The organism is Thermosipho sp. 1244, from assembly GCF_018588215.1.
GTDB classification, from domain to species: domain Bacteria; phylum Thermotogota; class Thermotogae; order Thermotogales; family Fervidobacteriaceae; genus Thermosipho; species Thermosipho affectus.
The window spans coordinates 1-57,671 of record NZ_LNGA01000006.1; the positions used below are offsets into that span (position 1 = coordinate 1).

57 protein-coding genes and 2 tRNA genes (1 of these 59 running past the window's edge) are annotated in these 57,671 nt (G+C 32.4%); 26 read left to right on the forward strand and 33 right to left on the reverse strand.

Translation table 11 applies throughout. The annotated features are described in order from the left end of the window. Positions 1 to 73: 73 nt before the first annotated feature. The 11 genes from AS157_RS00995 to sdaAB all read right to left on the reverse strand — a co-directional run bounded on the left by AS157_RS00995 (position 74) and on the right by sdaAB (position 9,535). A complete protein-coding gene (locus AS157_RS00995; protein WP_077288979.1) occupies positions 74 to 571 on the reverse strand; it encodes a VanZ family protein in 498 nt (165 codons plus the stop codon). Position 572: 1 nt separating this feature from the next. Beyond that, entirely contained in the window at positions 573 to 1,490 is a 918-nt protein-coding gene (locus AS157_RS01000; protein ID WP_077288978.1) for a glycosyltransferase family 4 protein, read from the reverse strand. 4 nt (positions 1,491 to 1,494) lie between these two features. Then, positions 1,495 to 2,334 (reverse strand): SDH family Clp fold serine proteinase, encoded by an 840-nt coding sequence (locus AS157_RS01005; protein ID WP_077288977.1) that lies wholly within the window; start codon positions 2,332 to 2,334, stop codon positions 1,495 to 1,497. Between the two features lie 81 nt (positions 2,335 to 2,415). Beyond that, positions 2,416 to 3,393, reverse strand: a complete 978-nt coding sequence (locus AS157_RS01010; protein ID WP_077288976.1) for a thiamine pyrophosphate-dependent enzyme — start codon at positions 3,391 to 3,393, stop codon at positions 2,416 to 2,418. Between the two features lie 13 nt (positions 3,394 to 3,406). Next, positions 3,407 to 4,585, reverse strand: coding sequence for a pyruvate synthase subunit PorA (porA, locus tag AS157_RS01015; RefSeq protein WP_077288975.1), 1,179 nt, complete (start codon positions 4,583 to 4,585; stop codon positions 3,407 to 3,409). 13 nt (positions 4,586 to 4,598) lie between these two features. After that, the gene (locus AS157_RS01020) at positions 4,599 to 4,931 is read right to left on the reverse strand and encodes a 4Fe-4S binding protein (protein WP_075665541.1); all 333 of its coding nucleotides are present in this window, start codon (positions 4,929 to 4,931) and stop codon (positions 4,599 to 4,601) included. Then, entirely contained in the window at positions 4,924 to 5,499 is a 576-nt protein-coding gene (locus AS157_RS01025; RefSeq protein ID WP_077288974.1) for a 2-oxoacid:acceptor oxidoreductase subunit gamma family protein, read from the reverse strand. Before AS157_RS01025 ends, AS157_RS01020 begins: the two co-directional genes overlap by 8 nt. A 26-nt stretch (positions 5,500 to 5,525) precedes the next feature. Then, positions 5,526 to 7,133, reverse strand: coding sequence for a glycoside hydrolase family 57 protein (locus AS157_RS01030; protein ID WP_077288973.1), 1,608 nt, complete (start codon positions 7,131 to 7,133; stop codon positions 5,526 to 5,528). 2 nt (positions 7,134 to 7,135) lie between these two features. Further along, entirely contained in the window at positions 7,136 to 7,906 is a 771-nt protein-coding gene (locus AS157_RS01035; RefSeq protein WP_077288972.1) for a DUF4912 domain-containing protein, read from the reverse strand. Positions 7,907 to 8,027: 121 nt separating this feature from the next. Next, positions 8,028 to 8,888 (reverse strand): L-serine ammonia-lyase, iron-sulfur-dependent, subunit alpha, encoded by an 861-nt coding sequence (sdaAA, locus tag AS157_RS01040; RefSeq protein ID WP_077288971.1) that lies wholly within the window; start codon positions 8,886 to 8,888, stop codon positions 8,028 to 8,030. Next, positions 8,888 to 9,535: an L-serine ammonia-lyase, iron-sulfur-dependent subunit beta gene (gene sdaAB / locus AS157_RS01045; protein WP_077288970.1), complete on the reverse strand. Its 648-nt coding sequence runs from the start codon at positions 9,533 to 9,535 to the stop codon at positions 8,888 to 8,890. The genes sdaAA and sdaAB overlap by 1 nt, the downstream gene beginning before the upstream one ends. A gap of 58 nt (positions 9,536 to 9,593) precedes the next feature. Here sdaAB and AS157_RS01050 point away from each other — a divergent pair. Continuing rightward, positions 9,594 to 9,667 (forward strand) — tRNA-Gln (locus AS157_RS01050). 14 nt (positions 9,668 to 9,681) lie between these two features. Here AS157_RS01050 and AS157_RS01055 read toward each other — a convergent pair. The 17 genes from AS157_RS01055 to AS157_RS01135 form a co-directional block, all read right to left on the reverse strand. Further along, positions 9,682 to 10,890, reverse strand: a complete 1,209-nt coding sequence (locus AS157_RS01055) for an HD domain-containing phosphohydrolase (RefSeq protein ID WP_077288968.1) — start codon at positions 10,888 to 10,890, stop codon at positions 9,682 to 9,684. A 4-nt stretch (positions 10,891 to 10,894) separates the two neighbouring features. Beyond that, positions 10,895 to 12,877: a FecR family protein gene (locus tag AS157_RS01060; protein WP_077288967.1), complete on the reverse strand. Its 1,983-nt coding sequence runs from the start codon at positions 12,875 to 12,877 to the stop codon at positions 10,895 to 10,897. Continuing rightward, positions 12,874 to 13,503: a DUF3307 domain-containing protein gene (locus AS157_RS01065; RefSeq protein WP_077288966.1), complete on the reverse strand. Its 630-nt coding sequence runs from the start codon at positions 13,501 to 13,503 to the stop codon at positions 12,874 to 12,876. Before AS157_RS01065 ends, AS157_RS01060 begins: the two co-directional genes overlap by 4 nt. After that, positions 13,496 to 14,392, reverse strand: a complete 897-nt coding sequence (locus tag AS157_RS01070) for an HD-GYP domain-containing protein (protein ID WP_077288965.1) — start codon at positions 14,390 to 14,392, stop codon at positions 13,496 to 13,498. Before AS157_RS01070 ends, AS157_RS01065 begins: the two co-directional genes overlap by 8 nt. Next, positions 14,382 to 16,310, reverse strand: a complete 1,929-nt coding sequence (locus AS157_RS01075) for a CHASE2 domain-containing protein (RefSeq protein WP_077288964.1) — start codon at positions 16,308 to 16,310, stop codon at positions 14,382 to 14,384. The genes AS157_RS01070 and AS157_RS01075 overlap by 11 nt, the downstream gene beginning before the upstream one ends. 32 nt (positions 16,311 to 16,342) lie before the next feature. After that, complete coding sequence (locus AS157_RS01080) at positions 16,343 to 16,996, reverse strand: tRNA1(Val) (adenine(37)-N6)-methyltransferase (protein WP_077288963.1); 654 nt, start codon at positions 16,994 to 16,996, stop codon at positions 16,343 to 16,345. Further along, positions 16,993 to 17,877, reverse strand: a complete 885-nt coding sequence (gene flgL, locus AS157_RS01085) for a flagellar hook-associated protein FlgL (protein WP_077197980.1) — start codon at positions 17,875 to 17,877, stop codon at positions 16,993 to 16,995. The genes AS157_RS01080 and flgL overlap by 4 nt, the downstream gene beginning before the upstream one ends. A gap of 12 nt (positions 17,878 to 17,889) precedes the next feature. Beyond that, positions 17,890 to 20,430 carry a flagellar hook-associated protein FlgK gene (gene flgK, locus AS157_RS01090; protein ID WP_077288962.1) on the reverse strand — a complete coding sequence of 847 codons (2,541 nt, stop codon included), beginning with the start codon at positions 20,428 to 20,430 and terminating at the stop codon, positions 17,890 to 17,892. An 11-nt stretch (positions 20,431 to 20,441) separates the two neighbouring features. Next, positions 20,442 to 20,876 carry a hypothetical protein gene (locus AS157_RS01095; protein WP_077288961.1) on the reverse strand — a complete coding sequence of 145 codons (435 nt, stop codon included), beginning with the start codon at positions 20,874 to 20,876 and terminating at the stop codon, positions 20,442 to 20,444. Positions 20,877 to 20,879: 3 nt separating this feature from the next. Beyond that, the gene (gene flgM, locus AS157_RS01100) at positions 20,880 to 21,131 is read right to left on the reverse strand and encodes a flagellar biosynthesis anti-sigma factor FlgM (RefSeq protein ID WP_077288960.1); all 252 of its coding nucleotides are present in this window, start codon (positions 21,129 to 21,131) and stop codon (positions 20,880 to 20,882) included. Positions 21,132 to 21,220: 89 nt separating this feature from the next. Further along, positions 21,221 to 23,206 (reverse strand): methyl-accepting chemotaxis protein, encoded by a 1,986-nt coding sequence (locus AS157_RS01105; protein WP_214494940.1) that lies wholly within the window; start codon positions 23,204 to 23,206, stop codon positions 21,221 to 21,223. Positions 23,207 to 23,280: 74 nt separating this feature from the next. Then, entirely contained in the window at positions 23,281 to 24,063 is a 783-nt protein-coding gene (locus tag AS157_RS01110) for a mechanosensitive ion channel family protein (RefSeq protein WP_077288958.1), read from the reverse strand. Positions 24,064 to 24,067: 4 nt separating this feature from the next. After that, the gene (gene trpS / locus AS157_RS01115; RefSeq protein ID WP_077288957.1) at positions 24,068 to 25,066 is read right to left on the reverse strand and encodes a tryptophan--tRNA ligase; all 999 of its coding nucleotides are present in this window, start codon (positions 25,064 to 25,066) and stop codon (positions 24,068 to 24,070) included. A 4-nt stretch (positions 25,067 to 25,070) separates the two neighbouring features. Continuing rightward, entirely contained in the window at positions 25,071 to 27,422 is a 2,352-nt protein-coding gene (locus AS157_RS01120; RefSeq protein WP_214494941.1) for an ATP-binding protein, read from the reverse strand. Further along, positions 27,403 to 28,227, reverse strand: a complete 825-nt coding sequence (gene ispE / locus AS157_RS01125) for a 4-(cytidine 5'-diphospho)-2-C-methyl-D-erythritol kinase (RefSeq protein ID WP_214494942.1) — start codon at positions 28,225 to 28,227, stop codon at positions 27,403 to 27,405. The genes AS157_RS01120 and ispE overlap by 20 nt, the downstream gene beginning before the upstream one ends. After that, positions 28,182 to 28,769 (reverse strand): NUDIX hydrolase, encoded by a 588-nt coding sequence (locus AS157_RS01130; protein ID WP_077288954.1) that lies wholly within the window; start codon positions 28,767 to 28,769, stop codon positions 28,182 to 28,184. Before AS157_RS01130 ends, ispE begins: the two co-directional genes overlap by 46 nt. A 3-nt stretch (positions 28,770 to 28,772) precedes the next feature. Further along, on the reverse strand, positions 28,773 to 30,140 hold the full coding sequence (locus AS157_RS01135) for a GlmL-related ornithine degradation protein (RefSeq protein ID WP_077288953.1): 1,368 nt from the start codon (positions 30,138 to 30,140) through the stop codon (positions 28,773 to 28,775). A gap of 112 nt (positions 30,141 to 30,252) precedes the next feature. On the opposite strand from AS157_RS01135, the gene AS157_RS01140 reads away from it, so the two are divergent. The 6 genes from AS157_RS01140 (at position 30,253) to acpP (ending at position 35,669) form a co-directional block, all read left to right on the forward strand. Beyond that, on the forward strand, positions 30,253 to 30,924 hold the full coding sequence (locus AS157_RS01140) for a metal-dependent hydrolase (RefSeq protein WP_077288952.1): 672 nt from the start codon (positions 30,253 to 30,255) through the stop codon (positions 30,922 to 30,924). 1 nt (position 30,925) lies between these two features. Continuing rightward, positions 30,926 to 32,185 carry a hypothetical protein gene (locus AS157_RS01145; RefSeq protein ID WP_077288951.1) on the forward strand — a complete coding sequence of 420 codons (1,260 nt, stop codon included), beginning with the start codon at positions 30,926 to 30,928 and terminating at the stop codon, positions 32,183 to 32,185. Between the two features lie 15 nt (positions 32,186 to 32,200). After that, the gene (locus tag AS157_RS01150; RefSeq protein ID WP_077288950.1) at positions 32,201 to 33,400 is read left to right on the forward strand and encodes an adenylosuccinate synthase; all 1,200 of its coding nucleotides are present in this window, start codon (positions 32,201 to 32,203) and stop codon (positions 33,398 to 33,400) included. 12 nt (positions 33,401 to 33,412) lie between these two features. Beyond that, the gene (locus AS157_RS01155) at positions 33,413 to 33,745 is read left to right on the forward strand and encodes a histidine triad nucleotide-binding protein (protein ID WP_077288949.1); all 333 of its coding nucleotides are present in this window, start codon (positions 33,413 to 33,415) and stop codon (positions 33,743 to 33,745) included. 24 nt (positions 33,746 to 33,769) lie between these two features. Further along, positions 33,770 to 35,317, forward strand: a complete 1,548-nt coding sequence (locus tag AS157_RS01160; protein ID WP_231450283.1) for a tetratricopeptide repeat protein — start codon at positions 33,770 to 33,772, stop codon at positions 35,315 to 35,317. A gap of 121 nt (positions 35,318 to 35,438) precedes the next feature. Further along, positions 35,439 to 35,669 (forward strand): acyl carrier protein, encoded by a 231-nt coding sequence (gene acpP, locus AS157_RS01165; RefSeq protein ID WP_077288948.1) that lies wholly within the window; start codon positions 35,439 to 35,441, stop codon positions 35,667 to 35,669. 61 nt (positions 35,670 to 35,730) lie between these two features. Here acpP and AS157_RS01170 read toward each other — a convergent pair whose 3' ends face one another. From AS157_RS01170 to AS157_RS01190, 5 genes are all read right to left on the reverse strand, one after another. Beyond that, positions 35,731 to 37,014: a Glu/Leu/Phe/Val family dehydrogenase gene (locus tag AS157_RS01170; RefSeq protein ID WP_077288947.1), complete on the reverse strand. Its 1,284-nt coding sequence runs from the start codon at positions 37,012 to 37,014 to the stop codon at positions 35,731 to 35,733. Positions 37,015 to 37,193: 179 nt separating this feature from the next. Beyond that, positions 37,194 to 38,849: a formate--tetrahydrofolate ligase gene (locus tag AS157_RS01175; RefSeq protein ID WP_077288946.1), complete on the reverse strand. Its 1,656-nt coding sequence runs from the start codon at positions 38,847 to 38,849 to the stop codon at positions 37,194 to 37,196. Then, entirely contained in the window at positions 38,839 to 40,014 is a 1,176-nt protein-coding gene (locus tag AS157_RS01180) for a HAMP domain-containing sensor histidine kinase (RefSeq protein WP_077288945.1), read from the reverse strand. Before AS157_RS01180 ends, AS157_RS01175 begins: the two co-directional genes overlap by 11 nt. Next, on the reverse strand, positions 39,998 to 40,870 hold the full coding sequence (hslO, locus tag AS157_RS01185; protein WP_077288944.1) for an Hsp33 family molecular chaperone HslO: 873 nt from the start codon (positions 40,868 to 40,870) through the stop codon (positions 39,998 to 40,000). Before hslO ends, AS157_RS01180 begins: the two co-directional genes overlap by 17 nt. Positions 40,871 to 40,883: 13 nt before the next feature. Further along, positions 40,884 to 41,090, reverse strand: coding sequence for a hypothetical protein (locus AS157_RS01190; RefSeq protein WP_077288943.1), 207 nt, complete (start codon positions 41,088 to 41,090; stop codon positions 40,884 to 40,886). A 172-nt stretch (positions 41,091 to 41,262) separates the two neighbouring features. Here AS157_RS01190 and recJ point away from each other — a divergent pair, with 172 nt between their 5' ends. The 19 genes from recJ to panD form a co-directional block, all read left to right on the forward strand. Next, the gene (gene recJ, locus AS157_RS01195) at positions 41,263 to 44,196 is read left to right on the forward strand and encodes a single-stranded-DNA-specific exonuclease RecJ (RefSeq protein WP_077288942.1); all 2,934 of its coding nucleotides are present in this window, start codon (positions 41,263 to 41,265) and stop codon (positions 44,194 to 44,196) included. An 8-nt stretch (positions 44,197 to 44,204) separates the two neighbouring features. Beyond that, positions 44,205 to 44,822 carry a RuvX/YqgF family protein gene (locus tag AS157_RS01200; RefSeq protein WP_077288941.1) on the forward strand — a complete coding sequence of 206 codons (618 nt, stop codon included), beginning with the start codon at positions 44,205 to 44,207 and terminating at the stop codon, positions 44,820 to 44,822. Further along, positions 44,822 to 44,898, forward strand: a tRNA-Arg gene (locus AS157_RS01205). The genes AS157_RS01200 and AS157_RS01205 overlap by 1 nt, the downstream gene beginning before the upstream one ends. 22 nt (positions 44,899 to 44,920) lie before the next feature. Further along, positions 44,921 to 45,988 carry an aminopeptidase P family protein gene (locus AS157_RS01210; RefSeq protein WP_077288940.1) on the forward strand — a complete coding sequence of 356 codons (1,068 nt, stop codon included), beginning with the start codon at positions 44,921 to 44,923 and terminating at the stop codon, positions 45,986 to 45,988. Then, entirely contained in the window at positions 45,985 to 46,230 is a 246-nt protein-coding gene (locus AS157_RS01215; protein WP_075665505.1) for an AtpZ/AtpI family protein, read from the forward strand. Before AS157_RS01210 ends, AS157_RS01215 begins: the two co-directional genes overlap by 4 nt. Beyond that, positions 46,214 to 46,585: an ATPase gene (locus tag AS157_RS01220; protein WP_077288939.1), complete on the forward strand. Its 372-nt coding sequence runs from the start codon at positions 46,214 to 46,216 to the stop codon at positions 46,583 to 46,585. The genes AS157_RS01215 and AS157_RS01220 overlap by 17 nt, the downstream gene beginning before the upstream one ends. After that, a complete protein-coding gene (gene atpB / locus AS157_RS01225; RefSeq protein WP_077288938.1) occupies positions 46,569 to 47,411 on the forward strand; it encodes a F0F1 ATP synthase subunit A in 843 nt (280 codons plus the stop codon). The genes AS157_RS01220 and atpB overlap by 17 nt, the downstream gene beginning before the upstream one ends. Positions 47,412 to 47,425: 14 nt before the next feature. Continuing rightward, positions 47,426 to 47,677 (forward strand): F0F1 ATP synthase subunit C, encoded by a 252-nt coding sequence (locus AS157_RS01230; protein ID WP_075665502.1) that lies wholly within the window; start codon positions 47,426 to 47,428, stop codon positions 47,675 to 47,677. Between the two features lie 15 nt (positions 47,678 to 47,692). Next, positions 47,693 to 48,178 carry a F0F1 ATP synthase subunit B gene (gene atpF, locus AS157_RS01235; RefSeq protein ID WP_077288937.1) on the forward strand — a complete coding sequence of 162 codons (486 nt, stop codon included), beginning with the start codon at positions 47,693 to 47,695 and terminating at the stop codon, positions 48,176 to 48,178. Further along, the gene (locus AS157_RS01240; protein WP_077288936.1) at positions 48,175 to 48,714 is read left to right on the forward strand and encodes a F0F1 ATP synthase subunit delta; all 540 of its coding nucleotides are present in this window, start codon (positions 48,175 to 48,177) and stop codon (positions 48,712 to 48,714) included. The genes atpF and AS157_RS01240 overlap by 4 nt, the downstream gene beginning before the upstream one ends. A 4-nt stretch (positions 48,715 to 48,718) precedes the next feature. Next, the gene (gene atpA, locus AS157_RS01245; RefSeq protein WP_214494943.1) at positions 48,719 to 50,242 is read left to right on the forward strand and encodes a F0F1 ATP synthase subunit alpha; all 1,524 of its coding nucleotides are present in this window, start codon (positions 48,719 to 48,721) and stop codon (positions 50,240 to 50,242) included. A 5-nt stretch (positions 50,243 to 50,247) separates the two neighbouring features. Next, entirely contained in the window at positions 50,248 to 51,069 is an 822-nt protein-coding gene (gene atpG, locus AS157_RS01250; protein ID WP_214494944.1) for an ATP synthase F1 subunit gamma, read from the forward strand. A 20-nt stretch (positions 51,070 to 51,089) separates the two neighbouring features. Continuing rightward, positions 51,090 to 52,499, forward strand: a complete 1,410-nt coding sequence (gene atpD, locus AS157_RS01255; protein WP_077288933.1) for a F0F1 ATP synthase subunit beta — start codon at positions 51,090 to 51,092, stop codon at positions 52,497 to 52,499. Positions 52,500 to 52,526: 27 nt separating this feature from the next. Then, on the forward strand, positions 52,527 to 52,811 hold the full coding sequence (locus AS157_RS01260) for a F0F1 ATP synthase subunit epsilon (RefSeq protein ID WP_352039415.1): 285 nt from the start codon (positions 52,527 to 52,529) through the stop codon (positions 52,809 to 52,811). A gap of 3 nt (positions 52,812 to 52,814) precedes the next feature. Beyond that, positions 52,815 to 53,636: a DegV family protein gene (locus AS157_RS01265; RefSeq protein ID WP_077288931.1), complete on the forward strand. Its 822-nt coding sequence runs from the start codon at positions 52,815 to 52,817 to the stop codon at positions 53,634 to 53,636. Between the two features lie 35 nt (positions 53,637 to 53,671). Then, positions 53,672 to 54,142, forward strand: a complete 471-nt coding sequence (locus tag AS157_RS01270; protein ID WP_077288930.1) for a hypothetical protein — start codon at positions 53,672 to 53,674, stop codon at positions 54,140 to 54,142. A gap of 11 nt (positions 54,143 to 54,153) precedes the next feature. Further along, the gene (gene hpf / locus AS157_RS01275) at positions 54,154 to 54,684 is read left to right on the forward strand and encodes a ribosome hibernation-promoting factor, HPF/YfiA family (RefSeq protein ID WP_077288929.1); all 531 of its coding nucleotides are present in this window, start codon (positions 54,154 to 54,156) and stop codon (positions 54,682 to 54,684) included. A gap of 55 nt (positions 54,685 to 54,739) precedes the next feature. Beyond that, positions 54,740 to 57,337: a GAF domain-containing sensor histidine kinase gene (locus AS157_RS01280; protein ID WP_077288928.1), complete on the forward strand. Its 2,598-nt coding sequence runs from the start codon at positions 54,740 to 54,742 to the stop codon at positions 57,335 to 57,337. 1 nt (position 57,338) lies between these two features. Further along, positions 57,339 to 57,671: the 5' portion of an aspartate 1-decarboxylase gene (gene panD / locus AS157_RS01285; RefSeq protein WP_075665491.1), read on the forward strand. The gene runs 27 nt beyond the window's last position; the window shows 333 of its 360 coding nt (coding positions 1-333); its start codon is at positions 57,339 to 57,341; its stop codon lies off the right edge, out of view.

A 57,671-nucleotide genomic window follows, 5' to 3' on the forward strand; every position in this document is an offset into this window, starting at 1 on the left:
GTAAGGGGTACGCCCCTTGCAAGAGTAGGTATCGCCCGGGTTTATTTTTTTGCAGGCTTTCGCCTGCTTTTTTTTATTGTATTTTATTTTTAATTAATTTAATTATTAGCACTATTGTCAATGATAATACTACTCCAGTTATTGTTCCTGACAAATCTATTAATACATCGTTCAGTGATGATCCTCTTTTGTAATATTGTTGTGTATATTCGTCTAGTGTTGCAACAAGATTTGGAAATGTAATTCCTATTATGCTTGATATTAATATTCCTTTGTTATAAAACGTAAAAAATGTAATTATTCCCAATATAAAATACAAGCTAAAATGTGCGGTTTTCCTTACCAGCATTTCTGCTGGAACATATTGTGTTTTAAACCATAGTTTTTTTAAAAATATTTCTATATTTCTAAAAACTTTGGTGTTGGAAAAGTCCATAATACTATCAATTTTTTTTAGAATTTTTGTTACAAAACTTGATTGAGTTGAAGATTCAACAGGTGAGCGTGATGAAAAATAAAATATAATAAAGATCCAAATAAATAACGTGATTAGTATAGCTCTTTTTTTCATTTTATCCCTCATATTTTAAAAGTTTTAATCTTAAAATTAGTGCTATTGTGAAAATAATTGTCAAAATTATCGAAATTATCCTCGAATATAGATAATATATTCCTAATAAGCAAAATATTATGCTTATTAATGCCATTAATAATATAGTTTTTCTTTTATCTTGAGTTACTTTGAATATTTTATCGTATATGTGTCCTCTGTCGCCTGAAAAAGGAGATTTTCCGTTTAAAATCCTCCTAAATATACTTGAAAAAGTGTCAACAAAAAATGGAGCAAGTATTATTAACGAAGCGATTGTATGTGTAATGCTTTTGGAAAAAGAAGAAATTATTGAGATTCCTAAAATTCCACCTATTGTATAACTTCCAAGGTCTCCCATGAATATCTTTGCAGGTGGAAAATTATAAAAAAGAAAGGCAGATAATGTTCCAAGTAATGCAAAAAGGTAGTATTTATCGTTTGGATAGGCAACGGTCCAAATTAATCCTAAAGTGGAGATTGCGGAAGTTGTCGCACATATACCATCCATTCCATCCATCATATTGACGGAATTTACCAAAAATGCGTAAAAAATAGTGGCAACTACGATTTCAATTGGATTTGTTAAAAATCTTAAAGAGACAAGTAGTCCAACAAAAATTTCAAATGACATTCTAAAAAAAGGGTTTAATGATTTTAAATCATCGTATAAACCTAAAATGCTAAGGGAAATAACGTATAGTTTTCTAAACAAACTAAATGGAGTTGTTAAGATAAAAGAAAGAACAAAGGCCATTCCACCGAGATATGGAGTTGCTTTTTCATGATTTTTTAAATTATTGTCTGGAATATCGACTATTCCATATTTAAAAGCTATTTTCCTAATAAATGGAATGGAAATTAACGTTAAAATGAATGACGAGATTAAAGTAATTACCAAAATTTCACCTCTGTTTTTTGCTTAATTCTTTGTAATCAATAGGAACGTAATTTACAGATGGTCTTCTTTTTCCTGATTGTTTGTACAAATCCATTAACATGTATATTTCTTTTGGCATGTTAGTGGATATTTTTAAGCCCAATTCTTTTGCCTTTTCGACTGTTATTGGGTAATCATGTGTCCAATAACCACTTACCAGTTTATCTGCAAGTTCTTCTGCGTTTGGATATTTTTCCTTTAATAAATTAATTGCGTATTCTTTCATTTGATTTAACGCTTTTTCAGCAACATCTGCTAGAATTAAGGTTTGATCATCAATTTTATTGATATCTTTCTTCTTTACAACTGATAAAATAGATGCTGCAGGATATTGGCCAAGTTGTGGATCAATAGGTCCTAAAACGGCATTTTCATCCATAATTATTTCATCAGCAGAAAGAGCAATTAGTGTACCACCTGACATGGCATAGTGTGGTACGAATGCAGTAACTTTTGCTTGATGTTTTTTTAAGGCATTTGCTATTTGTTCTGCTGCTAAAACCAATCCGCCTGGAGTATGGATGATAATATCTATTGGCATATCTTTTGGTGTCATTTTGATAGCCCTTAAAATTTCTTCGGAATCTTCTATATCTATATACCTTCTAAGTGGTAATCCAAAAAAATTTACCGCCTCTTCTCTGTGAATAAGTGTAATTACTCTACTTTTTCTTTTTTTCTCTATTAATCTAATTATCCCTTCTCTTGAGTTATTTAATGAAAGTGATTTAAATACTGGTGAAAGAGTGCTAAGAATTAAAACCATCCAAAAAATCTGGAAAATAATGTTGAATAAATCATTCATATTATCCCTCCTTTATTGGATTATATCATAAAAAATCCAAGTAACCTGCCTGAGGTTACTTGGATTGTTAAAAGATAATTATTATCTAATTGGTTTATCCTTAGTTGCTTCTTCAAGTGCCAATAATCTTTCCCATCTTCTTGTAATGTATTCTTGTAATTCATTTATAATTTCGTCTGCATCTGGTCTCTTAAGTAAGTTTCTAAATCTTCCCTGTTTTTCCAAAAATTCTCTTACGGGTTTTAATTCTTTAACCTTTTTGGTGATTTTGTATACTCCTCTTTCAACTTCATATAGTGGCCAGTAACCAGTTTCTACTGCAAGTTTGGATATTTCAACAGCTTTATCGTCATTTACCCTCCAAAATCTTACACATGGTGACATTGCAGCAATAAATGATGGCCCATCAAACTCAAGTGCTTTTTCAATTTTTTTGAAGAAGTCCATAGGTTCAGATGTAGAAACTGTAGCTACGTATACATTTTCGTGACTAGCCATGATTTCAACGAGATTTTTCTTTAGTTGAATTTTACCAGGTAATTTTTTACCTACAGGTTGAGTGGTAGTTTGTGAACCTGGAGGTGTTGCCCCTGATCTTTGATTACCTGTGTTCATATATCCTTCGTTATCGTATACTATATAGATAAATTTGTGTCCTCTTTCTACTGCACCAGAGAGAGATTGGAGTCCTATATCGTATGTTCCGCCGTCTCCACCAAAAGCGAAAAATGCATATTTTTTATTTGGATCAACTAGTCTTCCCCTTTTTAGCAAAGCCCTATATGCTGTTTCGATACCACTTACAGTTGCTGCAGCGTTTTCAAATGCATTGTGTATATATGGTATATTCCATGCAGTATAAGGATAAATTGTTGTGGAAACTTCCATACATCCAGTTGCAAATCCAACTACTGGGGTATATCCCAATGCTTCTGCTGTCATTAAAGCAAATTTTGCAACATTTGGAGCAGCACAACCTGGGCAGAGCCTATGACCTTGGGTAATACCTGGATTTTTATCTGCAAATTTTACAGCAAGTTGCATTATATTTAAAGCCATTCATTACACCTCCTCATTCTCTGAGTCCTAGATATCTTTCTTCGTCTGCAATTAAGTTCCCAGCAAATGCATCTTCAAATGCCTTTCTAATGTGTTTTACCTTAATATCTCTACCACCAAGTCCGTAAACATAACTTCCCAATTGAGGTTTAACGGCTAATTCGTAAAGAGAGCTTTTAACTGCTTCGTATAAAGGTGCTTCTGCACCAAAAGAAGCGGATCTATCAAGTACAATTACTGCTTTTCTTCCGTTTAACAATCCTTGGAGTTCTGTTTTTGGGAAAGGTCTAAATATTTGGGGTTTAATTACTCCTACTTTATGACCTTCTTCTCTTAATAAATCTACAGTGTATTTAATTGTTCCTGCAGTAGAACCAAGTGCTATCATGACATATTCTGCATCTTCTACTTTATATGTATCCAAAATATTGTATTTTCTTCCAGAAATTTTTGCAAACTCTTCAGCAACTTTATTAAACACTTTGTATACGTGTTTCATTGCTTCGATTTGTTGTCTTTTGTGTTCAAAGTAGTAATCGTACAAATCTAATGGGCCATGTGTTACAGGATTATCTACATCAAGCAATGGATATTTTACTTTTGGTTCTCCAACAAATTTTTTAACTACTTCATCATCTAGAAAATCGACAACTTCAACACCGTGAGAAATAATAAAACCATCGAAATTGACCATTACCGGTAATCTTATATCTTCGTGTTCTGCAAGTCTTACTGCTATTATTGTAAAATCATATGCTTCTTGAGCGTTTTCTGCCCAAAGTTGAATCCAACCTGAATCTCTTTCTGCCATGGCATCACTGTGATCACAGTGGATATTAATTGGTCCAGAGAGAGCCCTATTTGCGACCGGCATTACTATTGGTAATCTAGATGAAGCAGCTATATACACAATTTCGTGCATTAGTGCAAGACCGTTTGCTGCTGTTGCCGTCATTGCCCTTGCACCTGCTGCAGCTGCGCCTACAACAGCACTCATCGCACTGTGTTCACTTTCAACGGGAATCATTTCGGTATCTGCAAGTCCATCGGCTACGTATTGTGCAAAATATTCAACTACTGGAGTTTGTGGAGTAATAGGATACGCTGCAACCACATCTGGATTTATTTGACGCATTGCATTTGCAACTGCTTGTGCTCCAGTCACAGCTTGTCTATTTTTTACTTCTGGCACATCAAACACCTCCTCAATCTTGAAATTCCGTTTCAGGTTTCATAACAATAGCTCTTTTTTCTTCGGGTAATTTATCATTTGTTTTTGGACAGACATTGGCGCAAAGACCGCACCCTTTACAGTAGTAATAATTGTAACCTTTCATTTTTGGTTTTCCATCAACAACCTCAATTACTATTGCTTGATCAGGACAGTAAAGCCAACACATCATACAGTGTATACAATTTTCGGGTTGGTGGACAGGTCTAATAACCCTCCAGGTACCCGTTTGATATTCTTTAGCTGTTGCCGGTTTATCTATTACACCACCAATTGGTATTTCTTTCCAACCTTTGAGTTCAGCCATTGCATTTCACCTCCTCAAATCCACGGCGTAATGCCCTGACATTTGCTTCAACCAATTCTTCTGAGAATTTTTTGGAAAAGGTTTTTCTAATTCTTTTTTCCGCACTTTCAATAGTTATAACCCCGGTAACTTTTGCGATTGCACCGAGCATAACAGTATTTGGTATACCTCTTTTCAATTCTTCAAGTGCTATATCTGTTGCGGCAATTGTGCATACCTTTCCTTTTGTGCCTAATTTTTCTTTTACGTATTCTATGTCCTTTACTGTATTTACAATAAAGACCGTGTTTTCATCTGTCCCATCTACTAGCATAGGTTGTCCAAGCATAGTATCGTCAATGATTATAACGACATCTGGGTTATCAACTGAGCTATGAACCGTGATAGGATCATCTGAAACACGATTGAAAGCTTTCATTGGCGCACCAGTTCTTTCAGCACCGTATTCGGGGAATGACTGAACATATTTTCCCATTTCAAGAGCAGCTTCAGCAAGCATTTGCGAAGCACTCTTTGCACCTTGACCGGCTCTTGCGTGCCATCTTATTTCAAAATACTTTGCGGGCACTTTTATCCCTCCTCACAAAAAGATTTTTAAACCTTTAAATACATAGTGTAATCAATATCCGGAAAAATATCATCAAGCCAACTGTAATGTGAAAGTCTTCTCATATCTATTTTACCACTAATAACCATGTTATACAAATCTAGAAAACGTTTCAAATGTGTTTTTGTTCTGTTAACAGCGTATTCTACACTTGTTTGTGTAGTCATAATAAAGGCCCAATCGCTTGATTGTGCAAGCATTAATTCTCTTGCCATTTGATTTAAAGCTAGATTCATCTTTCTTGAATTTTTTTCCGGGTTTGGATAAAGATTTGCAGCTTCTGTCATTTTTTCAATTGCTTCGTGTAAATGGGGATAAATCCAATCATTTGTTCCATTTAACCATACTTCGTTATATCCATTAGCACCCCAAGTTGACGTAGCTGGTGTAACAATTTGTATCTTTTCTATCATATCTACAACATCTTTTGCTTTTAGTGTCCTAATGGTTTTACTTTTAGATGAGTATCTCATAAATTCTTCAAGAAAGATGGGACCTTCAAACCACCAGTGCCCAAACAATTCTGCGTCAAAAGGTGCGACTATTATAGGTTCTAAACCATTAAACAAATTTAACAATTTGGAAGATTGATACTCTTTTTTTCTTAAGAAATCAAGTGCGTGTTCTTTTGCCGCATCTTTTGCATCGTCAATATCGTAAAAGTCTTTTTGATTTAATTGGATATCTTTGCTTGTTATTTTGTGATATTTAATTCCAGTATTTGTTCTTACCCCACTTGGATCAATGTATGATTTTATATATTCAAACTCTCTATCAAAACCTATATCTCTGTAAAATTCCCTATATCTTCCGTCTCCTGGATAACCTATTTCTGCACTCCAAACTTGTTCGCTGCTTTCTGGATCTCTTGCAAATACAAATACATTATTTGGAGTAATTACTGGTCTATACACTCCATATTTTGGTCTTTCATCGGCGTACCAAAAACCGTGAGAATCAACAAAGAAATATTCTATGCCGTATTCTTCAAGATATTTATCAAGTCCTGAAAAGTACGCAGATTCGGCAAGCCAAATCCCCCTTGGGCGTCTTCCAAGATGTCTTTCATATGTTTTTACGGCTTGCTCCAATTGAGCCCTTATAGCTTGTGGATATTGTTCCATAAATGGTAAAAAACCATGGGTAGCATTACAGGTAATAATATCTAATCTATCTTTTTCTAAAAATTCTTTAAAACCGTTTAAAATATTACCCTTATATATGTCTTTAAATATGTAAAGAATTTCCTTAAAATCATTTAAATAGAATTTTGCCATCTTGTGTTTTTTTGGATGTTCGTCTTTTGTTCTTTCTACTTCTTTTTCTGCAAGTTCTATTAATTTGTTCATTCGCTTTATGTACTTTTCCTGTAAATCTTTATTGGCAAGCATTTCCATTAAAGGTGGGGTTATGGACATTGTAATATTAAATTTTATATTATCCTTTTCTAACCTTCTAAACATTCTTAGAAGTGGAATATATGTTTCGGTTATTGCTTCAAAGAGCCAATTTTCTTCAAGAAAGAAATCATGATCTGGGTGATGAATAAATGGAAGATGTGCGTGTAAGACTAATACAATATTTCCTTTAGGCATAATTACATCCCCCTTCCGCTTCTTAATCTACTAAATAATTCCCAAACTAATTCATTTTTACTTTCACTTTTGAAAAGAGAACCAGGGATTGTTTCCACTTCTTTTACCAACACACCATCGGAAGGAGTAACAATTTTTCTTTTCTTTCTTATGTCTAACCACCTTTCTCTTGTACTATTACTTGGTGAATTTGGGGGAGTTTTGCAAACGTTGGAACGTATTAACGGGTAAAAAATACCATCTGGTGTGATATAACCTATCTCTGAAAGATAATCTGCATTTGACATGGGAACGTTTATATAGTAATTTCTCATATCTATATTAAGTCCAATTTCAAAGGTTCTGTGTGCATTTTTTCCGTTAAATTCTATAAATGTCACATCGTATACTCTGAGAACTAATTTGTATTCTTTAGGAAGTTTCTTAATGTTTTCAAGTGTTTCGTAGTTAAAATCCCAATATGCATGGATCCAGTTTGGATTTACAGGCATTAACACAAGTTTGTTTTTATTGTATGACTTTGGAAGGTCTATTTCTGGTTCTTGTATTTCTTTTTTTTCTTTGGGTGTTGCAGAAGTTGCTGAGGATGGTCTTTCAAATGTTTTAATCTCTTCATTTTGGATTATATAGTTTTCAATAAGCTTTGTAACTTCCTTTTTTTTCATCATTCTTTTTACCTTTAACCCCAATTTTTTAGCTGTTGCTTTTAATTCTTGAATAGTTCTTTCTTCTTTTAACCAATTCTTTAACCTTTCTAAATTACTGTCGTTCATACTACCCCCCCTTTTTTTAATATTTGTTGAATTTTTATCATATAAAATTTTAACATATAAAATATATGTTGTAAATTGTTGTAAGATTATGAAAAAAGATAATATTTGTAAATAAATACTATTAATGGAATTTTTTGAAGATATTTTCCAATAAAGTGGCTGCAGTTTTTGTTGCAGCGATTCCCCCTTCGCCTGTTTCACGGAGTGTTTCTGGAAGGCTTTTTCCAACTTTGTACATTGCTTCGACGACTTCATCAAGAGGTATAACGCTTTTGATACCGCTTAGTGCTAATTCTGCGCTTGAAATTGCAAGGTTTACTATATTTCCATTTCTTTTTACACAAGGGACTTCAACGAAACCTCCTACTGGATCGCAGACTAATCCCATTAATGATTTAAGTGCTAATGCAGCTGCGTTGCCGCTTATTTTTACATCTTCGGAGAAAAAATAGGAAAGACCGCCTGCTGCCATTGCAGCTGCACTTCCAATTTCCGCTTGGCAACCTCCTGCCGCTCCAGAAAGTGTAGCTTTTCTAGCTATTACGTTTCCTATTCCGCCCGCTACAATAAATGCGTTAAGTAATTTTTCAAAATCTGGTTTAAAAGTTAAGTGTAGAGCATAGAATACTCCTGGGATAATTCCAGAAGCCCCAGCAGTGGGGCATGCTGCGATTCTTCCCATAGAGGCATTACTCTCAGATATAGAAAGTGCTGTTATTGTGGCGATATAGTTAAATTTTCCCATTAACTTTGGTGAGTAATTTTTGAATTTATATGCATTGTCTCCTGTTAATCCCGTTAAAGTTTTTTGCTTTTTCCCAAATTGTTCCTTTGATTCCTCTAAAATTACATTTAAAATTTTTCCTATTTTTTCTTTTGTTTCTTGTGGATCAGTACCATATTCTAACATTTCGATAGTTAAAATTACATCTGGAAGAGGCATAGTTTTTGACATTTCAAGTATTTCATTCCAAGTATTCATTAATCGTCCCTCCTAACAAAGTAGCATTCGTATACCCAAGAAAGTGCTTTTATTTCGTTTATATTGTTAATAGGTTCATCTAGCTCAATAATTGTCAATGCCCTTTCAAGGAGTGCATTGATTCTTCTAAGATAAAGATTTGCAACATTAACTTTAATCGTATCCAAAATTTTTTCCAGAGCTTTGGGTACATCTTTATTTACAATAATTAGTGTATCAAAATCCCAAGAAAGGTTACATGGGACAGAATCTATACTTGTAATTTTTATGTCTCCACCACCTATTGAAGAACCTTCAATTTCATGGAATATATTGTCTTTTAGACATTTTATTTTAACGGTATTTGGATGGACATCTCCAAGGTCTTCGATTGCAAAAGAATATTTTAATTTTTTTTCATTTGCAATTTCAAATGCATGTTTTATTCGTGGATCATCTTGTTTAAATCCCATAATACCGGCAAGTAAAGCTCTGTCGGTGCCATGGCCTTTGTGAGTTTTTGAAAATGAACCGTGTAGTATAAATGTGACTTCTTCTGGGATTCCGTTTAACAATTTGTAAGTAAATCTTGCAATTTTTAGTGCTCCTAATGTATGAGAACTTGATGGGCCAACCATAACGGGGCCTAAAACTTTAAGAATGCTCATTATTCCCCCTCCTTTTATCTTGATTTTATCATTAAATATGATAAAATAAAATAGGTTTTGGGAGGTCGTCTAATGGCAGGACTGCGGACTCTGGATCCGCCAGTGGTGGTTCGAATCCACCCCTCCCAGCCAAAAAATAGCCCCTATTAAGGGGCTATTTCTTCTAGTATTTCAACAATCTTTTTGTCAAATTTCCCTTTTTCACTGTCTTTTTTTAATATAGATATAACTTTTTCTTTGGGCCACGGCTCCTTATACGGTCTTTTGGCAGTGAGTGCATCGTATACATCTACAATTGCTATAATTCTTCCAAATAAACTTATATCTTTTTTTCCACAAGGATAACCTGAGCCGTCCAATCTTTCGTGATGTTCAAGGGCACCAGAAATTATATCTTTATTTGTATACCTGATTTTGGATAAGATTTCCGCTCCAATAATTGTATGGGATTGTATTATTTTGTATTCTTCATCTGTTAGATTTCCTTGCTTTAATAGTATAGAATCTGGGATTCCTATTTTCCCAACATCATGAAGAATTGCTGAATATTCGAGTTGTTCAAGGATGTTTTCTGATAACCCCATTTTTTCTCCTATTAATCTTGAAATTTTTGCAACGTTATTTGAATGTGTGTGAGTATATTTATCTCTTTTATCTATCATTGTCACAAATGATAGGATGATACTTTTAAATAGATTACTCATTTTTTCAAGTTCCCATGTACTGAGCAGTTTTTTTCCTATTAACTTTGCAAATTTTTCTATGATTTCCGCGTCTTTTTGCGAGAATCCATCTTTTTTATTTAATATCTCAAGCACTCCAACCTTTTTATCCCCAGAATATATGGGGGCTCCTACTATATTTTCTGTTTTGAATTTTGACGCTTTATCTACCCCTTTAAAGTGTGGAGCTTTAGTAATATCGTTAAATACTAATGTTTTTTCTTTTAAAAATATATTACCTGCTATTGATTCCATAGGCACGGGGATACTTTCTATTTTTCCACTTGCTTTTCCCACAGTGGAAAGAAATTCCAGGTGATCTTCTTTGTAAAGTAACACAGATGCTGCTTCTGCATCTATTAGATTGCAGATTTTTTCTTGGATATTTCTAAGTAACGTAGAAAGTCTTATACTGCTATTTAAATTAGCAGCGATGTATGGTATTCTATCAAAATCGTCTAAAACTTTGATATTTTCTATTTCTTCGTTAGATAATATCTTTAAAACGTTTGCGTTAAAATCTTTTCCCAAAAGATGGAATACTATATTGTTTATTTTATACGTATATCTACTTTTTTTACCAACAAACCTATCTTTATATTCAATTCCTATTATCCAATATGGAGCATACAAGTGATCACCTCCCAATTTCAGTACCAAAGATTATATTTTCAACCCATTCGGTTCCATTCCATTCAAATAGTATTCCCCCAGTAAGAGATTCACCAATTAATGGATATGTTATCTTTATATACGAATTTGTGTTGTTACTTAAAAATCCATCGATAAATGGTGTGGGATCATAGTAGTAAGCCGATATAAATAGACCACTGAATTTACCTATTGCGGGAACTATTATCCTTCCCTCGCCCTCAAGTTTTGGATCAAATCCGTATAGATAGAATCTTCCTGTAGCGTAATTTGAATCAAAATCAAATCCAAGAAGATAGCCAAAAGCTGCATTTGAATTCATAGGGGGGAGTTTATTATTATACTTTAATTTTGCATAATTTCGGTTAAAGTAGTACGGGATAAAGTCTTTAAAATGATAATATAGACCTCCTGTAATATTTAACAAACTTAGTTTGCCGTATATTCCCGCAAACACACCATATGTGCTTTTTTCCCCTTTTTCCATTGAAAGTTCAACACCTAAGTCTATGTTATCGATTAGTGTTTTTTTGGCAAAGAAAGAGTATGCTGAGGTTATAGGAGTGGAATTGTTTTCAACATACATGGAACTTGCATCTTTATCGTATATGGTGGATATACCTAGTTTTGATTTACCAATAAATGGAAGGTCAAATTTTATGGCAAATTCTCCTATAAAGACTGAATCAGAATTTGTAAATTCAATGGGATGAATCTTTGAAAGTTCATATGGAAGGTGTATAAATAAATACATTGTTTCATTTTCGTATGCAAAATCGATAGTTTTTACGCTAAAGTTGTAAAAATCTCTTGCGATAAATCCCATTGCAAGTGAAATTGGGGTCATGTTTCCATATCTAAATTTTGCACCAAACAAAGAGAAGGCAAAGGAATTTAATGTAAATGCGTTTATTATATTAGTACTTGGATTTGAAGATGGGAGTCCATAGTATAGATTTCCACCTACTTCTGTGGAATATGCGGTAAAACCTATTCCAAGGGTTACAGGACCAATGTTAAATTCTGGTGCAATAGAATAAACCATATAATTTGTTTTATTCTTATTCACAGGTTCAATTGAGATTGGTGGTATTTCCGCATTTTTGGTGAAGCTTTCTGCTTTACCTTTTGGTTTTTCAATAGTTTCTTTTTTGAGTTCAAATTCACTTTCAGGTATGGTATTTTTTGTAGGTTTTGCGAATGAAGAAACAGAGAAACCACTTTTTACGGGGAGTATTTTTCCATTGTTAAAATATGCGAACACAGTTCCTTCAAATGTAGTGATACTAACCTTTCCATCTTTATTGATTACTGCAAATTTTGTACCTCTCACACCTGCTGTGACACTTGATGTTTTAACCTTAAAGTTTGAGCCAGAAACTAGAAACTTTTGGATTATGTTGTAATTTTTTCCTTTTTTTAGGTTTAGGACAATATCTACTTTACCATCATATCTCAGTTTTTCCACTAAAACTTGGGAATTTTCAAGTATTCTTGAAATACTTCCATCTGGAAAAGATATTTCAACAAAAGAATTTTCCATTGTAAGTATTTCATCGCCTTCTTCAATAATTGTGTTATTTGTGATAGCTTCCCATATATCTTTCTTTTTTATTGCAACGTTTCCCGAAAAATTGCTGACTTTTGCTACAGCCTTTTTTAAATCTTCTCTTTCTTCTACAAAATATATTGTTAGAGTTGCAGTTTCCTTTGAAGTTCTAAAGATTATTGTGTCGCTTCCTTCAACTAATGGAGCAATGTATTTTACGTAATCTTTATTTGTGCCGTCGAAAATAATGTCAGGATCGTCAAAACCTCCTAGATTAAAATCGACAAATACCTTTTCATCTGAAGAGATCTTTATCCCAACTTCTCCACCTGTATAAACTTGGGTTGCATCTGGGATTACAATTAGCTTTGAGAATATAAGAGAGGAAAAAAATAGTAATAGAAAAATTATTTTTTTCATAACATCACCTCCATAAATACTATTGTTAAAGTTATTGACAATGCCCATGAAATTACTTGGTGTTTTTTTAGAAAGTATATTGAATACACTCCTGTAATTAGAGTGTATATAGAATAATAAACAGGCCCAAAAAGATATACTACAGGACAAAAACCTCTAATTATATAACCTTCGATATCTCTTTTGTATGCGGTATCATTTTTGAGGAAGAAGGAATAGATTCCTAGAAGATAGGCATTAAATACAGAAGAACTTAAGATTACCGATATGTTTTTTGGAATGAAAAAGCTAGTAGATGGTATAAAAAATGCGATTGTTATAATCGATAGAATGTGTATCATTTGATCTATCAAATAATATTTGTGTGAACTGAAAAACTTTTTTTTGCTATTTACAAATTTTATAAAGTCTATAAAAAAATGTATAACAGATAGAATACCTATCAAGTAAAGTGATTTTAAATTGAAATTTTTTCCAAGATAGAAAAATGTTTGGCTTAAAAAGATGATTAAAATATGGATGAGTAATACTTTAAATTCTCTAGACTTTTTCGTTGCAATCCATTTGTTTTGAAAAACGTAATCTCCAAATAAGTGCCCAAGGAACAAATGAATAAATTTATCCATGTTTTAGCTCCTTTAAAAGTCGTGGATCATATTTTCCAGATAAACTTTCAATTGACACATTATTTTCAAAGACTTCAATTACAATCCCGATAATCTGTGCAATTAACGGCACATCTTTTACCTTTAAAGGACCACTTCCATCAAGTTTTTCGTGATGAAATAGCACTGCATCTAGCAATTCTTTTGGAATATCTTCTATTTTGCTTAATATTTCATAACCGTATTTTATGTGTTTTTCTCCACTATCTTCTTGTTGATCAGGTATGCCTATCATACCGATATCGTATATTTTTGCACAGAGTTTTAACAAATCCATATTGAATCCGAATTTTTTACCTAGTGAGATTATATTTTTTTCTATTTTTTTATTTTTTTCTTGATTTTTGTTTCTTCTTTTGGCTAGGGCTTCTGATAAAGCATCTATGGTGTCTGATAGAATAATAGAAATTCTTTTTTGGATTATTACTCCTTCAAGTATTGACGTAATAGAATTTGAGATTGAAAGAAAGTTGAGTACAAATTCTGGAGTTACACTATAAAATATCAATGTGCCAAGTTCACCAGATGCTTCACTTTTAAGTGGATATTCAAATATGTTATTTTCGAACTTTATTTTCTTTAATTTATCTATTAATTTTAATTCTTTAAGATGCCAAAAATCTTTAAGAATTTTTAAAGATTCATCTAAGTTGTTGGAATTTAGCAATTTTGGAAGTACTGGGGTTATAAATTCTGGATCAAAAATTCCAAAGTAATTTGAAAGTAAATAGATATCATCAATATCTATGGATTCGTAAAATTCCACTGTATGTTTTTTTATATTTAACCTTAAAAGTAATTTTTCTCCTTTTTCACCTTTGTTATCTATAGAAATGTTTTTAAGTTTCATGTTTTTCACCCTTTAACTCATATAGTTTTAACGGAAGACTTTTTCCCTTTACTTTAAATTTACCTATATATTTAAATTCAAACTTTTCTTTTGAAAGGTTGTATATATCTTCAGAAACAATTATATCAGCGGAAACATCGCGTGTGAGGTGTTCTATTCTTGAACAAGTGTTTACCGTATCTCCAATTGAAGTGTAATCCATTCTAAACGGTGCACCAATATTTCCCACGATTGCAGGACCTATATGAATACCTATACCACTATCAAGATTAAGGTTGCATTCTTTGTTAAACGCTTCAAGTTCTTTTCTCATGTCAAGGGCACATTTTAAAGCACGTTCTACTTCATTCCCGTATTCTACAGGTGCACCAAATATGGCCATTATTGCATCACCAACAAATTTATCTATAGTACCTTGGTATTTATTTCTAATTACATTACTCATTTTGGTAAGATAATTATTTAATATTTCGACAAGTTTTGATGCTTCCAATTCTTCTGATAAAGAAGTGAATCCCTTTATATCTGAAAAAAGTACAACTATATTTTTTTCTTCTCCTCCTAATTCTATTTTACCTTTTTTTACCAAAAAATCTGCAACACTGTCTGGAACGTATCTGTATAGATACTCCTTCATTTTTTTCTTTTCCCTGTTTTCCTTTATAAGGTTTTTGGATATGCTTGTGGTTGAAATTATTAAACTTGAAACAATGGGATAAAAACAATCTACATATATTTTGTTGAGAAAAAAGACGTAGGAAATTATTAATATTAATGGGATTGAAAGGAATGAAATTAAGTTTATCTTTATATTTTTAGATTTTGAGAATAATAAGACAAATATTAGTGTAAAAATAAGAATAAATAACTTTCCCCAAATAGGTATTCTGTTTAAAGTATCTTTATTAATCATATTTTGTATTGCAGTTGCATGGATGTATACTCCGGGTGTGTTGTTTGAAAAAGGTGTTATTCTAAGATCGTATAGACCTTTAGCCGTTGCGGTATAACCAATTATAACTATCTTATCTTTAAAAAGTTTTGGATCAAACTTTCCCATTTCTACATCGTAAAATGGTATTTCAGGGAATATTTTATCACCATAATAGAATAACCTAAAAAGCCCACTTGAATCAAATGGAATGGTTAGGTTATTTAATTCTACCTTTCTCTCTTTAAAGTCAACTATCAAGTTTTTCACATTTGAATTTATGTAAAGTCCAATTGCTAAAACATCCATATGCGGAAGAAATCCAGAGGATAGTCCTCTTTCCATTGACCAATTTTCTTTGAAAAATAAAGGAATACTACGTACAACACCGTCTATATCTATTTCTCCTATTTCATAGGTAGCGGATGGAACAAGAGATGAGAATTTTAATATAGGTGGTCTTACTTTATATATTTGAATGGGAGTTAAGTAGTCAAGGTTTTTGAAATTTTTCATTTTGTAAGTATAATTAAGGTAAGTTAGATTTTTTTCAAGCTTTTTTTTGATTTCTTCGTTGTATTTTTCATAGGTGTCTTTTTCATTAATTAAGTAACTTCCCAGAACTACGTTCTTATATACTGAAAGTATACTTGCAAGATAGTTGTCATATTTTGGGTTTACTTCGTCTTCTTCTGTAAAGGATATATCAAAGAGCACCACCTTGGCACCTGCTTTAAATACGTTTTTAATTACTTTGCCGTAGTGATAACGAGACCATGGCCATACATCATTTTGCGCTTCAAGAGATGTAAGGGAATATTCATCAATACCTACAATAACAATATCTGGATTTATCTTTATTGTACCCCGTGTTCTATAAAATAAATCCATTATTTTTAATTCAAAAAATTCTATAAATGGAAAAAATATAACCGTAAATATGTAAAAAATAATCAAAAAAATCGATAAAATTGTAAGGATTTTCATAGTCTCAACCTCAAATATATTTTATCACAAAATTAATACAAAAATACAGGTGAATCAATTTCAAGATGATTGCCACCGTTTTTTCTTCCACGTATTAAAACTAATTCTGCTTTTTTTCCATATGCGATGCACATTTGCTGGGGTGTTAATTTATTTGATGCGAGGAGATTCATAAATACAGGGAGAACATATGGAGAAATAACTGTTACAAATAATCCTTTATTTTTTAACAAAAAGGAAGCAGAAACAACAAAATCTTGAAGGATGCTTAGGGATCCCTTTCTGGATTTTTCCCTGATAATTTTATCCGATGTGGAGGAAAAGTGAAATGGGGGATTAAACACCACCATGTCGAATGATTCCGCTTTTAGGTTTTTTTTTACATCTTTTACATCAATATTCATAAAATTTACTTTTTCCGCTTTGTTTATGGAAATAGCCTTTAATGCATTATCATAGAGTTCTTTTAATATTTCTATCCCCAATACCTCTAATTTGTAGTATTTTTCTAATCCAAACGAGACAAAACCCGTTCCAGAGCCAAGTTCACATACTTTTTTAACATTTTTTGTAGGTTTTGAATACCAAAGCAACAAAACCGACGCGTGCGTCGGTTTATGACCTTCTATATCTATTGTTTTTATTTCCTTCCCAAAATTTTTGTCAAATGGTGGCAATTTTATCATACAAAGTCAACCAAAGTTTTTTGTAATACTTGTGCTGCAGATTTTAAGGCGGCTTGCAGCACAGATTGTTGCATAGAAAGATCAGTTAGTACCTTTGTTAAATCTGCATCTTGTTCTTTTGAGAGATACTCGGTCATGAATGTATCGATATCCGTTATCCTTGTACTTATTAATTCTAATGTTCTTGTGTTTGCACCTATCTGTGCAAATACATCCATTGTTGAGGTTTCCAGTTTATTTACTTCTTTGAGTGTTATATTTGAAAGTTTCTTTGAATTTCCCTCTTTTAAAGCATTTATTGCGTCATCGATTACGGTAAATGCGTCTTTTCCCGTATCAAGCTTAAAAACATCGTATACTGTGATACCGTATTCAATGGTAAATCCAAGCGCGTTTACTTTTCTTTTAACATTTGCCTCTGGTGGTGTTTGGATCTTTCCATTTTCCACAGGTTTTAGATCTGATCTTGCACCACCGAATATGTACTCTCCTCCCAATTGAGTATTTGCTATATCTTCTAAATGGTTTTTTAGCTCTTTTAATTCTTCTGCTATTGACTCTCTTTCAGCTACATCGTTAACTCCATTTGCACCCCTTACAATTAATTCTTTTATTCTGTGGTAGACATTCGTTAATTCTTGGATGGTGGAATCATATATATTGACAAAATTTTGAGTGTGTTCAACGTTTCTTTTGAATTGCTTTAATTCTCTTAATCTACTTGATATGTTTGAAGAGCGTGTGGCAACTACTGCATCATCACTGGGGTATGATACCTCTTTACCTGAGGATAATTTATCGTGTAATTTGCTAATTCTATACAAACTTTTTTGTATATTAAACAATGTTCTTTCGTTTATCATTCCATTTGTTATTCTCAATTAGATCCCCTCCTATCTTCCTACAACACCGAGTCTGTCAATCACTCTACCTATCATTTCATCTACTGCTGTCATAACACGAGCAGATGCGTTAAAAGCATGCTGAAACTTAATCATATTTGCCATCTCTTCATCTAATGAGACACCCTTTACCCTTTCGCGTTCATTGCTTATGTCTTTCATTACTATATCTGTATTGTTTTTCATTTTCATTGCAGTCTCACCTTCCACACCCATTTCAGCAACTATACCTCCAAGGTATTCTGCAAAACTCTCTCGACCATCGTTTAGTATTTTTTCAAATCTCATTGAAGAAAGCATTTCCATTATTTTGGTATTTGCCTGACCCGTTGGATTGAATACCTTTGCGTCCCAGTTTGTATTATCTTCTATGATTCCAAAGTCAACGGCTATAGTTTCAGGGTTGGAAGAGACAGTCGTATTCACCTTTAGCTTTTCCACAAATCTAAAGGGTTCATTTGTTATTATTTTATCCACAAAAAGTGTATCTGCCTTTGAAAATTTTTCCCTAAGTGTTTTTGGAGCATCGAAAGGATTTAAAAATATATATTTTTCGTTCCAATCATTTGTAGGATCACTATCTGGATCTATGAATCCCAATTTTACAAATAATTCTTCTGGTCCTTTAATAGTTTTATCTATTTTAAAGTTCATGGATCTTGTACCCCTAATTACTACCTTGTTGTGTGGTGTTATATCAAAGAGAATTCCTGTTCCCGATTCATTTAGTTTTTTTACAAAATCTTTTAGCGTTAGTTGTGTTGGATCAATTTCTATTTCAGTTGCACCTATAGTTATTTTAAATGGATCTGTTCTGTCTAATATGTTATCAAGTGTCTCTTTACTCGTGTCTAACGCTTTGTAGGTTTCAATGTGAATATTTGCCTGTGTGAACAATCCATCTGGGTCTTGCAAATCTATTCTATTTAAGTTAAATTCATTGCTTTTAGTTGGAAGTATTAAAAGTTTATTGTTGTGTACAAATGCCTTTATTTCGGTGGAAAAGTTTGTGTTTAAATCATTTGCAAGGTCATTTAATGTGTAACCTGAAGTAATGTTTAAGTTTGCTTCGATACCGTTGATATTTATTTTGTAATTACCATTTTCAACGTTAAAATCGGATTGATTTATTACGAATATATTGACATCTTTTGTGTCAAATCCCATTGTATTGAACATATTTCCGTTAAAATCTAGTGCTAAAGTATCTTTTAGATTTGTACTTCCAACCATTCTGAGTAAATATGTTGCACTGTTGTGCATTGCAGTTTCAAATGAAAACCACAGTCCAGAAGCAGAAACTGAATTTATAAAGTCTTGGATTGTGTCTCCGGCATTTACAGATATAGCACTAACATTTGTAGAGCCGTCAAAAAATACTATGGAGCCTTGATCAATGAATTGTTTTGTAGTTATATCACTTACATTATTTCTATTTGACATACCTGAAATATATTTTATTGGTCCACCTTCAACTCTCTTGGTACCAGCTAATCTAAATAAAACGGAATTTTCAATATTATCTGCTTCTATTTGTGAGAAAAAGTCTAGACCAGTTACACTACCGTCTTTGTTGAACCCATCTCTATGAATTAGATTGAATTTGTCGGTTAGATATAGTACAAATTCATCTAATCTGTTCATGTACTTTACTATCGTTTTATCCCTCAAATCTATAGCTGCTTTTAGACTTCCATCGTGTATATCAACTTTTGAATTTCTTACAAATATTTCTTTAAAACCCTTTCCATATGGCCTTTCAAGTGCTCTTAATTTATTGATATCACTTCCCGTAAGGACTATTTGATCCCCTATCCTCAACGTGATTTGTCCTGATGCGTCTTCTGTATAGTAAATATCTGCAAGCTTTGAAAGGTCATCTAATATCCTATCTCTTTCGTCCAACAGGTCATTGGGAGTGGACTTTAAGGCCATTGATAGTCGCACTTTTGAATTTATATCAGCAAGTCTTTCTACCATAGAATTTATTTGATCAACTCTTTGGGTAATTTCAAAGTCTAGGTCTTCTCTGAGTTGTTCTAATCGTAAGTATAAATCTTTTATGTTTTTGACAAATTCTTCAGCTCTACTTACAAGTTCCCGTTTTGCAGCACTATTAGTTGGATCAGTTATTATTTCCTCCATACCTGACCACATTGAATCAAATAAATATCTTATTCCAGAATCACCTGGTTCTGCAAAGAGTTGTTCGACAAAATGTAAATTTGAAGTTATCGAGTCCCAATAGTTATATTTGTTATTTACCTGTCTATATTGAATATCCAAAAATTTATCCCTAATCCTTTGGATGTCTTTTACTTTTGAGCCTGTTCCAATCTGTAATGGTATAGACGGTTGTGTTAAAGTGGTTGCGGGAATGGGTGGCATTGTACGAATAATAGGTACCTGTCTTGAAAATCCAGGTGTATTTGCATTTGCTATATTATGTGATACAACATTCATTGCAAGTTTGCTTGTATAAATACCCAAAAGTCCTGTATTTAAAGCGCCAAAAAGGCTAATGTCTGGCATTTAATCACTCCCTAGTATGATTTGTTAAAAAAACTAGAGTTTACTTTTTCGTATCCAGTCTTTGAATACGTAGATGTTTGAGATGTATTTGAAAATAACGATTTGACAAAATCAAAGTAATTATTTTCAAAATCCAGCATTTCTTTAAAGTTTGACATAACTATGGAAAGTTCATTTAGTTTTTCCATAAATGTGGCAAGTAAAATGGACATCTCTTTATCATTTGTTGAATTAATATAATTGGTTATAGAAGAATATCCTAGCTTATTAAGTTCTTTTAATAATGATTCTTCTAATTTTTCAAATTCTAGGGAATATTCTTCAACCATTGCTATGTTCTTGGATAAATCTTGTATTTCTTTTTTTATAAGCGCAGTTTGTGCGCTTTTAAATGAAGAGGTAATTTTTTCAATTAATTCTGTTTGTTTTTTTATTGTTTCTTTCATTTTTTATCCTCCCAAAATAGATTTTGCAATTTTCTCGGCATCAATTTTAAAAGTCCCGTTTTTAATAGCTTCTTTTAATTCTAAAACCAATTTTTCTCTTACTTCTGGTAATTTTTTTGAATCTTCTAACAGTTTTTTTATCTCAAGTGCTGAGGAAAAATCCGCTTGTTTAAACTTCTCTCTATTTATTTTTTCTATATGTTCCCTTTTAATTCCTTGAATATATCCATATCCTCCTATTTTTTTGATATCCATTTTAAACACCTCCTTAATAATTATCGGAAAAAATGGGGAAAATTAAAAATCCTCCGCATTGTGCGGAGGATTTGAATTTTGAATTTATTTTATAATTTAAACTTTTGTACTTCATTGTAGAGTTGTTGAGAAATTTCAGAAAGTTTATCACCTTCAAATTTGACTTCAGTAGTTTTTTCAAGTTGCATTTTTGCACTGTTAACGACCATATCCATTTTTTCTGCAACACTTGTTACATTTCTACTTGCAACATCCATTGCGCTTGCCATTTCTTCAGCCGCAGCACTTTGCTCTTGGGCTATTGCGGCAAGATTTTCTATCATACCGGAAATATCGGAAATTTGACCTAATATTCCTCTAAGATTTAGTGTTGCGCTTTCACTTTCTTTACTTGCGTTTGTTACAATTTCCACCATATCATTTGTTTCATTTCTTACGTTTTCAGAACCTGTTTGAATGTTTTTCAATATGGAAGTTATTTTATCAGTTGCCATTTTACTTTCTTCTGCAAGTTTTCTTATTTCATCTGCAACGACGGCAAACCCTTTACCTGCTTCACCAGCCCTTGCAGCTTCAATTGCAGCGTTAAGTGCAAGTAAGTTTGTTTGTTCTGCTATACTTGAGATAGTTTCAACAATTTCACCAATATTTGTAGCATTATTTGCAAGGTCATCTACTTTTTCAGACATAGATAATGATTTTTCCTTTATATTGTTTATTATTTGGTTTATTGTATCTAATGCTTTTTCGCTAATCTTTGCTGCGTTGGATACCTCATTTGCCTTTTCGGTAAGGTCTTGAGAAGTTTTTGAGACGTTTTGAGCACTTGCTGCAACCTCTTCAACACCACTTGTTGTTTCTTCGATAGCAGAAGAAGCATTTTGAATTTCATAATTGATTTCTTCGATGTTTTGAGTAAAGGATTGTACTTCTGCTTCTTGTTCTTCTGAAAGTTTTGAAAGTTTTTGAGAAGTTTCATTTAATTTTATGGCATTTTGGTCAACTTGAGAGATTAAGCTAGAAAGATTATCTAGAGTTTTGTTTAGTTCATTTGCAATACGTCCGATTTCATCATTAGATTTGATATTGGAACGCATAGTTAAATCACCTTGACCAATTTTTTCTATGATTGTTACAAGGCTTCTAAGGGGTTTAACAATGGAATTTCCCGTAAATGTACCAAAGAAGAATGCAAATACGATTGCAATTAAAGAAATGGTAAAAAGAGATATCATGGTTTTTGTTGCATGGTCATTTACCTCACTTTTTAGTGCTGCAGATGCAAAAATCCAGCCATTGTTTGTTTTGGAAAATGCAACTACCCTTTTAACACCTTTATATTCGTATTCAATTATTCCTTCCTTTTTGTCTTTCATCTTTTTAAACCAATCAAAGTTTGATACATCCATTCCAATTTTACTTTCATCGGAGTGTAAAAGTGTTTTTCCCGTTGGCGAAAGTAAGTATGAATAACCACTTTTTCCAAGTTTATTAGACAGTAACTTTTTTGCAAGTTCTGATGCTTTAAAATCTAAAGCAACAACACCTGTTATTTTCCCGTTTAATTCCACTGTCTTTGCAACTGTGATAACTATGTCTCCTGTTGAAGCCTCGTTATATGGTTCTGTTATTATTACTTTACCTCTGTTTTTTACAGCATCTTTGTACCATGGTCTTGCAGTTGGATCATAATCAGGTGGAAGTTCGCTTTCGGGGATAATAAAGAATTTTTTATTTGAAAGTCCAAGATAAACAAAGATTATGTCTTTGTATTTGTTTTTTATATTTTCAAATGTTTTAAGCATCCATGTTCTTTCGTCGTACTTGTTTTCATATGCGCCTATTACATTTGCATCAGTTGAGAGAAAATCAATAAGATTTGTGTATCCGTTTAGAAAGTTGTCTAAATTACTTGAACCATTTCGGGTAATGGCTAGTAGTGCATTGTTTCCCATATCCTTTCCCAATTGAAAAGCATGAAAGATTGCAAAAGTTGAAACAACGACTAAAGGTATCACAGAAGAAAGAATAATAAGCAACCACAACTTTGATTTAATTGAAAGATTTTTAAACATAAATCCCACCTCCTGCAATTGTTATCTTTAATTAACATAGTAATTTTACCATAAAATTGGTAAAATTTATAAAATTATTTCATGTGAACATCTATCTGTGTAAATGGAATTTCTATTTTATTTTCATCAAATATTTTCTTAATTCTTATTGCAAGGGCATTTATTGCTTCAAAATAGGAATTTCTTTCAACCCAAAAATATACTGTAAAATCTATGGAACTTGTTCCAAACTGTTTAAAGGCTATAAAGTTGCTTACATTTTCTTTTACAACGAGTGGTTCTTCATCTATTGCTTTTTTAATCAGTTTAAGTGCTACTTCGAGGTTACTGTCGTATGATACTCCAACATCCATATTTACACGTCTTACTGTAGAGGGCCAGTATTTAGTTACAGTTCCACTCCAAACGCTTTTATTTGGAAGTAACACCAATTTTCCATCAAAGGTTTTTAAATAACTATGGTTTATTTTTATTTCATCAACTATTCCAGTTATCCCATTTACATCTACCACTTCACCTTCGAATAATTTTCGAGTGGTCATAACAAGTATTCCAGAGACAAAGTTTGTGAGTGGTTCTTGAAGTGCAAGACCTACAATTATTCCTGAGATTCCAAGTCCTGTAATGTATGGTAATAGATCAATATCAAAAATGCTTAGAATTATTAAAATTGCAAAAACTGCGATGATTATTCCAATAAAAAATTGAACGGTTTTTGGAGCTTTAATTTCCTTGCCAAATGCCTTTATTGATTTATAGATTAATTTTGTTAAATACTTATATAAAACATACGATATTACAATCGTTATAATCGAAAGTAAACCTTTTTCCCAATAATTTTGAAACAAACTATTCATAAATTCACCTCATATCTTTTAAAAGAGAATAATCAAGTTTCATGGCATTTCTTACTTTTTCCATGGTGTCTTGTGCTATTTTTCTTGCTTTTTTGTTTCCGTTAACAATTACGTCTTTGACATAATCATCTGTGAGTGAATAATATTTTTCCCAAATAGGTTCTAATTTTTCTTTCATATTTTTTAGTAATAGTTTTTTACAATCTACACAACCAATTTTTGCGTTTGTACAACCATCTATTACCCAGGCTTCATCTTCCTTGCTGATTTCAAAGGCTTTGTGATAATCCCATACAGGACATTTTTTGGGATTTCCCGGATCTGTTCTTCTTTTTCTTGCGGGATCCGTGATCATAGGCATTACCATCTTTTTTAGTGTATTTTCATCTGTGATTAAAGGTATGGTATTTCCATAGCTTTTACTCATCTTTCTGCCATCTGTTCCAAGTAGTTTTGGAACTTTTGAAAGTATTGGCTTTGGTTCTGGAAATACTTCTTTGTAAAGATAATTAAATTTTCTTGCAATTTCTCTTGTAAGTTCTATGTGATAGACTTGATCTTCTCCAACGGGTACACCTTCTGCCATGTAAATAAGTATGTCTGAAGCCTGTAAGACAGGATAGATCAAAAAACCTGCATTTGATAAATCTCTATCTTTTAGTTGTTGCTTAATTTCTTTGTAAGTTGGAACCCTTTCAAGTCGTGAAACGGGAACAAACATCGAAAATAATAGTGTCAATTCTGCGTGTTCTTTTATTTCGGATTGTATGAATATTGTGGATTTGTTTGGATCAATTCCAACTGCAAGGTAGGATTTGACAAGTTCAATGGAATTTTTAATTATTTCATCAGTATCGTTGTAATGGGTAGTTAATGCATGCCAATCTGCTACAAAATAAAAGGATTCATGTTCTTTTTGAAGGTTAACCCATGATTGGAGTGCACCAAAAAGATGGCCAATGTGTAATTTTCCAGTTGGTCTCATACCACTTAGTATTCTCATTGTATTACCTCCTGCTCTTTTTTCCTTCTAGATGTTCATGGATTTTTCTTAATTTTTCGCTAACATAGTAATTAACAGAACCTTTTGGATATCTACCTTTTTCGTTTAGTTTTCCGGCAGGTTTATCCATCAAAATTTTAATTGCTTCATCAACATTGGATACAGCCCAAATGTTGAAAAGGCCTTTTTTTACGTCTTCCAATATTTCATCTTTTAATATTAGATTTTTTATGTTTGCCTCTGGAATTATTACCCCATGGGTACCATCAAGTCCCCTATGTTTACATAATCTATAAAATCCTTCGATTTTTTCTATGGCACCACCTATAGGTTGGACTACACCGTGCTGGTTAATTGATCCTGTTACTGCTATAGATTGTTTAATTGGAATATTAGATATTGCAGATATTATGGCTATAGTTTCAGCAAGAGATGCACTATCTCCTTCAACTACACCATACACTTGCTCAAAACTTATAGATATTCCAAGTGATAATGGGAATTCAGTTGCGTATTTACAACCTAGATATCCCATTAGAGTTAATACCGCTTTGCTGTGTATATTACCACTTAAATCTGATTCCCTTTGAATATCGATTATTCCGGTATTTCCAACATATGCTTTGGCGGTTATTTTTACAGGCATACCAAATGAAAAATCTCCAAAGTGACTTACTGTAAGTCCGTTTATTTGCCCCACTACTTTTCCTTGGGTTTCTATCATTATTTCGTATTTTTTGAGTGCTTCGTCGTACTTGTCCATAATTAACCGAACTCTATTTTCCCTATTTTTTATCGCATTGAGGATATCTTCTTCTGTTATTGTATCTGCATCTCGTAGTTTTGAATAGTAATCCGATTCTATTATAAGGCTTGATATTTCTCCCATCTTCATGGAAAGTTTATCTTTGTTTTCCGAAAGTCTCATTGAATACCATACTACCCTTTTTAAGGCTTTTGAATTTAAAGGGTTAAGTTCATTATTTTTGACTACGCTTGATATAAACGAATAATATTGTTTTATATTTTCCTTTGTTGCGTTCATTTCCCAATCAAACTCAACTTTGACTTTAAATAACTTTTTAAAGTCTTCGTCGTATTCGTAGAGTATATAATATAACTCTGGTGTTCCAATTATTATTACCTTTAAATCTAAATCAACTGGTTCGGGTTTTAATGTTATTGTAGGGTTTATTCCGTATGCACTATCAATATTTTCAATGGTAATTTTTTTGGAAATTAGTGTTTTTTTCAACTTATCCCAAACATATGGAAATTTAAGTATATCTTCGGCATTTAAAATTAAATACCCACCATTTGCCCTGTGGATAGCGCCACTTCTAATCATTGAAAAATCTGTGTATAACACTCCGGATTTTGATATGTATTCTACTTTACCAAATAAGTTTGGATAAGTGGGATTATTTTCAAAAACAACAGGAGCACTGCTTAAATTTGAGTTATCTACAATTAAATTTACGGTTAAGATGTGTTTTATATATCCCTTCCATTCTTCAAAATTTTTAACTTTAACACTTTGTTTTACTATATGACTTTTCAATTTTTCAAAGTGATTTAAAAGTTTTTCAGAGTATTTAAATTCTTCTTTAAGCTCTTCAAAGAGCGAATCAATGGAGAATAAAGTTGCATATTTGTCCAAATCGTTGAACTTTTCTCTATACTCCATATCGATTTTTCTTAGTTGATATAATACACCTGAGATTAAGTGGTCCAGTTTTTTTGCGTTTTCTTCGTAATTTCTTTTTATATCTTCAGGTAGTTGTTCAAATTGTTCTGGGGCTAATGGTTTTCCATCCATTTGTGGAGCGTAAACGATGCCCGTGGGAGTAAGTTTTACTACAAATCCCAATCTTACTGCTTTTTTGGAGAGTTCACTTAAAATTTTTTCTTTTTTTTCTTCGTATTCCATTTCCAATTCTTTCTTTTTTTCTTCGTATTCTTCACTTTCAAATGTTTTTTGTATGTTTTTGAATATGTCTTCTGAAATGTTTTCTAACTTTTCCTTTAGTTTCTTTCCTTCACCTGGTGGAAGTATTATGGCTTTTGCAGCGTATGCTTCATCTAAATCAATGGTATAGACCAAATCGTGGTAATTTTTCTTTTTCTTGGAAAATTTTTTTGCAAATGAAATAGCAAAAGATTTTCTTCCAGTGCCACTTGGACCTACTATGAATATGTTATATCCCTTTTGTTTCATAGAAAGACCAAATTGCATAGCTTTGAATGCATCTTCTCGTCCAATAAACGTTTCGCATGGGTTTATATTTTTCGAAGAATTTACTCTTGGGAATATAGAATTTTTTAAAGTTAAATCTTTATAGCTTAACTTTTTCATATTCAATCCCCCTTGGAATAAATTTAAATTCACCTTCTTTAAATGAGATACCGTATACTGCACTACCACTACCTGTTAGTGCAGATATTAAAGAAGTTTTTTTTAGTTTTTTTAGATTTTGTGAAATTTCTTTATTGGCTTTCGTCACTATTTTTTCGAATATATTGTATGTACATCTTTTTATTTCGGTTATATTTCTATTTTTATACGCTTCATAAAGTATGTATGGTGAACATGGCGCCTTACCAAATAAAGTGGGATTTAAGCTTTGATATGCTTTTTTTGTGGAAATACCGTTAGATGTAATTATATTCACTTTATAACCAGTTAATGGAGCTAAAGGTTCAATTATTTCGCCTTTTCCTTTTACTATAGCCGTTCCGCCAAAAAGAAAAAATGGAACATCACTTCCTATTTCTGAGGCTATGTTTAATATCTGTTTTTTGTGAATTCCAATTTGATCAGATAAATAAAATAACAAAGCCGCTGCGTTTGAGCTTCCACCACCTAATCCTGCTTGCATGGGGATATTTTTTTCAAGAGTTATTCTAAGGCCAAATTCTGGTTCTTTAAATTTTGAGCAAAAAATATCCCAAGTTTTGTACAATATGTTATTTTCTATATCCACGTTTGATTTTATTTCAAGTCCTCTATCGATTTTTGTTATTATTAAGCGATCATAAAGGGATATATTTTGAAATAGAGATAAAATCTCATGGTATCCATCACTGCGTTTTTTTATGACATCAAGGAAGAGATTTATTTTTGCATATGATCTAACGATTGCACCACTACTTTGCTCCATCCTTCCATCTCCTCAAAATATTTGCCTGGGTTATTTGAAAATATTTCAATGAATTTTTCCTTTTCCTTTAAACCAAAATACTTAACATCTGCAATATAACAAAGCCCTACGTGTACTCTACTTACCGGATTGTCAGTTACATTGATTAATCCTAAATACTCTATATTTTTGATTTCTACATCTACTTCTTCATTTATTTCCCTTAACATCCCTTTCTTTAAAGCTTCAATAGGATCTACAGAGTCTTCTGTATTTATATGTCCTCCAACACCTATTGTAATTTTATTATGCAATCTTTTTTCTCCTTGGGCAGTAGTTCTTTTAAAGAGGAGAAATTTGTTGTTTTCCCTTAAAATTATATATGGAATTACTTGTCTAATTGCTTCATCGTTTTCTGCAGTATTTCTATCTACGAATTTACCATATTCTTTTATTATTGAAATTATATCATATTCTGGGACTTTAATTAGGCCTGTTTTTTTGTTACATAATTTCTCTACTTCTTTAGTTGGGATAACTAATACTTTTTCATTTTCATACATTGTTTAACCTCCAATCTCTTCTATATCTTTTTCTAGGATTTTCTTTCCAAAGTCTTTATCTATTTCCGTAGATATTACACCGATAGCTGCAAATATATAATATTTATCCCTAAATATCTTTACTTTATTTTGTGGTAAAAGATCCATCGGATGTAACTTAGAGAGATTATTTATAGACTTTAAAACTTGTGGTGCATATTTTGAGCGGCTTAAAAATCCACCTGTGCCAAATAAATACTTAATGGCTGTTAAATCTTTTCCTTCGGCTATTAGTTTTCTGCCAAGTGGTGTGTATATATGTTTTTTAATTCCCACGTGTCTTCTGATACCTTGTTGAAAACAATACAGTGCAAGTTTTGCGATAAATTTTTCATCTTCATCTGTTTTTGGATATGGAGATATTCTTGTTTTTAATTCGGACAAATTTGGAAATTCAAGTCTTAAATTTTCTTCGCCTATAAGGTTGATTACATTGCGCGCGTTTACGAATAACCCTAAATCACCTTCTACAGTGCGTTTTGCCTTTGGTTCTGGTGCTATCATTAATTCCTGTATTTCGTTACTTCCCTCTGTTACTGAATCTACATCGGTTGTTGCGCCACCAATATCTATGGTAAGGACATCTTCGTAAATTTCAGAAAGAAGTTGGGTAGTTCTCATAACAGCACCAGGTGTTGTGTGGATATTGTAATCTACAATTTCATATATTTTTTCCATTCCCGGGGCTTTGGTTATGTGTTGGGCAAATATTTCCTTTATTATATTCCTTGTAGGTTCTACATTGAGTTGGTCAATTTTTGGATATACATTTTCCGTAATAAAAACAGTTTTTCCAGAATTCTTAAGTATATATTCCACCTGTTCTGCAACTGCAACATTCCCCGCGTAAATTATTGGGATATCTAAATCCAATTTTGATAGAACTTTTGCATTGTGGATCACCGTTTCCTTTTCACCGTAATCTACACCACCCGCAAGAAGTATGAGTTTTGGTTGGATTTCTTTAATTTTTTGTATGTGAAAGTCGTCCATTTTTCCCGCCGTAACGTATTTAATAACTGCGCCTGCACCTAATGCAGCTTCTCGTGCAGCACGCACGGTCATGTCATACACAAGACCGTGTACAGTCATTTTCAATCCCCCTGCAGCACTGCTAGATGCTGCAAATTTATCCCAAGTTAGTTTTTTTTCACCGATTTTTTCTTTTAATTTTCCAATTGCCCTTTCAATACCTATTGTTACATCACCTTCATTGACAGTTGTCCAGTGTTCACCTTGTCCTACAATTTTTACATTACCGTCTAAATTGTGAAATGCCGTAACCACCGTTGTTGTTGATCCTATTTCGGCAAAAAGTAGATCTAACTTCACTTTTTCACCCCCTAATTGATTTTATCACGAAATTAATAAAAAATCTCTTGCAACTTAAAGTTATTTTAGAGTATAATTTTAAATGTTGAAGAGTAAAAAGGAGGGCGAAAATATGAGAGTCACCTTTTTGGGTCATGCGGTTTTTTTATTGGAAACTAAGAAGAATATTTTAATTGATCCATTTATTACAGGGAATCCATCTTTTCCTAGGAATTTTTCGTTACCAAAGATTGATTATATATTAGTAACTCACGGACATGGGGATCATATAGGTGATACTGTAGAGCTTTCCGAAAAATTCAATGCCACAGTTATTTCAAATTTTGAAATATGCAATTATTTACAATCAAAAGGTGTGAGGAAAGTACATCCAATGCATATTGGAGGGGCAACAAATTTTGAATTTGGAAAGTTAAAGATGACTCCTGCACTTCACGGTTCTGGAATAATAGAAGGACGTGACATCATATATGGGGGTAATCCAGGTGGATTTGTAATATATGGTGAAAAATCTATATACCATGCTGGAGATACAGGGCTTACTAAGGATATGGAACTTTTAAAGGGTGTGGATATTGCACTTTTGCCAATTGGTGGAAATTTTGTTATGGATGTAGATGATGCCGTAAAAGCTGTAGAGTTTATACAACCAAAGATGGTAATACCTATGCATTATAACACCTGGGATGTGATAAAAGCTGATGTAGATAAATTTAAATTGGAAGTTGAAAAATTAAATGTAGATTGTGTAGTATTAAGACCAGGGGAAAGTTTGGAGGTATAATGTGAAAAAAACGATACTAGTCATTTTATTGATATCTTTGAGTATGTTTTCGTTAAACATCCCTCGGTATATAGGAAAAGAAGATGTTTATATTGAATTTGAGGGACTACTAGGTTTTTTTGATGGAATTCCAATAACAGAGAATAGGGTTAATGGACTTGATTTTGAGGATGGGGCACACTCGTTGAGATTGGTGGGAAGTTATCAAGAATTCTTGTTTAAGATCATAGTTGATACGGTTCCTCCTACTTTAGTGAATTTTTCAATAAGAGATCCAAATCTCGTAATATTTAAAACACCGGTATATGAAGTAGATTATAATAGTAGATTGAATTTTTTTGAAAAAAAACTTGAAAAAACGGTTAAGAGGTATGATGTTGATCCTCTGGTTGTCTGTGGTATGGATGATGCGGGAAATGTAGGAAATTTTATCTACATTCCTCCCAGTGTAGAAAATATTACACCGCTTGATTCAAAAACTCCTATATCTGGAATATTTGATAAGAATATACTTTTGAGTTCAAAATCTCCTTACAAGATTGTGGGAAAAATTCTTGTTCCGGAAAAATCTGCTTTGCTTCTTGAGAAGAACGTTGAATTAAAAACTATAGGTGTTGGAAATATGGTTGTAAAGGGTACAGTGTATGTTCCAAAGAATGTAAATTTTACGGGGAACTTGAAATTTGAAGTTGAAGGAAATGGAACATTTTATCTTGAAGGAAGGGAGTATAAAGGTGAAGTTTCATCAAATGGCGGAAAATTGGTTTTTCTAAAAGACATAAATTTACCAATATTAAATTTAAGCAAAACAAATTTAGTGGTTATTAAGGATTCAACAGTAGACAAGTTAAATGTAGAACATGTAGGACTATTGGTATTGGAAAATTCTACAATTACTAATTTAAATATTGCAAACACAAGAAAGGTAATTATTAACAAGTTAAACAACAACACTTTTATGGCAGAAGGATTAACTAATATGGAGATTTTTTCTCTCTCATCTCAAAGTTTTAATGCAAGTGATTTTTCAAGAGTTGTAATGACTCATTCAAATATAGAAATGCTTTCTTTGAAAAGGGGGACGTATTTTCATGGTAAGGAAAATATCGTGGTTAATTTAAATATGGAAATGTATTCAATCGCTAAGATTTTTAATACTAGTATAAAAAAACTTGAGCTTATAAGATCAAAGGTATTTAAAAGACTGTCAAATATAGAAAACACAAAGAGTGATAAATTTTCGAGTATAGAAAACTTTTAAGTGAGGTGAATTAATTTGAAAAGTGTGCTTTTTGGTTTGCAGTGGGGGGATGAAGGAAAGGGAAAGGTGACGACTTTTTTTTCAAAAGGTTATGATTTTGTTGTAAGGTATAGTGGAGGAAGTAACGCGGGACATACTGTGGAATATGAAAATTTTAAAATGATACATCATTTACTTCCATCAATACACTTAAAATACGATATTGGCGCAATTATTTCAAACGGTGTGGTACTTGATATTGAACAACTTGTGAAAGAAATTGAAGAATATAAAGAGAAAAAGGGAAAAGAACCAAAATTGTATGTTTCTGATTTGACACATGTAGTATTACCACATCACAAGTTATTGGATAAAAAAATAGAAGAGACAAAAGGAAAAAGCGCGGTTGGAACAACGAAAAAAGGTATAGGACCTGCATATGCGGATAAAGTGCACAGAATAGGTTTGAGAATTGCAGATTTTGAATACGATTTTGTAGATAAGTGGAATTTTTTATCAAACTTTTACAAAGAAATGTATGGAATAGAAGTAGATGGGTATGATTGTATTTTAAAGGCTTATGAAAGTATTAAAAAATTTGTTGTTCCACATGGAAAGATAGTAGACTTAATTGAAAACAATAAGACTTTATTTGAAAGCACACAAGGGGTTTTGTTAGATGTAGATGTTGGAACTTATCCATTTGTTACAGGAACAAATTGTAACACAACGGGTATTCAAAATGGAGTTGGATATCCTGTCAAAATAAATAAGTTTTTAGGGGTTTTCAAAGCATACCTTACTAGGGTAGGGAATGGACCATTTCCAAGTGAGGCACTTGGTGAAGAAGGAGAACATCTTAGAAGAATGGGACATGAGTTTGGTGCGACAACGGGAAGGCCTAGAAGATGTGGATGGTTAGATATTCCTTTAATGAAATACGCGATTAAGGTTTCTGGTGCTACTGAATTAGTTATGACAAAGAGTGATATCTTAAACGGTTTTGAAAAAATACCAGTTTGTGTAGGATACGACGTAGATGGAGAAAAAATAACAAAAATAGATAGTATGTCACTTCTTTATAGAGCAAAGCCTATATATGAATATTTTAAGGGATGGAAAACCCATGATTCACAAGAATTTTTGGATTTTGTAAATTTCTTGGAAAAGGAATTGGAAAGAAAGATTAGTTATATTTCAGTAGGTCCAAAAGTTGAGCAAATAGTGGAATTATAAGGAGGGATAAATATGGATTGTGTTTTTTGTAAAATAATAAGAAATGAGATACCTTCTGAAAAGGTGTACGAAGATGAAGATTTTATAGTCATAAAAGATATAAAACCCGTTGCACCGCTTCACCTTTTGGTTATTTACAAAAAGCATGTAGAAAGGTTACACGAGTTATCTGAAGATGATCAAAGACGTTTTTGGAAGATGTTTTACATAATAAAGGAATTAAGCGATAAATTTGGATTCGAGGAATATAGAATAGTGCAAAACAATGGAAAGAGCGCGGGGCAAGAAGTCCCACATATACACTTTCACGTAATTTCAGGTAGAAAATTTGGAGGTATAGGATAAGGAGATGATAAAATCAAGGCAATTGTGTATTTACCTGTAAAGCCAGAAATTGCAAAAGAGCAGAATTTACCCGTTAAATTACCCATTTTAGCTGAGGATATGCCTTTAATTAGCGAGATTAACAAGATTCCACTAGATGTAATACTAAGGGGATTAGAGGCTCAATATTCTGTTGAGAAAAATGAATATTGGGCATCTTACCTTACCTATTTTTATTATGAAAAGTTTAAAGAACTCTTAAACGATGAAAATTATGAAAAAGCGAGAAAATTTTTGGAAAAGGCAAAAAATGTAATGTATGATTACAGGTACCATTTTTATTATGGATTATTATTTTCAAAACTTGGAGATTACGATAATGCAGAAGTTGAATTAAAACGTTCTATCTCGCTTAATCCCACTTTTTATTTGGGATATTACGAACTTGGGAATGTTTTGTATTTAAAGAAAGAATACGATGAATCCGTTGAAATGTATATGAAAGCCTTTGAGATTAACAAGGACTTTGCACTTCCCTTGTTAAAAGTGGGTGATGCGTATTTTGAAAATGGTCAGTATAAAGATGCGGAAATTGCATATCAAGCAGCTTTGAAGGTGGAAAAATTACCTCAAATTTTTCTTAGATTAGGTGTTTTGTACAATACCACACAAAGATTTGAAAAAGCAGAGAAAGTTTTTAAAGATGGTTTGTCAATTGAGTATAAACCGGAGATTGCGTATAATCTGGCATATACGTTGTCAAAACTTGGAAAACATCTTCAAGCGTTGCAGGTGTTAAAAGAGTTATCCAAAAACTTCCCGTCTTTTGAGGTTTACAACGAGTTGGGATTGCAGCAAAAATTATTGGGGTTATATGAAGAAGCAAGTGAGAGTTTAAAGCTTGCAGGTGAAGATTACAGGGAAAATTATTTAAAATCTTTGTTATTTATTGATGGATATAAAGACTTTATTTTAAACGAATTAGAAAAATTTGATCCAGAATATGTTGCTTTTTTAAGAAAGGTTAGGCAAGAGAAAGATTTGATAGAGAGTAAGTTAGAAAAAATCCACTTTCCTTTTAAAGAACTTGAGTATGTATTTGATTTTACCAACGATGAGGGAGAGGTTATTTTAGGAGAACTTGAAAGGTATAGGAATTTTCCTTTTAACCAAAGGATAGCACTTGTTATTTCAAGTGGATATATTGCTGGTGCCGATCCAATTTTAATAGAGAAGAATCTAGCCAAATCTTCATTTTTACTCTTTGATATAGACGAAGCAGTGGTGTTTTACAAAGTAATTCAAATCATTTATTTTGGTAGAGTATTTGGTGGCATGCCTTTTTCTGAGATAATTGAAAAAGTACTAGAACAGCTTTCGAATATAAATATTCCACTTTTAAAAAAAATGATTAATATACTTGAGTACACAAAGACCTCTTTGGATGATTTTTGGGAAAATTTTGAAAAAACAGAGAATCTACCTAATTTTATTTTACAGTTAATGGAGCTTTTAAGCTATGAACCAGAAATTAATGATATAAAAGAAGAGACATTTATTGGTAAACTGGCAAAATTATTTATCGAATTATGATTAAAAAAGCCAGTAAACACACTGGCTTTCATTTTATTGTTACAATTAAACAAGTTTAACATTTTTACTTGACACTAACTTTTAAATGTGGTAATATTTTGCATAGTGGGAGGTGAGTATTATGGAAAAAGTGCAAAAAATCAAAGAAATTATAGCCGAACAACTTGGAGTAGATGTTAATGAAGTTACGGAAGAAAAAAGTTTAACAGATGATTTAGGGGCAGATTCTTTAGATATGGTAGATTTAGTTATGGCATTTGAAGATGAGCTTGGAATTAAAGTAGAAGATTCGGATCTTTCTAAAATCAATACGGTTAAGGATATTATTGATTTGATCAGTCAAAGAGTATAAAGGGAGGGCGTACGCCTTCCTTTTTTTAAAAACAAACCCGGGGAATAACCCCGGGTATTTTTTACATTGGGAAGTATCCTCTTTTTTTGACTGCCTTTGCAACTCTTTCAATTGCCACAATGTAAGCAGCTGTTCTCATATCTGTGTTGTATTTTTGTTTTGTTGCGTATACTTCGCTGAAGGATTTAGTCATAATCTTATGTAATTTCTTTCTTATATCATCTACATCCCAGAAGAAGCTTTGAAGGTCTTGTACCCATTCAAAGTAAGATACTGTAACACCACCAGCGTTTGCTAGAATATCTGGAACTACAAGTACATCTTTTTCAATTAAGATTTCTTCTGCTTCTTCTGTTGTAGGACCATTTGCACCTTCGACTATTATCTTTGCTTTGACGTCTTTTGCAATTTTTCCAGTGATTGCATTTTCAAGTGCTGCTGGGACTAAGATATCAACATCTAATGTGAGTAATTCCTCGTTTGAGATTGGTTTTCCTTTTGGATATCCCTTGATTAATCCACCGTTTTCATCTCTATATTTGATTAAATCGTTAACATCAAATCCTTCTTCATTGTAAAGTCCACCACTTACATCGCTTACTGCTACTATTTTTGCACCGTATTCTTCTGAAAGTATCTTTGCAGAGAACGAACCTACGTTACCAAAACCTTGAATTGCTACTTTGGCTTTGGAAATGTCTATACCACGTGCTTTACATGCTTCTGCTGCACTGATTGAAACACCACGGCCTGTTGCTTCTGGTCTTCCTTCTGAACCACCAAGATCAAGAGGTTTACCTGTTACGACTCCAAGTGTTGTATTACCTGAGTTCATGCTGTAGGTGTCCATATACCAAGCCATTATCTTTGCGTTGGTGTTTACATCAGGTGCTGGGATGTCCTTTGTTGGACCTACCATCATTTGAATTTCAGAGAAGAATCTTCTACTTAATTTCTCAAGTTCCTTTTCGGAGAGCTTTTTGGGATCAACTCTAACTCCACCTTTTCCTCCACCGTATGGAAGGTTAACAACAGCACATTTCCATGTCATCCAGAATGCAAGTGAGGAAACTTCGTCTAAATTTGTTTCAGGGTGATATCTTATACCACCTTTTGCAGGACCTCTTGCCGTATTGTGTTGAACTCTATATCCTTCAAATATTTCTACTCTACCATCATCCATTACTACTGGAAAATGTACTATCAACGATCTTTGTGGCCAAAGCAAAAAATTTCCAATGTTTGGATCTAAATCCATGAGTTTTGCTGCTTTTAAAAATTGGTGTTGTGCCATTTTATAGAGTGGACCTGGTGCTTCTAATTTGCCTAATTCGCTTAATTTCATTTTTTAAACCTCCCTATTGTGTTGTAGTACACCTAAATTATTACTTAAAATGCTTAATTTTTCAACGCCGATATTTTGTGAAAATCCTAACATAAATCATTTTCCAGGCAAAATATTTGTATTTTCTTTTTTTTACTAAATTATGCTTTAAAAATAAAAAAGCTGGTCGTATGACCAGCTTAGGATAATCCTATTATATTTCCATTTTCGTCTATATCTATGTTAGTTGCGTTTGGAATTTTCGAAAGTCCTGGCATTCTCATTATTTCACCAGCTAGAGCTACTACAAATCCAGCACCAGCGGATAATTCAAAATCCCTTATTGTAAAATCATAATTTTTTGGTGCGTTTATTTTCTTGGGGTCATCAGATATACTTGATTGAGTTTTGGCGACAATTACTGGTAAGTTTTCAAATCCATGGCGTTTTAGGAATTTTAATTTACTCTTTGCTTTATCTGTGTATATAACTTTTTTTGCCCTATAGATTTTTGTTGCAAGTGTTTCAAGTTTCTCTTCTATGGACATATTGAAATTTACAATTGGTGTATGTGGGATTTCTGAGATGTTTTCAGTTACAAGCTTTGCAAGATCTATTGCACCTTCACTTCCCATTTGAAATGCCCTTAAAAATGCATGTGGAGCGTTACAGTTATTTGAAAATGCTTTTAATTCATTTTCGGTATCTGTTGGAAATACATTTAATGCTACTACTACTGGTACGTTATAGAGTTTTAAATTTTCAATGTGTGTTTTTAGATTATCCATACCTTTTAGCATTGCGTCTACATTTTCTTTGGACAAATCATTTTTATTTACCCCACCATGGTATTTTAATGCTTTTATTGTTGCTACCAATACAACAGCATTTACATTGAATTTGGCAACTTGTGTGACAAAATCTAAGTATTTTTCTGCACCTAAATCTGCGGCAAATCCCGCCTCAGTAACGACGTAATCTGCTAATTTTAGCGCCATTTTTGTAGATATTATGCTATTTGTACCATGAGCAATATTTGCAAAAGGTCCGCCATGAATAAACGCCGGTGTGTTTTCTATTGTTTGTACAAGATTTGGTTTAATTGCATCTTTTAAAAGTACTGTAAGAGCGCCTTCTATTTTTAAATCTTTGACTTTTATTAGTTTTTTATCAAAGCTTTCTGCAAGTACTATATTTCCAAGTCTTTCTTTTAAATCTTTTAAGTCTTTTGCAAGACAGAGTATCGCCATTATTTCCGATGCAGCGGTTATTATAAATCCATCTTCCCTTGGAAGACCATTTGTATTCCCACCAAGTCCTACAACGATTTGTCTTAGTGCACGATCATTCATATCCATTGTTCTCTTCCAGAATACTTTCGCGGGATTTATTTTTAATTCATTTCCAAATTTAATGTGTGAATCTATTACAGCGGATATTAGGTTGTGTGCAGATGAAATAGCATGAATATCTCCTGTAAAGTGTAAGTTTATATTTTCCATGGGAAGCACTTGAGAATATCCACCACCTGCTGCACCACCTTTAATACCAAAAACAGGTCCAAGTGATGGTTCTCTTAACGTTACTATGGATTTTTTTCCCAATTTGTTTAATGCCATTGAAAGACCAATACTCGTTGTAGTTTTCCCTTCACCTGCGGGAGTCGGGGTTATAGCAGTTACTAATATGAGTTTTCCATCTTTTCTTTCGCTTATTTTTTTTAAGAAATTTAGATTTACTTTTGCAATGAATTTTCCGTATGGTTCAATGTATTCTTCATCGACACCTATTTCCTTTGCTATTTCCGATATTTTTTTTAATTTTGCTTTCCTTGCAATTTCGATATCAGATTTCATATCTTTCACTCCTTTCGATAACAAATGTAGTATGAGTTGAGTTTTTCAAATACACATTTAATCCCATTTGATTGCATAACTTTTTAACTATATACAACCCCAATCCATGACCTTTTGAAGTTCTAGATTTTGAAAATTTTTCAAAAATTTTTTCTTTAAGTTCTTTTGGTATGTTTTGCCCATGATCTTTAATTTCTATTTTGTCTTTTTGGAGTAAGATTTCAACAGGAGGTTTTCCGTGTATTAATGCATTTTTGATCAAATTTTTAATGACAATTTCCAGGGCTTCTTTGTTTGCTTCTATAGTACCATCCCCGGATATTACCACATTGTTGTCTGTTATAATACCTTCAATAAAAGGTCTTAGATCTATTTGTTCTTTTTCAAGTTCGTAATTTTTTGAAATCATTATCATATTTTCAACTAATTCTCTCATTTTATTTGCAGATTGTACAATGTTTTCAATACTTTCTTTTAAAATCTCTTTGTTTTTCATGCCCCATCTTTGTAGCATTTTTGAATAACCAATTAGGTTTGCTATAGGGGTTTTTAATTCGTGAGAAACATTTGAAACAAATTCCTCTTGTAATTTGTAATTTTTTTCAATTTTATCCATTAACTCGTTGAATTTTTCAACGAGTTCTTCAACTTCGTCGTTGGTGTGTGGATTTATAAATCTGTAGTTGAGATCGTTTCCTGTTAGTTTTGAAATTTTACTTACAAAGTCATGTAAGTGTTTTAACGATTTTTTAGTTATAAAATAGGTGAGTGTACTTATCAATGCAATAGATATTAAAAATAAAATGATGATCTTTTTTTTAATGTTTAATATGAATTCTTCAATGGGTGTAATGTCTTTTCCAAAAATGGTGTTTTGCTTTTTTACAAATAAATAAGTTCTATCGCTTATTTTTACTTTCCCTTCTTTTTTAACAATCCCTATGTTATAGGGATCCGAAATTAAAATATTATTCCTTAATATGTATATATCTCTTCTCATAAAAGGTTGCATCATATGTCCCTTTGGATTTACTTTTAGCAAATCTTCTTTTGTGAATTTTATCATTAGCGAATCTATAGTAGAGTACAAAAATATTAATACCAAAGCTAAAATTGTAGTTGAAATTAAAGTGGCAATGTACGTAACTTTAGATGAGATGCTCATTTTTTTCCTCCAAGATTTTCATAATCTCTGGAATTTTAACAATGTATTTTGTACTACACCATTTACATTCAACTTCCACGTCTTCATTTTTTTCTAAAATTTCTTTTAATTCTTCAATTTTTAATAATCTTATTGAATCTATGGCTTTTTCATGTGAACAACTACATTTAAATTGGGCGTTGTGTTTTTCTATTTTTTCAATTTTATCACCAAAGATATACTCTAATGCATCTATTGCGGAATGATTTTCCAAAAAGTTAGTTATTGGAGTAATCTCTTTGAATTTTGTTTCAATTTCTATAATGCTTTTTTGTGAAAGGGATTTATCTAATATTTGAATAATAATTCCACCAGCACGTTTAATTCCATTTTTGTCCACTAAGACTCCTAAAGCTATAGCACTTGGAATCTGTTCAGAAGTGGCAAAGTAATGAGCTAAATCTTCTGCTATTTCACCACTAACTAATTTGGATGGTGTAACATAAGGGGTTTTTAAACCTAAGTCCTTTACAACTTTTAAAGTTCCCTTACCTATTGCTTTTTTGATATCAAATTTATTGTCTTTGTTTAAAAGTGTTTCTACCACTTTGGGTGTAACATATCCCCTTACATCTCCGTTGTTTTTTGCTTGAGCAGCAATATATTTTATCTTGTTACTTCCTTCAACTATGTAAGTAAGTGTTTCGCTTTGTGAAAGCCATGGAATCATAAGTGAAACGCCTGTTAACAATCTTCCAAGGGCAACGGCTGTGATGGGAGAAAGAGAATGTTTATTTGTTATCTCTTGGATAATATTTGTACTATCAATAACCGAAAACCTTACCCTAGCGTTGTATGCAATACCGTTTGTAACCAAATTTAATCACTCCTTAATTTGCATATTTCATGGTAACTTCTTTAACAGATTCAAAATTATCCGAAAACATTACTTTTTTTACTTGAAAATTGATTAGTTTGTTTTTGTATATGGTTTCCAATAGTGCATCTACATGTGATTGAGAGGGAACAAAAAGGATAGGTAAAATATGGTATTCCGAGTCTCCAAGAAGTACAAGCCAATAATAGGTGTTCCTCATAATTCCACCTCCTCGTTTTTTTGCGGTTCTTTTAGATTAGAACTTTGGTGCTGGTGGAACTTGGAACACTTACTATATTACTATAGTTATATTATACACTATTCTAAAAATATTTTTAATATGGTAAAATAAATACAAAAGTAAAAAAATAAAAAAAGGAAGGAGTAGAATAGTGAAATGGGAATTGAAAAAAATTAATATCGAACTTTCAGAAAAGTTGGCTGAGGAATTGGATATTCCTCTACTTACGGCACAGTTACTAGTTTCCAGAGGTTATCTTACACCTGAAGATGCGTATAAGTTTATCAATCCATCAAAAGACGATTTGCGCTCTCCATTTTTATTGAAAGATATGGATAAAGCTGTTAAATATCTCTTACTTGCCCGTGAAAAAGGATACCCTGTTTTTGTATATGGAGACTATGATGTAGACGGTATAACGGGTACTGCGACCTTAGTATCTTTCCTTTCTAAGTATGGTTGGAAGGTGGATTACTATATACCTAATCGTCTTGATGAGGGATATGGTATACAACCTGAAATTGTGGAGAGATTCTATAAGAACGGGTTTAAGGTGTTGTTAAGTGTAGATTGTGGTATAACGAGTTTTGAAGCTGTAGAACGGGCAAAAGAGTTGGGAATGTATGTAATAATAACTGATCACCATACTATTAAGGATGAAATTCCGAAAGCTCATGCGGTTGTTGATCCAAAAAGGGAAGATGAAATGTATCCTTTTAGGGACTTTGCGGGTGTTGGTGTGGCGTATAAGCTAATTTCTGCATTGGGACAAGAGTTAAACCTTAAAGATGAAGAAATCAATGAAGTCTTGGATATAGTTGCACTTGGAACAATAGCGGATATGGTGGATCTGGTCGATGAAAATAGGTATATTGTAAAAGAAGGATTGAAAAAACTCAATGAAACAGATAGGATTGGTCTTGTGCAACTTATGAAAAAACTTAATATTACAAATATTACCAGTCAAGATATTGGTTATAGGTTAGCTCCCAAGCTCAATGCAGCAGGTAGATTGTATTCCGCAGAGGATGCTTATAAACTGATTACAACTAATAATCTTTCGTCTGCTGAACAACTTGCAGAGATTTTAATGGGATATAACTTTACAAGGCAAGAGATAGAAAATAAGATATTTAAAGAGGCTGTTAACAAAATAGAAAGTTCAAAGATAAAAGATTTACCTATTTTGATCGTCGCTGGCGAAAAATGGCATGCGGGTGTTTTAGGAATTGTTGCTACAAAGCTTGTACAAAAGTACAATAAACCTTCTCTTGTTGTATCACTTGAAGAGGGAATTGGCAGGGGTTCTGGTAGAAGTGTAGATGGTGTTGATATTTTGGAAGTACTTTCCAAGTTTTCCGAGTACTTTGAGGAAATTGGTGGACATCCTATGGCAGTTGGATTTAGTATAAGACAAGAAAAAATTAACGAGCTTATCGATGCAATTTCAAAAAAATTTGGTGATAGCCATTTTGAAGTGGATTCTAAATTGGAAGTAGATGCTGTTTTGGATTTAGATGATGTGGGAAATGATGTAATAAAGGCTTTAAGTTATTTGGAGCCGTTTGGACATGGGAATCCTGAACCTGTTTTTTTGATAAAAAATAATTTGGTTGAAAGAATAAGGTTCTTTGGAAATTTTGGAGCAAATGTAAGAATGGTGTTAAAGAGTAAAAATAAAAATACCATTGAAGGAATAGGATTTGGTTTAAAAAAGAACTATTATGATATTCCAGCTATTCACGCGGTTTTAACTTCGTTGGATATTGTGGCTAACATAAGACAAAATGGTGTTGGTCCATTTTTAAATATCTTGGATTTTAAAATTTCTTCTGAGTATGAGGAAGATTATAAAGATAAATACTTTATATATTCCTTTACAAACGATTGGAAAAGCCAAAAAGGAGACGAATTTAGGGATTTTTGGGATAGTAGTGAACTTTCCCAAAGGTATGAGAGAATTGAAAAGTACCTTTTTAAAGAAAAACCATTTGTTTTGCAATCAGATTTGTTGACTAGGAACGCTTTTTTGCTTTATTTAATGAATAAAGGTAGAACGTTAGTGATAAATCCAACAAATATCGAGGCTTTGCATGTTTATGAAAGTTTGTCCAGGCATTCACCTGATGGAATAACTTTTGTTAACTCATTAAATAGAAATTATTCAAAACATGTTATTACAAACCCTATAATGATTACTGAAGGTAAAATTCCTTTGGATGATTTTGACTTCATAATTTTGAATGAAATACAGATTTTGTCTTCACTGTCGTATGAGTTATATGAAAAATTATTAAAAAAATTGGGGGAAAAAGATTTTGTTGTTACGAGTTTGTATAAGTTTGAAAGTAGCATTCCAATTTTTTGCGAAGAAAAGAAGATAAATTTTGGACTGGAAGATAAGCGGAATTCCAAGAAAACAATTGAGCACGAAATTAATTCAATTGCATTTTTGTTTTCAAACTATTCATATGTAACAAAGTTTTATGAAAAATTAATTTCTAGAAGGTATGAATTTAAAGATTTGGTGTTTTACAGTCCTATATTAAAACCGTTTCAAAAGTGTGTTATTAGTAGTTTGATAAAAAAAGGAAGGATAAAAAAATTGGTTTCTTCAACTAATTCTGATGGATTACCCTCAATGTTAGAAAATGGTGCAGAAGTTAGAATATTTGATTTTCCGTTAAGCATAAAAGAGTTAATAGATGCAGTATCTGGTGATTCCTATGTAATCTTGCAACTTTATTATAACGGTGAAGATGCTTTAAAGAGAAAAAATCATCTTTTAAAAATTTTTCCAGATAGGAAAAAATTAGAAGAAGCAGTTTTAAGATTTTACAATTTAAAGATAGATAATAAAAATAAATTTATAGATTTTTCAAAGGATGTAAATATTTCTCCAAAGGTGTTAAAACATGCAATTCTTGATTACAAAAACGACAAAAAAATACTTAGGGTTCTTGAAAGGGAGTTGGAACTTTCTTATTTTGAAAAATACACTATGACACTTTTAAATGCATCTATTAAAGATATTTACAAGATGATCGAGGAAAGGGAGATGTACGATGTTTATCTTAATATTTAGAGGGAAATATGATTTTAGCATTAGATTATGGAGATAAAAAAACAGGATATGCTATTGGAAGTAATTTTATATCAAAAAGTGGAACAGTAAATACCACGCAATTGAATAAGTTGTTGGAAAAGTTTCAAAAAGTAGTTTTGGGTATACCGCTTTCCATGAGTGGAAATTATTCCACGCAAAGTTTTAAAGTTTTAAAATTTGCTTACAAATTAAAAAGAAAAGGCATGGATGTATTTTTAATAGATGAAAGATTAACCACCAAGATGGCTTTATCTTTTAATGCAAAAGATGACGATGCATTTAGTGCCAGACAGATCTTTATGGACTATATTAAAAACCCCATACTTTCCCAGAAATTCGTACTTGAAAAATTTTTAGATGTTGAATTTGATTGTGAAGATGTTGAAGATGTACTTTACTATGAAGTTTCTCCTGTTAAGGGTAAAAAAGGAGATGCTCTAACTAGGAATTTTTCCATTGCGTTTTTGCATATGAAAGAAAAAAATTTTGTTTACAGAAATGAAGATACAATTGAAAAAAGATATAATTTGGTTATTGCAAATGAAAAATTCAAAGATGTTGTGGATAAATTTTTAAAAAATGGTGGTAAAATTATATTGGTTTAGTGCCTGTAGCTCAATTGGAGAGAGCCCTGGACTCCGGATCCAGAGGTTGCGGGTTCAAATCCCGCCAGGCACGCCAAGAATTTGAAAGGGGGTAAATTATGGATTTAAATGATATACTGTTATCTAAGAAATTAGATGTACTTGTAGTTTTAAACATTGAAGGCTCAAATAAACCTACCACAAGGTTTATTTCTGGTTTTACTGGAAGTTTTTCCGGCGTAATTTATTCAAAAGATAGAAGGATAATAATTACTGATTCTAGATATTGGGAACAGGCAAAAATGGAGTCGGAGTTTGAACTTGTGAAATACAAATCAGATAAGCGTTTTTTGGATATTATAGTTGAGTATTTAAAGAAGATGAATGTAAATAGGGTGGGAATAGAAAAAGATAGGACTTTGACAAAACATTTTGAGTATTTAGCAGGACATTTAGATGTTGAATTTGTAGATGTTTCAATTGAGTTGTTAAAATTAAGGGCTGTAAAAACAGAGGGTGAGATTGAAGATATTAGAAAAGCTGTATATATTGCAGAAGAGGCTTTTAAAAAGACGTTAGAAATAGTAAGACCGAAGATTACAGAAAAAGAAGTTGCAGCATATTTGGAATATCAAATAAAATTATTAGGCGGAGATAAGTTTTCATTTGAGACTATAGTAGCGTCTGGGTGGAGAGGAGCGCTTCCGCATGGTATAGCAAGTGATAAAGAAATTGAGATTGGAGAACCAGTGGTGGTGGATTGGGGGGCGTATTTTAATGGGTATGCAAGTGATTTGACGCGCGTATTTTGTATAGGAGAACCAAGTGATGAGGTAAAAAATGTACATAACATAGTTATGAAAGCACAACAAGAGGCCATCGAAATAGCACGTGCAGGGTTAACCGGTGCGGAAATTGACAAAGCAGCAAGGAATTATATAACGGAGAAGGGATATGGCGAATACTTTGGACATTCTTTGGGACATGGTATTGGTTTGGAGGTTCATGAAGAACCTAGATTAAGTTTTGCAAATAGAGAACCTCTTCCGAAAAATTCCATTGTTACAGTGGAACCTGGTATATACCTTCCAAAGAAATTTGGAATTAGGATAGAAGACGATATATTGTTAACAGAAAATGGTTGTGAAGTTTTGTCAAGTCTTCCAAGAGATATCTTTGTAGTATGAAGAAAAACAATATAGTTAAAGAACTAAATAAGTTGAATTTGGTAACTATATTTGGTGCAACTATCCTTGGAAATGTAATAATTTCATATTTTATTGGAAATTTTTTGGATAAGATTTTTAATACGGAAAAATTATTTACTATCATATTTCTCTTTTTTGGCGCGATTTCAGGATTGTACAATGCCATAAGACAGATGCTAAAAGAGGTTGAGAAGGTAGACAGACGTGAAAAAGGTGATTAAAAGATATGTAAATGTTATAATAATTTTGGGAATTATTGGTACGATGCTGGGAATGATTTTGACAAATTATGAACGAAGTTTTATTTTTAGTTACGTTTTAGGTACAATTGGTGCTGTTTTATACGTAATTTCTCTTTATTACGATATAATTAATTTGGGTTTAAAGAGAAGGTCTAAAAAGGGTTATTACATAAGATATTTGTTTTCTGCAAGTCTTTTTCTATTAGTGGGTGTATTGTTTAAAGAGAAAGTATTAGCTTTGTTAGGTGTTTTTTTAGGACTTATAAATGTTAAAATAGGCGCTTATATAGTGGGTTTTCTGATTGGAGGTGAAAATAGTGAAAAAAAAGATTAGTTGGTTTCTAGTAGTTTTTTTGATAATTTATACTGTTTTGGGGATAATAAATGCATTATATTTTGTTCCAAAAGATACAGCTGAAGTTACAAAAGGGCTTGCCAATAGATGGATTATACAGCTTTCAGATGAAAAAGCGTGGTATACTAGGATAAATCCACTTACTATTATTATGAGTTGGACTATAATAATTGGATTGATAGTTTTTGCAGTACGTGTGGGGAAGAATTTTAAAGTTATTCCAGACAGAAAACAATCGTTTGCAGAGTCTATAATGGATTTTATGTATGAGGTTGTAGAAAGTGTTATAGATGATCCAAAGTTTGTTAGACCTACATTTGCAATTGCCACGACGTTATTTTTGTATATATCAATCTCGAATATAATTGGTGGTGCAATGCCAGGACTTAATGTAAACGTAGTTGATGGGCATGTTAAGTTTACCCTTTTCCAAGATACGTGGTTTTCACCAACTGCGGATTTAAATACAAATTTGACATATGCGTTAATGGTTTTTGTGATAAGTCATGCTTTTGCGATTAAAGCAAAAGGTTTTGGTGGTTGGTTGAAATCATGGCTTGAGCCTATGCCAATAATGTTACCTATGAATATAATAGGAGAACTTGCAAAACCTATTTCACACTCTTTGAGGTTGTTTGGAAATATTGGTGGAGGAGCTATTTTAACATTTATTTTGACATATTTAGTTAAATATCTATTTATGCCAGTTTTCTATTGGGCGTATTTTGGAATTTTTGTTGGTTTAGTTCAAGCTTTGGTGTTCTCAATGCTTGCAGTGGCATATATTTCAGAAAAAATATCATAAGGAGGTTGGTAGTTATGGAAAAGAGCTTGGCAGATGCATTAGTTATAATGGGAAAAGCAATTGGTGCAGGGTTGGCAATGGGTATCGGTGCTATTGGGCCTGGTATAGGTGAAGGTAACATAGGTGCTCATGCAATGGATGCAATGGCAAGACAACCTGAAATGGTTGGAACAATTACTACACGTATGTTGATTGCAGACGCAGTTGCAGAATCTACAGGAATTTACTCACTTTTAATTGCATTTCTTATACTTCTTACCTTATAATGTGAGGCGATATTTATGGATATGTTTGAGATTAATTTGACATCAGTAATTCAACTGATGAGTTTTTTGTTACTTTTGTACGTTTTAAAGGTATTTTTATACGATAAGTATTTTCAAGTTATGGATGAAAGAAAGGAAAAGATTGAAGGAGAAATAAAAAAAGCCGAGCAATTGAGAAAAGAAGCAGAGAAATTAAAATTACAATCACAAGAAGAATTGAGAAAATTGAGAGAAAATGCAGATTCTATAATAAACAAAGCCAAAGAAGAAGCAGAAAAAATAGTACAAAATGCAAAGAAAAAAGCAGAAATTGAAGGAGAAAAAATAATTACTGCTGCAAGAGAAGAGATAAAAAGAGAAAGAGAAGAAATGTTAAAAGAAGTTGAGCAAAAAGTTGGTGAAATAGCAGTGGTTCTTGCTATGAAGATCTTAAAAGGGACATTGGATGAGAAGGCAAAACGAGAATACCTTATTAAAATGTTAAAGGAGAAGGAAAAATGAGGTATTCTACTATTGCTTCAAAATATGTTAGTGCATTGTTGAAGATTGGAGAAAAATTAAATAAATTGGAAGAATATGGCCAGTTTTTAAAGATTTTGAATATTGTTTATGAGAATTATAGAAGTTTTTTTGATAATCCAACGGTGAAGGTTTGGAAAAAAGTGAGTGTTGTTAAGGAAGCATTGAATAAATACAGTGATGATATTTTTCTGAATTTTGTTTCTCTAATTTTTGAAAATAAGAGGCAAAAATTTATTCCGCAAATGGTAGTTTATTACAAGTACGCGTCTGTAGATATTGAAAATAAGATATTAGTGGATGTAAAGAGTGCTGATAAACTTTCTGATGAGGAGAAAAAGGCTATTGAAGAGTTTGTTAAAAAGCATGTAGATAGAACACCAGTTATTGAAGAAAAAGTAGATAAAACACTTATAGCAGGTGCGGTAATTGAATTTGCGGGAAAGATGATTGATGTCTCGGTTAGTGGAAGACTCAATAAGATTGCAAGGGAAGTTTTTTCCTTGAGAAAGGGGTGACATTTTGAGAATAAATCCCGGAGAAATTGTAAAAGTATTGGAATCAAAGATAGAGGGTTTTAAAGAGGAGATAAATTTAGATGATGTTGGAAAGGTTATACAAGTAGGTGACGGTATTGCCCGTGCATATGGATTAAATAACGTTATGGCAAATGAAATGGTAGAATTTGTAGAAACGGGTACAATTGGTGTTGCTTTTAATTTAGAAGAGGATAATGTAGGTATAATTATATTAGGCGATTACAAAGACATCAAGGAAGGACACACGGTAAAAAGATTAAAAAAGATCATGCAGGTTCCAGTTGGTGAAGAATTGTTGGGAAGGGTTGTAAATCCTTTGGGTGTGCCAGTTGACGGTCTTGGCCCAATCAATACAACGGAATATAGAGATGTTGAAGTGAAAGCACCAGGTGTTATATACAGAAAGCCAGTTGATACTCCTCTACAAACTGGTATTAAATTAATTGATGCCCTTATACCAATTGGTAGGGGGCAAAGGGAATTAATAATAGGGGACAGACAAACTGGTAAGACTGCTATAGCTATTGATACAATTATCAATCAAAAAGGAAAAGGTGTTTATTGTATTTACGTGGCGATTGGACAAAAAGCATCGGCGGTTGCACGTTTAGTAGATAAGCTAAAAGAAGAAGGTGCTATGGAGTATACTACTGTAGTTGTTGCAAGTGCTGCTGATAATGCATCTTTGCAGTATATTGCTCCTTATTCAGGATGTGCAATGGGAGAATATTTCATGTACAATGGAAAAGATGCACTTGTGATATACGATGATTTATCAAAACATGCAGTTGCGTATAGACAGCTTTCACTTCTGCTAAGAAGGCCACCTGGACGTGAAGCATATCCTGGTGATGTTTTTTATTTGCATTCTAGATTACTTGAAAGAGCCGCAAGGCTTGATGATAAATATGGTGGAGGATCACTAACTGCACTTCCAATTATAGAAACACAAGCAAATGATATTTCTGCTTATATTCCAACAAATGTCATTTCAATTACCGATGGACAAATTTATCTAGAACCATCTCTGTTTTATGTAGGGCAAAGACCTGCGGTAAACATAGGTCTTTCAGTATCTCGTGTTGGTGGAGCCGCACAAGTCAAAGCTATGAAAAAAGTAGCAGGATCTCTAAAACTTGATCTTGCACAATACCAAGAATTAGAAACATTTGCACAATTTGCAACGGAACTTGATCCTGCAACGCAGGCACAGATTACAAGAGGTCAAAGGTTAATGGAGTTAATGAAACAAGAGCAATACGCACCACTTGAGGTGGAAGATCAAGTTGCCGTTTTATACGCAGGTATAAATGGATATTTAGACGATTTGGAAGTTGAAAAAGTTAAAGAGTTTGAAAAGAGACTTTTACAATTTTTAAGAGAGAATAAAAAGGAATTGCTTAACAAAATAAAAGAAACAAAAGATTTAAATGAAGAAACGGAAAAAGAATTGAAAAATGCCATAGAAGAATTCAAAGGTGAATTTGTGAAAGTGTACGGGAAGTGATTTAAATGAGTAGGGGTAAATTACTTTTAATAAAGAAAAGGGTCCAAGCAACGGAGTCTTTGAAAAAAATTACAAAAGCCATGGAAATGGTGGCTACTGCAAGGGTAAAAAAGATAGAAAAAAGTTTACAGGGTGTAAGGGAATTTTTGGATGAGACCGTCAGGATGATAAAGAATATAGAACTTATAGGCGAACATCCATTCTTAACGGGGAATGGGAAAAAGGCATTAATCGTTATATCAACAGATATGGGGTTGTGTGGTGCATTTCCCACTGAAATAGGAAGAGCATCCTCGAATTTTATTGAAAAAGAACAGATAGATTATGTTTACGCTATAGGTAATAAAAGTATTCCGTTTTTTAGAAAACATCCAAAAACAAGAAGAATATACGAACGTGCATATGATATTCCTAATTTTGATTTTTCTAAAACTTTGACTAATGACTTACTAAACGATGGAGTTGGTATTATCTATGTTGCATACGGAAAGTTTAAAAATAGGTTGATTCAAAAACCAGAGATTGTTAAATTAACACCAATAACTTTTGAAGGTGTGAAATCTTCAAGGTATGAATTTGAACCAGATATAGAAATGTTAACAAAGAAAGCAGTGGAATTCATGGTAGCGACTAGTATATATTCGTATGCTTTTGAAACAAAAGTAAGTGAGTTATATGCAAGACAAAATGCAATGAGAAATGCAACCGAAAATGCAGAAGAGGTGATCATAGAATTAACACTTGAATACAACAAAGAAAGACAAGCATCGATTACCCAGGAGCTTATAGAAATAGTTTCTGGCGCTCAAGCATTGCAAGAGGAATAATCTTAAAGGAGCGTGATAAAGTGTCAAAGAAATCTAAAGGAAAGATTTTAAGAGTAATAGGTCCTGTAGTGGACGTTCAATTTGATGAGGAGGAACTTCCAGATATATACGATGCTTTAGAGGTTGTAAATCCTCAAACTGGTAAAAAGCTTATTTTAGAGGTTGAACAGCTCATAGGTGATAACGCTGTAAGAACAGTTGCACTTGACACTACAGATGGATTAATGAGAGGACTTGAAGTTATAAATACAGGTGAACCTATAAAAGTTCCTGTGGGAAAAGGTGCTTTGGGAAGAATGTTTAACGTTATAGGTGAGCCAATTGATGGATTGGAAAAAGTTGAAAATGTAGAATATTGGCCGATACACAGAACTCCACCATCCATTACTGAACAATCCACATCGGTTGAGATATTGGAAACAGGTATAAAGGTTATAGACCTTCTTGCTCCGTTTCCAAAGGGTGGAAAAATAGGATTTTTTGGTGGCGCAGGTGTTGGAAAAACTGTTTTGGTTATGGAATTGATAAGGAATATAGCAATTGAGCACCACGGTTTTTCCATGTTCGCCGGTGTTGGTGAAAGAACAAGAGAAGGTAATGAATTATACCTGGATATGAAAGAAGCGGAAGTGCTTGACAATACCGTGTTGGTTTTTGGACAAATGAATGAACCCCCTGGGGCAAGGTTTAGGGTGGCTTTGTCTGCGCTGACTATTGCAGAGTACTTTAGAGATGTTGAAGGAAGGGACGTTTTGCTATTTATAGACAATATTTTTAGGTTTGTTCAGGCTGGTAGTGAAGTATCAGCACTTCTTGGAAGGATGCCATCTGCAGTTGGATATCAACCTACCCTTGCGACAGATATGGGAGAACTTCAAGAGAGGATTACCTCCACAAAGAAAGGATCAATTACTTCGGTGCAGGCAATTTACGTTCCCGCTGATGATATTACCGATCCTGCTCCTGCTACAACATTTACTCACCTTGATGCTACTGTAGTTTTGTCAAGAAGAAGGGCAGCTTTGGGGCTTTATCCTGCTGTGGATCCATTAGACTCTACTTCTAAGATGTTGGATCCTAATGTAGTGGGTCAGGAACACTATGAAGTAGCAAGAGGTGTCCAAGAAGTATTGCAAAGATACAAAGATTTGCAAGATATAATTGCAATTCTTGGTATGGAAGAACTATCGGAAGAGGATAAACTAATAGTTCAAAGGGCCAGAAAAATAGAAAGATTCTTGAGTCAACCTGTGCACGTTGCTGAGAAATTTAGTAATATTCCTGGAAAATATGTGCCAGTTAGTGAGACAATAAGAGGATTTAAAGAAATATTAGATGGAAAGCATGATGACTTACCAGAAATGGCATTTTACATGGTTGGTACTATAGATGAGGCAGTTGAAAAGGCCAAAAAATTACAAAAAGCGTGAGCAATTTTGCTCACGCATTTTTTGGAGGTGAAGAATTTGCGCCTAAAGATATATTATCCAAATGGTTTGTTTTTTGACAAAGAAGTGGATATTGTTACCGTAAGAACAGAAGTGGGAGAAATGGGGATTTTAAAGGATAGGGCTCCGATTATAGCAAAGTTAAAAGTAGATAAAGTAATTGCAAAAAAAGCAGATGAAAAATTTGAGTATATAGTTGATGATGGCTTTTTACATTGTGATGGTGAAAATGTTATAATAATAACAGAGGATGTTAAGGATAAAATAAATCCTCATGAGTATTTGGGGGGATAGGAAATGGTTGCCTTTATTGTTGATTCGTCTTTTGATAGACCCGATGTAGAATTGAAATATCCTATTTTTTATGCACCTTTAAGAGTGTATATTGATGGTAGAGAGTATATTGATAAGAAAAATTTGACCGTTGATGATTTTTACGGCATGCTAGATAAGGCAGAAACTTTTTCTACTTCATTGCCAAATCCAAAGGAAACGGAAGATTTGTTAAAAAAATTATTGGAAAGCTATGAACATGTGTATATGCTTTCCATATCTAGTAAATTAAGTGGAACATACAACATGTTTAAAGCAATTAGTGCCCCGTATAAGGATAGAGTAACTGTTTTGGATTTAAAAAGTGCTAGTGTTGAATTGTATGTGCTATATAGAGGAATTGTTCATTATTTGGAAAAAGGTGTAAAGATTACTCAGGAGCTTGTTGATGAGTTAAGAAAGAATACGAAACTTCTTTTTGGGGTAATGTCTTTAAAATACTTAGAAAAAGGAGGAAGAATAGGTAAGGCAAAAGCACTGTTGGGTAGAATATTAAAAATAAAACCCATTTTGAGTGTGGATAGTGATGGAACGGTAGAATTGGTTGCAAAAGATAGGAAATTTTCGGGTGTAGTTGACAAGATAATTGAACTTGGTGAGGATTTTATAAAAAAACAGGGGATAAAAAAACCATATATATTAGCTGGATATGGAAGCCAAAAATACAAAAAATATTTAGATAGACTAATTGAGCATTTTAATATAAAGGATATCGCCCAGATTAGTGCAGCAGTTGGAGTACATACAGGTCCCGAGGTATTTGGGATTGTTATAGGTCAGTTTTAATTTGAAGGGGGGGACAGGAGGTATACCTCCAATTTATGGAAAAAAATTTAGAAAAGTTATTTTCAAATCAGTTGCCAAGCGATGATTTGGTTGTATTTTCTTCTATTCTTTTTTCAATAGGTTTTTCATCAAATTTATTTTTTAGTTTTGTTCTAAAAAATATATTTGTGTCGAATACCATATTTTTTATTGGACTACTTGGTTATATCATAGTTTTATGGAAATGGTGTCTTAAAATTCCAGATATATCCGAAAATAATAAAATAATTTTTTATTTCTACATAATATTTTCTATTACGTTTAGTTTTTTGTCATATTTTTTTCCTTTGTTGTTTATTATTTCAGCATCACTTGTGGTATCATTGATATTGATAGTAGATAAAAAGATAAATGAAAGTAATGTTTTGTTGAAAACTCTCTTTTTGATTTTAACGTTGTCTTTTTATCTTTTAGAATTTGCACCATATGTAAACTTTAGACTTAGAAAAATTCAGGAAAACCAGTAGGAGGTGATTTTATGGATTTTCGTGTTTCAACAAAAGGTGTAGAAATTACCGATGCAATTAAAAATTACTTAGAAAAGAGGTTAGAGAAGGTAGATAGGGTTATTGAGGATAATGTACATCTAGATATTAAATTTGAGAAAGATTCTTCAGAGTATGTGGGAAAAATAATGGTGCATTATTTGGGAAAAGACATTATTGTTTCGGAAAAATCCGTGGATATTTATAATTTGATTGATATTTTAACAGATTCTTTTGAAAAGAAGATTAAAAGAGAAAAAGATTATGTAAGGCCTACGCATAAGGCAAATAATAAAGGACTAGGTGAAATTTTCAAGGATGAGATGCCAGAGGGAGAAAAGGATGAAAAGATTTCAAATGTAAAGAGAGTTAATTTGATGATAACTAGTTTAGAAGAAGCAATTGCGCAAATGGAAGTAATGAATCACGAATTTTTTGTTTTTAGAAATATGGAAACTAATGAAATTAATATGTTACTGCGTTTGAAAAATGGAAAATTTATTTTATATGAATTTCAGGAATAAAAAAAGCACCCATATGGGTGCTTTTTTTGTGGTAGAATATACTTGAGGTGATTTTATGATTGAATTTTCTTTAATTTATAATGCAGTGAAAGATTTGTTTGAAATTGGTTATCCAAATGAAAATTTAGAGAGGCTTGCCAATTTATTGAGAGAAAAACTTAATATAAAAGAATTAGGACTTTCTTTATATGAAGAAAGAAAGAATATTTATAGAATAATTGCGGGAAAAGATGTTGGAAAAAAGGTGCCTGCAAATGATAAAGATGTTATTCCTTTGTATTTTGGAGACAAGAAAATAGGTGCGATAATTTCAGATGAAAAATTTGAAAAGAATGATTTTTTTGATGAATTTTCAAATATTTTTGGGCTTGTATGTGATTTGTTCTTGATTGAAAAGAGAAAAGAAAAATTGGAGAATATTCTACAACTGACGGACATTTTTGAGAAAAGTCAAGATTTATTTGAGTTGAAGAGAAATTTTGTTGAAAAACTTTCCGAGTATTTGCCGAGTGATCTTATTGTATTGGTTGGAAAAAAAGGGGAAGATTTTTTTGTGGAATATTCTCAGCCAAAAGACTTTGTTGGGAAGATAATACCGGGTTTTTCTGATTTTTCCTTTTTTGTTTTTAAAAAACAACCGCAGATTTTGATAAAACCTAGTGTTAATTTTATAAATTCTGATTTAGTTGTAAAATCTTTGATAAGTGTACCAGTGGATGAAAAACAATGGCTTGTTTTTATTAATAAAAGACATGGAGAAGGTTATATTCCAGATAAAAGTTATGAAGATTTTGATTTGGATTTAGTAATTTCTGCTGTAAAGAGGTTTAACTTGGCTATTTCCAGACTTGTATTCTATGAAAATTTAAAATCTGAAGTGGAAAAATTAAACGTATTAAAAAAAGAACACGAAAAATTGATAGAGGGCCAGAAAGAACAACTAAGGAAGATGAGTATAGTTCATTATTTGAGCCAGGCAATGAGAAGTAGTAATGACCCAAATAATGTTTTAAAAATTTTCTTAATTGGATTGACATCGGGAAGAACACTAGGATTTAACAGAGCACTTCTTTTGTTAAAAGATAATGAAAAAAATGCGTTGATTGGGAAGGCGTGGATAGGTCCAGCTAATGAAAAGGAAGTTGACACTATTTGGAAAAAAGCAAATCAAAGAGCGATGAAGTATGCAGATATTGTTCAATATTTGAGAGAAGAATCGTTGGGGCTTGATCTGAACAACGAGTTAACTCAGAAAATAAGAAATAAGATTTTTCCATATAGATCTAGTAAATTTTTAGAAAGAGCTGTTCTAAGGAGAAAGATAGTGCATGTTAATAAAAAGGTTTTAATGGAAGAACTAGATTATCTTGTTCCTTTATTGGATACCGATGAATTTGTAATAGTACCTTTGATTGGAAAGAATGACACAATAGGTGTTGTAATATTGGATAATAAGTATTCGAAGCATAAAATTTCGAATGTAGATGTGGAAATTTTAAGATTAATATCGGATAGTGCAGGACTTGCCATTGAAAATTCGTTGAATTATAAAGAATTAAAGGATAAGACTATTAATTTGGAAAAGCAAAAGAATTTAGTGGAATTTTTAAAAGAGTTTTCAGAGCTCATTTTACAAAATTTATCAGCAGCAGTTATTGTAATCTCGAAGAATGGGAATATAAGCGAATGGAATTCGCGTGCAGAGTATTATTTTGGTAGAAATAAGGAACAGATGATAGAAAAAAGGTTAGCAGATTTAGGATCTGAATTTGAGGATATAGAAAGCATGGCCTTTGAAGTTTTAAAGATGAAGGAAGAGATAAAACTTTCAAATTACCTAATACCCGTAATGGGACAGGAAAAATACTTTGATGTTTCTATTTCTCCACTTTGGGATGCAGAAAGGATTTTAATAAAGGGTATAATAGTTACTTTTGAGGATGTAACAGAAAGGGTAATTTTGGAAAAAGAGAGAAAAAAACAGGAAAAATTAGCTGTACTTGGTGAAATGGCTGCGAGAGTGGTTCACGAACTTAGAAATCCCATATCTGTTTTAGGTGGGTTTATAAAAAGACTTGAAAAGTACATAGATGACGAAAATAAAAGAAGAAAATATATAAAAATAATATCAGATGAAATTGTTAGATTAGAGGGAATCGTGAGTGAAATTTTGGAATTTAGTAGAGATAGGAGGATAACAGAATTTGTCCTCTTTAATTTAAATGAATTAATATCCGAAGTTTATATTTTACTGGAGGATAAAATAAAAGATAAAAATATACTTTTTGAATTCAAAGCTGATGAAAATGTTGAAGTGTATGCGGATAAACAGAGATTAAAACAAGTTTTGATAAATTTAATTCAAAATGCTATTGATGAAACACCATATGGTGGTAAAATATCAATTGAAGTAAAGAAATATTTAAATACTGTAAAGATTAAGGTTTGGAATCAAGGTACTCCAATTCCCAGGGATATATTAGAAAAGTTATTTATTCCATTTTTTACAACAAAAGTACATGGAACGGGATTGGGTTTACCAATATGTAAAAAAATTATAGAAGATGAACATGATGGAAAAATATGGGTTGAACCTGATGAAAATGGAAATGCATTTATTTTTGAATTACCTTTAAAAGATGAGGAGGAGTAAAATGCAGGAATTTTTGTTAAAATCAAAGATACATATGGCACGTGTGACGGATAAAAGTATCAATTATATGGGGAGTATAGGTATAGATATAGAACTTTTGGAAAAATCCAATATTAAACCATATGAATTGGTCTTGGTAGCAGATGTGAACAACGGCCAGCGCTTTGTTACTTATACAATCCCTGAAGAGCGAGGAAGTAAGAAGATAGTGATAAACGGCGCTGCTGCGAGGTTAGTAGAAGAAGGTGACAGGGTAATTATTATGGCTTTTGGTGTGTATTCTGATGGAGAATATAAAGGTCCAAAGGTTTTAATAATGGATGAAAACAATGAG

Excerpts from the sequence above, each read along its gene's own strand:
- AS157_RS01210 (WP_077288940.1), top strand. The coding sequence starts at position 44,921 with ATGGATTTAAATGATATACTGTTATCTAAGAAATTAGATGTACTTGTA.
- AS157_RS01080 (WP_077288963.1), bottom strand. The coding sequence starts at position 16,996 with ATGATAAAATTGCCACCATTTGACAAAAATTTTGGGAAGGAAATAAAA.
- AS157_RS01075 (WP_077288964.1), bottom strand. The coding sequence starts at position 16,310 with ATGAAAATCCTTACAATTTTATCGATTTTTTTGATTATTTTTTACATA.
- AS157_RS01095 (WP_077288961.1), bottom strand. The coding sequence starts at position 20,876 with ATGAAAGAAACAATAAAAAAACAAACAGAATTAATTGAAAAAATTACC.
- AS157_RS01020 (WP_075665541.1), bottom strand. The coding sequence starts at position 4,931 with ATGGCTGAACTCAAAGGTTGGAAAGAAATACCAATTGGTGGTGTAATA.
- AS157_RS01005 (WP_077288977.1), bottom strand. The coding sequence starts at position 2,334 with ATGAATGATTTATTCAACATTATTTTCCAGATTTTTTGGATGGTTTTA.
- AS157_RS01130 (WP_077288954.1), bottom strand. The coding sequence starts at position 28,769 with ATGTATGAAAATGAAAAAGTATTAGTTATCCCAACTAAAGAAGTAGAG.
- atpF (WP_077288937.1), top strand. The coding sequence starts at position 47,693 with ATGGATATGTTTGAGATTAATTTGACATCAGTAATTCAACTGATGAGT.
- AS157_RS01170 (WP_077288947.1), bottom strand. The coding sequence starts at position 37,014 with ATGAAATTAAGCGAATTAGGCAAATTAGAAGCACCAGGTCCACTCTAT.
- AS157_RS01060 (WP_077288967.1), bottom strand. The coding sequence starts at position 12,877 with ATGAAAAAAATAATTTTTCTATTACTATTTTTTTCCTCTCTTATATTC.
- AS157_RS01280 (WP_077288928.1), top strand. The coding sequence starts at position 54,740 with ATGATTGAATTTTCTTTAATTTATAATGCAGTGAAAGATTTGTTTGAA.
- AS157_RS01155 (WP_077288949.1), top strand. The coding sequence starts at position 33,413 with ATGGATTGTGTTTTTTGTAAAATAATAAGAAATGAGATACCTTCTGAA.
- AS157_RS01265 (WP_077288931.1), top strand. The coding sequence starts at position 52,815 with ATGGTTGCCTTTATTGTTGATTCGTCTTTTGATAGACCCGATGTAGAA.
- AS157_RS01140 (WP_077288952.1), top strand. The coding sequence starts at position 30,253 with ATGAGAGTCACCTTTTTGGGTCATGCGGTTTTTTTATTGGAAACTAAG.
- AS157_RS01175 (WP_077288946.1), bottom strand. The coding sequence starts at position 38,849 with ATGAAATCTGATATCGAAATTGCAAGGAAAGCAAAATTAAAAAAAATA.
- trpS (WP_077288957.1), bottom strand. The coding sequence starts at position 25,066 with ATGAGAATACTAAGTGGTATGAGACCAACTGGAAAATTACACATTGGC.
- AS157_RS01065 (WP_077288966.1), bottom strand. The coding sequence starts at position 13,503 with ATGGATAAATTTATTCATTTGTTCCTTGGGCACTTATTTGGAGATTAC.
- AS157_RS01010 (WP_077288976.1), bottom strand. The coding sequence starts at position 3,393 with ATGGCTTTAAATATAATGCAACTTGCTGTAAAATTTGCAGATAAAAAT.
- sdaAA (WP_077288971.1), bottom strand. The coding sequence starts at position 8,888 with ATGAATACTTGGAATGAAATACTTGAAATGTCAAAAACTATGCCTCTT.
- ispE (WP_214494942.1), bottom strand. The coding sequence starts at position 28,227 with ATGGAGCAAAGTAGTGGTGCAATCGTTAGATCATATGCAAAAATAAAT.
- AS157_RS01105 (WP_214494940.1), bottom strand. The coding sequence starts at position 23,206 with ATGTTTAAAAATCTTTCAATTAAATCAAAGTTGTGGTTGCTTATTATT.
- AS157_RS01270 (WP_077288930.1), top strand. The coding sequence starts at position 53,672 with ATGGAAAAAAATTTAGAAAAGTTATTTTCAAATCAGTTGCCAAGCGAT.
- AS157_RS01035 (WP_077288972.1), bottom strand. The coding sequence starts at position 7,906 with ATGAACGACAGTAATTTAGAAAGGTTAAAGAATTGGTTAAAAGAAGAA.
- AS157_RS00995 (WP_077288979.1), bottom strand. The coding sequence starts at position 571 with ATGAAAAAAAGAGCTATACTAATCACGTTATTTATTTGGATCTTTATT.
- AS157_RS01180 (WP_077288945.1), bottom strand. The coding sequence starts at position 40,014 with ATGAGCATCTCATCTAAAGTTACGTACATTGCCACTTTAATTTCAACT.
- flgM (WP_077288960.1), bottom strand. The coding sequence starts at position 21,131 with ATGGATATCAAAAAAATAGGAGGATATGGATATATTCAAGGAATTAAA.
- AS157_RS01030 (WP_077288973.1), bottom strand. The coding sequence starts at position 7,133 with ATGCCTAAAGGAAATATTGTATTAGTCTTACACGCACATCTTCCATTT.
- AS157_RS01070 (WP_077288965.1), bottom strand. The coding sequence starts at position 14,392 with ATGAAACTTAAAAACATTTCTATAGATAACAAAGGTGAAAAAGGAGAA.
- atpG (WP_214494944.1), top strand. The coding sequence starts at position 50,248 with ATGAGTAGGGGTAAATTACTTTTAATAAAGAAAAGGGTCCAAGCAACG.
- AS157_RS01120 (WP_214494941.1), bottom strand. The coding sequence starts at position 27,422 with ATGAAAAAGTTAAGCTATAAAGATTTAACTTTAAAAAATTCTATATTC.
- AS157_RS01230 (WP_075665502.1), top strand. The coding sequence starts at position 47,426 with ATGGAAAAGAGCTTGGCAGATGCATTAGTTATAATGGGAAAAGCAATT.
- flgK (WP_077288962.1), bottom strand. The coding sequence starts at position 20,430 with ATGCCAGACATTAGCCTTTTTGGCGCTTTAAATACAGGACTTTTGGGT.
- hpf (WP_077288929.1), top strand. The coding sequence starts at position 54,154 with ATGGATTTTCGTGTTTCAACAAAAGGTGTAGAAATTACCGATGCAATT.
- sdaAB (WP_077288970.1), bottom strand. The coding sequence starts at position 9,535 with ATGAGCATTCTTAAAGTTTTAGGCCCCGTTATGGTTGGCCCATCAAGT.
- AS157_RS01240 (WP_077288936.1), top strand. The coding sequence starts at position 48,175 with ATGAGGTATTCTACTATTGCTTCAAAATATGTTAGTGCATTGTTGAAG.
- AS157_RS01215 (WP_075665505.1), top strand. The coding sequence starts at position 45,985 with ATGAAGAAAAACAATATAGTTAAAGAACTAAATAAGTTGAATTTGGTA.
- acpP (WP_077288948.1), top strand. The coding sequence starts at position 35,439 with ATGGAAAAAGTGCAAAAAATCAAAGAAATTATAGCCGAACAACTTGGA.
- AS157_RS01110 (WP_077288958.1), bottom strand. The coding sequence starts at position 24,063 with ATGAATAGTTTGTTTCAAAATTATTGGGAAAAAGGTTTACTTTCGATT.
- AS157_RS01200 (WP_077288941.1), top strand. The coding sequence starts at position 44,205 with ATGATTTTAGCATTAGATTATGGAGATAAAAAAACAGGATATGCTATT.
- AS157_RS01190 (WP_077288943.1), bottom strand. The coding sequence starts at position 41,090 with ATGAGGAACACCTATTATTGGCTTGTACTTCTTGGAGACTCGGAATAC.